The 55,443-nt window shown below is 73.2% G+C and carries 43 protein-coding genes; 27 read left to right on the forward strand and 16 right to left on the reverse strand.

Annotated features, from left to right (window positions below; genetic code table 11):
* Nucleotides 1-854 (reverse strand): DNA polymerase IV (gene dinB / locus C7456_RS14900; protein WP_245889894.1); only part of this gene is annotated, 854 nt, incomplete at its 3' end.
* Nucleotides 855-1,092: 238 nt separating this feature from the next.
* Between dinB and C7456_RS14905 the strand changes: the two genes are divergently transcribed.
* On the forward strand, nt 1,093-2,421 hold the full coding sequence (locus tag C7456_RS14905; RefSeq protein ID WP_109724602.1) for an APC family permease: 1,329 nt from the start codon (nt 1,093-1,095) through the stop codon (nt 2,419-2,421).
* 50 nt (nt 2,422-2,471) lie between these two features.
* On the forward strand, nt 2,472-4,628 hold the full coding sequence (locus C7456_RS14910) for a beta-agarase (protein WP_211306337.1): 2,157 nt from the start codon (nt 2,472-2,474) through the stop codon (nt 4,626-4,628).
* A gap of 84 nt (nt 4,629-4,712) precedes the next feature.
* Here C7456_RS14910 and C7456_RS14915 read toward each other — a convergent pair whose 3' ends face one another.
* Nucleotides 4,713-6,056 (reverse strand): DNA polymerase Y family protein, encoded by a 1,344-nt coding sequence (locus tag C7456_RS14915; protein WP_109724603.1) that lies wholly within the window; start codon nt 6,054-6,056, stop codon nt 4,713-4,715.
* A gap of 142 nt (nt 6,057-6,198) precedes the next feature.
* On the opposite strand from C7456_RS14915, the gene C7456_RS14920 reads away from it, so the two are divergent.
* On the forward strand, nt 6,199-6,630 hold the full coding sequence (locus C7456_RS14920) for a hypothetical protein (protein WP_139942965.1): 432 nt from the start codon (nt 6,199-6,201) through the stop codon (nt 6,628-6,630).
* 18 nt (nt 6,631-6,648) lie between these two features.
* On the opposite strand, the gene C7456_RS14925 is transcribed toward C7456_RS14920, so the two are convergent.
* The 3 genes from C7456_RS14925 to C7456_RS14935 are packed head-to-tail and all read right to left on the reverse strand — an operon-like array spanning nt 6,649 to nt 8,451.
* Nucleotides 6,649-7,059, reverse strand: coding sequence for a hypothetical protein (locus C7456_RS14925; protein WP_109724605.1), 411 nt, complete (start codon nt 7,057-7,059; stop codon nt 6,649-6,651).
* Nucleotides 7,056-7,526, reverse strand: coding sequence for an Mpo1 family 2-hydroxy fatty acid dioxygenase (locus C7456_RS14930; RefSeq protein ID WP_109724606.1), 471 nt, complete (start codon nt 7,524-7,526; stop codon nt 7,056-7,058). The genes C7456_RS14925 and C7456_RS14930 overlap by 4 nt, the downstream gene beginning before the upstream one ends.
* Before the next feature lie 28 nt (nt 7,527-7,554).
* Nucleotides 7,555-8,451, reverse strand: a complete 897-nt coding sequence (locus tag C7456_RS14935; RefSeq protein ID WP_109724607.1) for a phosphoribosylaminoimidazolesuccinocarboxamide synthase — start codon at nt 8,449-8,451, stop codon at nt 7,555-7,557.
* Nucleotides 8,452-8,575: 124 nt separating this feature from the next.
* Between C7456_RS14935 and C7456_RS14940 the strand changes: the two genes are divergently transcribed.
* The 13 genes from C7456_RS14940 (at nt 8,576) to C7456_RS15000 (ending at nt 22,372) form a co-directional block, all read left to right on the forward strand.
* On the forward strand, nt 8,576-8,893 hold the full coding sequence (locus tag C7456_RS14940) for a c-type cytochrome (protein ID WP_109724608.1): 318 nt from the start codon (nt 8,576-8,578) through the stop codon (nt 8,891-8,893).
* Complete coding sequence (djlA, locus tag C7456_RS14945; RefSeq protein ID WP_109724609.1) at nt 8,890-9,702, forward strand: co-chaperone DjlA; 813 nt, start codon at nt 8,890-8,892, stop codon at nt 9,700-9,702. Before C7456_RS14940 ends, djlA begins: the two co-directional genes overlap by 4 nt.
* Before the next feature lie 133 nt (nt 9,703-9,835).
* Nucleotides 9,836-10,504: a ribulose-phosphate 3-epimerase gene (gene rpe, locus C7456_RS14950; RefSeq protein WP_109724610.1), complete on the forward strand. Its 669-nt coding sequence runs from the start codon at nt 9,836-9,838 to the stop codon at nt 10,502-10,504.
* 135 nt (nt 10,505-10,639) lie between these two features.
* Nucleotides 10,640-11,449, forward strand: a complete 810-nt coding sequence (locus C7456_RS14955; RefSeq protein WP_109724611.1) for an SEL1-like repeat protein — start codon at nt 10,640-10,642, stop codon at nt 11,447-11,449.
* Between the two features lie 780 nt (nt 11,450-12,229).
* Nucleotides 12,230-12,919 carry a proteobacterial dedicated sortase system response regulator gene (pdsR, locus tag C7456_RS14960; RefSeq protein ID WP_109724612.1) on the forward strand — a complete coding sequence of 230 codons (690 nt, stop codon included), beginning with the start codon at nt 12,230-12,232 and terminating at the stop codon, nt 12,917-12,919.
* A 221-nt stretch (nt 12,920-13,140) separates the two neighbouring features.
* Entirely contained in the window at nt 13,141-15,171 is a 2,031-nt protein-coding gene (locus C7456_RS14965) for an ATP-binding protein (protein ID WP_109724613.1), read from the forward strand.
* A 316-nt stretch (nt 15,172-15,487) separates the two neighbouring features.
* Nucleotides 15,488-17,584 carry a TonB-dependent receptor gene (locus C7456_RS14970; protein WP_109724614.1) on the forward strand — a complete coding sequence of 699 codons (2,097 nt, stop codon included), beginning with the start codon at nt 15,488-15,490 and terminating at the stop codon, nt 17,582-17,584.
* On the forward strand, nt 17,581-18,750 hold the full coding sequence (locus tag C7456_RS14975) for a PepSY-associated TM helix domain-containing protein (protein WP_211306338.1): 1,170 nt from the start codon (nt 17,581-17,583) through the stop codon (nt 18,748-18,750). The genes C7456_RS14970 and C7456_RS14975 overlap by 4 nt, the downstream gene beginning before the upstream one ends.
* Nucleotides 18,747-18,956 (forward strand): hypothetical protein, encoded by a 210-nt coding sequence (locus C7456_RS14980; protein WP_139942900.1) that lies wholly within the window; start codon nt 18,747-18,749, stop codon nt 18,954-18,956. The genes C7456_RS14975 and C7456_RS14980 overlap by 4 nt, the downstream gene beginning before the upstream one ends.
* Entirely contained in the window at nt 18,943-19,668 is a 726-nt protein-coding gene (locus C7456_RS14985) for a DUF6796 family protein (RefSeq protein WP_109724616.1), read from the forward strand. The genes C7456_RS14980 and C7456_RS14985 overlap by 14 nt, the downstream gene beginning before the upstream one ends.
* 155 nt (nt 19,669-19,823) lie before the next feature.
* Nucleotides 19,824-21,299 carry an anthranilate synthase component I gene (trpE, locus tag C7456_RS14990; RefSeq protein WP_109724617.1) on the forward strand — a complete coding sequence of 492 codons (1,476 nt, stop codon included), beginning with the start codon at nt 19,824-19,826 and terminating at the stop codon, nt 21,297-21,299.
* A 2-nt stretch (nt 21,300-21,301) separates the two neighbouring features.
* The gene (locus C7456_RS14995) at nt 21,302-21,988 is read left to right on the forward strand and encodes a hypothetical protein (protein WP_170120231.1); all 687 of its coding nucleotides are present in this window, start codon (nt 21,302-21,304) and stop codon (nt 21,986-21,988) included.
* 63 nt (nt 21,989-22,051) lie between these two features.
* On the forward strand, nt 22,052-22,372 hold the full coding sequence (locus C7456_RS15000; RefSeq protein ID WP_109724618.1) for a hypothetical protein: 321 nt from the start codon (nt 22,052-22,054) through the stop codon (nt 22,370-22,372).
* A 7-nt stretch (nt 22,373-22,379) separates the two neighbouring features.
* On the opposite strand, the gene C7456_RS15005 is transcribed toward C7456_RS15000, so the two are convergent.
* The 3 genes from C7456_RS15005 to C7456_RS15015 are packed head-to-tail and all read right to left on the reverse strand — an operon-like array spanning nt 22,380 to nt 24,473.
* A complete protein-coding gene (locus tag C7456_RS15005) occupies nt 22,380-23,942 on the reverse strand; it encodes a PepSY-associated TM helix domain-containing protein (protein WP_109724619.1) in 1,563 nt (520 codons plus the stop codon).
* A 13-nt stretch (nt 23,943-23,955) separates the two neighbouring features.
* Nucleotides 23,956-24,216 carry a hypothetical protein gene (locus C7456_RS15010; RefSeq protein WP_139942899.1) on the reverse strand — a complete coding sequence of 87 codons (261 nt, stop codon included), beginning with the start codon at nt 24,214-24,216 and terminating at the stop codon, nt 23,956-23,958.
* Entirely contained in the window at nt 24,213-24,473 is a 261-nt protein-coding gene (locus C7456_RS15015) for a hypothetical protein (RefSeq protein WP_109724621.1), read from the reverse strand. The genes C7456_RS15010 and C7456_RS15015 overlap by 4 nt, the downstream gene beginning before the upstream one ends.
* 229 nt (nt 24,474-24,702) lie before the next feature.
* Here C7456_RS15015 and recC point away from each other — a divergent pair, with 229 nt between their 5' ends.
* Genes recC through recD form a run of 3 tightly spaced genes read left to right on the forward strand, consistent with a single transcriptional unit; the run spans nt 24,703 to nt 33,493 of the window.
* Nucleotides 24,703-28,155 carry an exodeoxyribonuclease V subunit gamma gene (gene recC / locus C7456_RS15020; RefSeq protein ID WP_170120232.1) on the forward strand — a complete coding sequence of 1,151 codons (3,453 nt, stop codon included), beginning with the start codon at nt 24,703-24,705 and terminating at the stop codon, nt 28,153-28,155.
* A complete protein-coding gene (locus C7456_RS15025) occupies nt 28,152-31,712 on the forward strand; it encodes a UvrD-helicase domain-containing protein (RefSeq protein ID WP_109724623.1) in 3,561 nt (1,186 codons plus the stop codon). Before recC ends, C7456_RS15025 begins: the two co-directional genes overlap by 4 nt.
* Nucleotides 31,709-33,493, forward strand: coding sequence for an exodeoxyribonuclease V subunit alpha (recD, locus tag C7456_RS15030; protein ID WP_109724624.1), 1,785 nt, complete (start codon nt 31,709-31,711; stop codon nt 33,491-33,493). Before C7456_RS15025 ends, recD begins: the two co-directional genes overlap by 4 nt.
* A gap of 53 nt (nt 33,494-33,546) precedes the next feature.
* Here the strand turns inward: recD and C7456_RS15035 are convergent, their stop codons facing one another.
* Nucleotides 33,547-35,229, reverse strand: a complete 1,683-nt coding sequence (locus C7456_RS15035) for a serine hydrolase domain-containing protein (RefSeq protein ID WP_109724625.1) — start codon at nt 35,227-35,229, stop codon at nt 33,547-33,549.
* A 56-nt stretch (nt 35,230-35,285) separates the two neighbouring features.
* Here C7456_RS15035 and C7456_RS15040 point away from each other — a divergent pair, with 56 nt between their 5' ends.
* Nucleotides 35,286-35,810 (forward strand): MarR family winged helix-turn-helix transcriptional regulator, encoded by a 525-nt coding sequence (locus C7456_RS15040; RefSeq protein WP_245889895.1) that lies wholly within the window; start codon nt 35,286-35,288, stop codon nt 35,808-35,810.
* 195 nt (nt 35,811-36,005) lie between these two features.
* On the opposite strand, the gene C7456_RS15045 is transcribed toward C7456_RS15040, so the two are convergent.
* From C7456_RS15045 to C7456_RS15075, 7 genes are all read right to left on the reverse strand, one after another.
* Complete coding sequence (locus C7456_RS15045; RefSeq protein WP_109724626.1) at nt 36,006-37,061, reverse strand: serine hydrolase domain-containing protein; 1,056 nt, start codon at nt 37,059-37,061, stop codon at nt 36,006-36,008.
* A 190-nt stretch (nt 37,062-37,251) separates the two neighbouring features.
* Nucleotides 37,252-37,971 carry a M15 family metallopeptidase gene (locus tag C7456_RS15050; RefSeq protein ID WP_245889896.1) on the reverse strand — a complete coding sequence of 240 codons (720 nt, stop codon included), beginning with the start codon at nt 37,969-37,971 and terminating at the stop codon, nt 37,252-37,254.
* Nucleotides 37,972-38,254: 283 nt separating this feature from the next.
* The gene (locus C7456_RS15055) at nt 38,255-39,841 is read right to left on the reverse strand and encodes a serine hydrolase (RefSeq protein ID WP_109724628.1); all 1,587 of its coding nucleotides are present in this window, start codon (nt 39,839-39,841) and stop codon (nt 38,255-38,257) included.
* A gap of 185 nt (nt 39,842-40,026) precedes the next feature.
* Nucleotides 40,027-41,247: a dipeptidase gene (locus C7456_RS15060; protein WP_109724629.1), complete on the reverse strand. Its 1,221-nt coding sequence runs from the start codon at nt 41,245-41,247 to the stop codon at nt 40,027-40,029.
* A complete protein-coding gene (lysA, locus tag C7456_RS15065; RefSeq protein ID WP_109724643.1) occupies nt 41,244-42,476 on the reverse strand; it encodes a diaminopimelate decarboxylase in 1,233 nt (410 codons plus the stop codon). Before lysA ends, C7456_RS15060 begins: the two co-directional genes overlap by 4 nt.
* A gap of 129 nt (nt 42,477-42,605) precedes the next feature.
* On the reverse strand, nt 42,606-45,614 hold the full coding sequence (locus tag C7456_RS15070) for a TonB-dependent receptor (RefSeq protein ID WP_109724630.1): 3,009 nt from the start codon (nt 45,612-45,614) through the stop codon (nt 42,606-42,608).
* Nucleotides 45,615-45,655: 41 nt separating this feature from the next.
* Nucleotides 45,656-47,116: a transglutaminase-like domain-containing protein gene (locus tag C7456_RS15075; protein WP_211306339.1), complete on the reverse strand. Its 1,461-nt coding sequence runs from the start codon at nt 47,114-47,116 to the stop codon at nt 45,656-45,658.
* 194 nt (nt 47,117-47,310) lie between these two features.
* Here C7456_RS15075 and C7456_RS15080 point away from each other — a divergent pair, with 194 nt between their 5' ends.
* The 7 genes from C7456_RS15080 to C7456_RS15110 all read left to right on the forward strand — a co-directional run bounded on the left by C7456_RS15080 (nt 47,311) and on the right by C7456_RS15110 (nt 55,347).
* Complete coding sequence (locus tag C7456_RS15080) at nt 47,311-48,456, forward strand: DUF819 family protein (protein ID WP_109724632.1); 1,146 nt, start codon at nt 47,311-47,313, stop codon at nt 48,454-48,456.
* A 20-nt stretch (nt 48,457-48,476) separates the two neighbouring features.
* Nucleotides 48,477-49,874 carry a C40 family peptidase gene (locus tag C7456_RS15085; RefSeq protein ID WP_109724633.1) on the forward strand — a complete coding sequence of 466 codons (1,398 nt, stop codon included), beginning with the start codon at nt 48,477-48,479 and terminating at the stop codon, nt 49,872-49,874.
* A gap of 343 nt (nt 49,875-50,217) precedes the next feature.
* Nucleotides 50,218-51,312, forward strand: coding sequence for a dipeptide epimerase (locus tag C7456_RS15090; protein WP_109724634.1), 1,095 nt, complete (start codon nt 50,218-50,220; stop codon nt 51,310-51,312).
* Between the two features lie 19 nt (nt 51,313-51,331).
* A complete protein-coding gene (locus tag C7456_RS15095) occupies nt 51,332-52,183 on the forward strand; it encodes a MurR/RpiR family transcriptional regulator (RefSeq protein ID WP_109724635.1) in 852 nt (283 codons plus the stop codon).
* Nucleotides 52,184-52,205: 22 nt separating this feature from the next.
* Complete coding sequence (locus C7456_RS15100) at nt 52,206-52,982, forward strand: L,D-transpeptidase family protein (RefSeq protein ID WP_109724636.1); 777 nt, start codon at nt 52,206-52,208, stop codon at nt 52,980-52,982.
* On the forward strand, nt 52,979-54,214 hold the full coding sequence (locus C7456_RS15105) for a dicarboxylate/amino acid:cation symporter (protein ID WP_109724637.1): 1,236 nt from the start codon (nt 52,979-52,981) through the stop codon (nt 54,212-54,214). Before C7456_RS15100 ends, C7456_RS15105 begins: the two co-directional genes overlap by 4 nt.
* On the forward strand, nt 54,211-55,347 hold the full coding sequence (locus tag C7456_RS15110) for an NAD(P)/FAD-dependent oxidoreductase (RefSeq protein WP_109724638.1): 1,137 nt from the start codon (nt 54,211-54,213) through the stop codon (nt 55,345-55,347). Before C7456_RS15105 ends, C7456_RS15110 begins: the two co-directional genes overlap by 4 nt.
* Nucleotides 55,348-55,443: the final 96 nt, after the last annotated feature.

Consider the following 55,443-nt stretch of genomic DNA (forward strand, 5'->3'; position numbering starts at 1 on the left):
CGGAAGTCCGCCGTCTTCAGCTTGAGCACCACGCTACGCGCCACCCGCTGCGCCTCCCGCTGGTAGACCAACCAGGTCTTCTCGGCTAGGCGGTGCACGTGCGGTTCGAGCTCGTCGAGCGTCAGGTCCCGCTCGAACGTGTCCTCGGAGGAGATCTGCATGGTGGGCCGGTTCGGCTGCACCGGGGCGTCGTCGATGCCGCGCGACAGCTCGTGCAGGCGCAGGCCCCAGCGGCCGAAGCGCCGCTCGAGCTCGCCTGCGTCGCGGGCGCGCAGCTCGCCGACGGTGGCGATGCCGAGCTCGACGAGCCGCGCCTCCATCACCTTGCCCACGCCGGGCAGGCGGGCGACCGGGAGCGGCGCGAGGAAGTCCAGTACCTGCTGCGGCCGGATCACGAACAGCCCGTCGGGCTTGTTCCAGTCCGAGGCGATCTTGGCCAGGAACTTGTTCGGCGCGACGCCGGCGGAGGCGGTCAGGCCGGTTTCCTCGCGGATGGCCTGGCGGATGGCCTCGGCGACGGCGGTGGCCGACGGCAGGCCGGATCGGCCCGCCGTGACGTCGAGGTAGGCCTCGTCCAGCGACAGCGGCTCGATGAGGTCGGTGTGCCGGGCGAAGATCGCGCGCACCTGCCGCGACACCGCCTTGTAGCGCACGAAATCGGGCGGCACGAAGAGCGCCTGCGGGCACAGGCGCTCGGCGCGCCGCGCCGGCATGGCCGAGCGCACGCCGAACCGGCGCGCCTCGTAGCTGGCGGCGCAGACCACCGATCGGGCGCCGCGCCAGGCCACCACTACCGGCCGCCCGCGCAGGGCGGGATCGTCGCGCTGCTCCACCGATGCGTAGAACGCATCCATGTCGATGTGCACGATTTTGCGCGGTGGGGCGGGCACGCGGGGCAGTATCCGTACGGGGTCCGTCGATTCTAGTGGCGCGGCGCATCGCGGGCGGGCCGGCGGGGGCGTTCCCGGCGCTCCGGCCCGGTGGCGGAGCAAGTGCCATCCGTCGCCATGCGCGACGGGGATGGCAGGGGCGACCTCGCCACGCCGACACGCTATCGTTGGCGGACCCGCCGCGAGGAACGACGTGCAAGCCATGAGCCAGGCCAATCCAAGCTACCTGCGCCGACTCGGCACCTGGGACGCCGCGATGATCGTGATCGGCGGCGTGATCGGCGCGGGCATCTTCCGCACGCCCGCCACCATCGCCGAGCGCACCGGTACCGGCCTGCAGCTGCTGGCGCTGTGGACGGTGGGCGGCCTGCTCACCCTGGCCGGCGTGCTGTGCTACGCCGAGCTGGGCGCGCGGCGGCCGCAGGCGGGCGGCACCTACGTCTACCTGCGCGAGGCCTTCGGCAAGCTGCCGGCCTTCCTGTTCGGCTGGACCATGGCGCTGATCAACTATCCCGGCAGCGTGGCCGCGGTGGCGACCACCTTCGCCGACTATTTCTGCGCCGCGCTCGGCCTGTCGGTGATCTTCGTCAAGCCGGTGGCGGTGGGGGCGATCAGCTTCATCGTCGGCATCAACCTGTTCGGCATCCGCGCCGGTGCCTGGGTGCAGAACATCTTCACCGTGCTCAAGCTGGCGGCGATCGCGCTGCTGGTGACGGTCGGGCTGGTGCTGTCGCACGGGCACCTGGGCGCCGTGCTGGCGAGCGACCCGCCGCGCCCGGTGCCGCCGGGCGCGCTGTTCGGCGCGCTGCTGCCGGTGCTGTTCACCTACGGCGGCTTCCACTACCTCAACGACCTGGCCGGCGAGGTGCGCGAGCCGCAGCGCACGCTGCCGCGCGCGCTGGGGCTGGGCATGCTCGGCGTGATGATTTGCTACGTGCTGGCCAACCTCGCCTACCTGGCCGGGCTGGGCCACGAGGGCCTGGCGGCCAGCCACGCCCCGGCGGCCGACCTGATGCAGCGGCTGTTCGGCGCGAAGGGCGCCACGCTGATCGCGCTGGGCATCGCCTGCTCGACCTTCGGCTACTGCAACATCGCCATCGCCGGCGGCGCGCGCGTGCTGCAGACGATGGGCGCGGACGGCATGTTCTTCTCCGCGGTGGGCCGCATCGAGCCGCAGAGCCGCGCGCCGCAGGTGGCGCTGGCCACGCTGGGCGCGTGGGCGATCGTGCTCACGCTCTCGGGCAGCTTCGGGCAGCTGCTCGACTACACCACGGTGGGCGAATGGCTGGCGCATGCCTTCGGCATCGCCACGCTGTTCTGGTACCGGCGCCACCTGCGCGGGCAGCCCTCGCCCTACCAGGTGCCGCTGTATCCGTGGCTGCCGCTGCTGTTCGTGGGCACGGTGCTCGGCGTGATCGCGGCCACGGCGATCAGCAACCCGCGCGATGCCGGCATGAGCCTGCTGATCATCGCGCTGGGCGTGCCGGCCTACTACGGCTGGCGCTGGCTGGAGCGGCAGGCGGCCGGATGAGGGCGCCGCGCTCCGGCGTCGCGGCTTGCGCCGGGGCGTTCCGGTGCGCCATGGCGCGCGGTCGGCGCACGGCCCTGCGATGGGCGCTGCTCGCCGCGGCGATGGGCTGCGCGCTGCCCGCGCCGGCGCAACGCTTGCTGTTCGACGCATCGGCGGCGAAGCCCGCGGCGCGGCTGGCCCTGTCGCACGTGCAGGCGAAGGCGGTGGCCGTGTCGCCGGGGCCGCCGTTGCGCCGCTACACCTTCCAGCCCGCTCCTGCGCCGCAGCTCGGCCTGGCTCCACCGGAGGGCGACTGGGACTGGACCGGCCAGGGCGAACTGCGCATCCAGCTGCAGAACGCGATGCCGTGGGCGCTGACGCTGACCGTCGAGGTCGACGGCGCCGACCCGTCGCAGCGCCTGCGCGCCATCGTGGCCCTGCCGGCCGGCCCCGCGCAGACGCTGGTGCTGCCGCTGCGGGCCGTCTCGCCGCGGGCGTTCGGCATGCAGGCGGGCCCGGCCTGGCCGTTCGAGGCGCAGGGACAGCGCCTGCTGCTGGCCGCCACCGTGGAGGGCACGCTCGACCTGCGCCACGTGCGCGCGCTGCGGCTGGGCATGCCGGCCCCGAACGCGCCGCAGGACGTGCTGCTCGGCCGCATCGGCACGGCGCCGGGCGAGGCCGCGCTGCACGCGGCCTATGCCGGCATCGTCGATGCCTACGGCCAGTCCACGCGCGGCGACTGGCCGGAGAAGATCGCCGACGACGCGACCCTGCGCGCCGCGCATGCGCGCGAGGACGCCGCACTGGCGCAGGCGGCGCGGCCGTCCGGCCTGGACCGCTACGGCGGACGTCCAGACGTCCGTGGCCTCGACGCCACCGGCTGGTTCCGCGCGCAGAAGGCCCAGGGCCGCTGGTGGCTGGTGACGCCGGAAGGCCACGCCTTCTTCTCGCTGGGCGTGAACGCGGTGAACGACGACGGCGGGCGCAGCCATGTCGAGGGACGCGAGTTCATGTTCCGCAGCCTGCCGGCGGCCGCCGGGGCATGGCGGGCGTTCCACGGCCGCGACGCGGAAGGCGCCGGCGGGCTGGGCGCGCGCGCCGGGCTCGGCTACGGCCGGGGCGCCTGGTTCGACTTCTATGCGGCCAACCTGTACCGCGCGGATGGCGCGGACTGGCTGGCCGCATGGCGCCGGCGCGCGCTGGACCGGCTCGCCGCCTGGGGCTTCAACACGCTGGGCGACTGGAGCGATCCGGCGCTCGGCCGGGCGCACCGCCTGCCGTACACGCGCGCGGTGGAGATCGAGGGCACGTTCGGCAACGTCTCGACCGGCTACGACTGGTGGGGCCGCATGCCCGACCCATTCGACCCGAGCTTCGCGCAGGCGGCCGACGCGGCCGCGGCGAAGGCGGCGGAGGGCGTGCGCGACGACCCCTGGCTGCTCGGCTACTTCGCCGACAACGAGCTGGCCTGGGCCGCGCCGGGCCCGCAGGGGCGCTGGGCGCTGGCGCAGGGCACGCTGCGCGGCGAGCCGCGCAGCCACGCCAAGCGGGCGTTCATCGCGCAGCTTGAGGCCAAGTACGGCGAACCGGCGAGGCTCGCCGCGGCATGGGGCATCGCGCTGCCTTCGTGGCAGGCACTCGCGCCGGCGGGCTTCGCGGCGCCCCTGCCGGACGCGGCGCATCCGGCGATCGCCGCCGACTACGCGGCCTGGCTCGCCCGCTATGCGGACGCCTATTTCGGCACCGTGGCCGCGGCGATCCGCCGGCACGATCCGCACCACCTGTTCCTGGGCGGCCGCTTCGCGCTGGCCACGCCGGAGGCGGTGGCCGCCTGCGCGCGGCATTGCGACGTGCTGAGCTTCAATGCCTACGCCGACCTGCCGCAGCACGCGCTGGACATGACCCTGCTGCGCCGGCTCGACCGCCCCGTGCTGCTCACCGAGTTCCACTTCGGCTCGGACGATCGCGGCCCGTTCGGCAAGGGCGTGGTGCCGGTGTGGAACGAGGCGCAGCGCGGCGAGGCATATGCGCGCTACCTCGCCGCCGCGGCGGGCGAGCCGCTGGTGGTCGGCGCGCACTGGTTCGAGTATGTCGACCAGCCGGTCACCGGCCGCTTGCTCGACGGCGAGAACAGCCACGTCGGGCTGGTCGGCATCACCGACATCCCGTTCGGTGGCTTCGTCGAGGCGGTGCGGGCCGCCAACGCGCGCGCTGCGTCGGGACGTTGAGCTCGGCTTCGCACGGCAGAAGACGCGGGGCGCGCGCCATTTCCGTCCAGCGCGGCGGTAGCCGCAGCTTGGCCGAGGCCGGCGTCAGCGCGGCTTGCGTTCGCGCCGGCGGTGCTCGCCCTCCGCCATCGCCTTGAAGCGGTTGAGCGACTGCAGCCACAGCGCGTTGGTGTCGGCCTCGTTCTCGCTGTCCGCCTCGGGGATGCGGTTGAACGGGATGCGCATCGGCGCGGCGTCGTATTTCAGCGCGGTCTGCGTGCTGGCGGGGTAGACCTTGTTGAAGCCGAACCTGGCGTTGATGCGGTCCACCACCGCGTCGACCCCGCGCTGCCGCCGCGCCGGCGCGAACAGCGAGCCGCTGGTCTGCGCCCGCGCGGCGAGGCGATGCAGCGTCACGCTGACCGACAGCGGCACGGCGCGCGGCCCGGGCAGCAGGCGGCCGGGCCTGCGCCCGCCGTCGAGCGCGAGGTTGAGCAGGCGCAGCAGCTCGCGGCTGTCGTCGGTGGGGTCGAAGGCGAGGGCGCCGTTCCAGCGCTCCTCGTGGCCGACGAAGCGGATGTGCACGTCCATCGCGCCGGCCAGCAGCCCGTCGCGGCGCAGCCGCATCGCCGCCTTCACCAGCAGCTTCTTGAGCACCGCCAGCGCGCCCTCGGGCGTGCGCAGCTCGGGGCCGAGCACGTGCGAGTGGCCGAGCGAGCCGCGCCGGGTGGGCGCGGCCGGCAGCCAGGCGCCGCGCAGCAGGCCCCACATGCGTTCGCCCTCGATGCCGCCCCAGGCGTGGCGCAGGGTCGATTTCGGTGCGGCGGCGAGCTCGGCCACGGTGCGGATGCCGTCCGCGTTGAGCCGTGCCTCCATCGAGGCGCCGATGCCGCACAGGTCGCGCAGCGCCAGGCCGTGCAGCGCCTGCGGCAGGTCGGCCTGCTCGATCACGGTGAGGCCGTCGGGCTTGACCATGTCCGCGGCGGTCTTGGCCAGGAAGGGGTTGGGCGCGATGCCGATCGAGCAGCGGATCGCGCCGCCGGGCGCCGCCTTCGCGATCTCCGCCTTCACCTGCCGCGCGATGCGCTCGGCCTCCTCGCGGCGGCGCTGGCGGCCGACCAGCTCGCAGGCCATCTCGTCGATCGAGCCGACGTGGGCGATCGGGATGGCGCGGTCGATCGCCTGCTTCAGCCGCTCGTGCCACTGGACGTACAGCTTCGGCCGCGCGGTCACGATGACGATCTCCGGGCAGCGCTCGCGCGCCTCGCGCACCAGCGTGCCGGTGCCCACGCCGCGGGCCTTGGCCTCGTAGCTGGCGGCGATCAGGCTGGTCGTTTCCGCGTCCACCGGCGCCACGCCCACCGGCCGGCCGCGCAGCACCGGCGCCTCGTGCTGCTCGATCGAGGCGAAGTAGCTGTTGAAGTCGACGAACAGGCTGCGCAGGCTCATGGGACGGTCCGGGCGCGGTGGTATAGCTTGCGCCCGTCTCGCCGCGGGAGACAAACCGGCGTCCCGCGCGGCGATCGGCTAGGATCGCCGCCAGGCCGGCGCGGGGGCGCACGGCGACTTCGGCGAGAGGGGGGACACGACGATGGCGAGCTTGGGCGTGCTGGCCGGCATGGGAATGCTGGGCCTGCTGGGAATGGTGGTGGTCAGCTTGCTGGTGGGCGCGCTGCTGCTCAGCCTGGCCTACCGCATCGTGGTCGGCACCCTGCCGTCTTACCTGACGGCGCTGGGCACCGTGCTGGTGGGCGGCATCGCCGGCTGGGTGGCGGCGCTGGTGCTGCGCGTGCTACTGCACACCGGCGGCGGCCTGCTGGCCGTGCCCGTGCATTTCCTGGCCGGCGCCGCGGCGGTCCACTTCATGCTGCCCGCGCCGACCGGCACGCGGCTGGACTTCGGCAAGGCCTGCCTGGTGCAGCTGCTCTACCTGGTGATGTTCATCGCGCTCGGCATCGTCGCCGGGCTCGTGCTCAGCGTGCTGTTCGGCGGCGCATTGCTGGCCGGGATGCACCACGGCTGAGGCCGCCGGCGCGGTGGCCTAGCCGGCCAGGCTGGTCGCCGCGCCGAAGCCGATCGCCGTCACCGCGGCCACCGCCATGCAGGCGCTGGCCAGGCGGATGCGCCGCGCGTCCGCGCGCGGCACCAGCCGCCACAGCAGCAGCGCGCCGAGCAGCATGTCGAGCACCAGCGCCAGGCGCAGCGGCGTGGAGGCGATCAGCGCGACGTAGGGCGGCCTGAGCATGCCCTCGTGCGCGGCCACGCCGACGACCAGCAGCATGCCGGCCAGGCTCCACAGCAGGCAGGCCAGGTAGACGCGGTTGAACACCACGTTGCAGCGCTCGGCCCAGCGCAGCACGGCCCAGGCGACCAGGGCGAAGAACAGCGCGAAGATCGAGCCGTACAGCACCCACCACAGCAGGCTGCCGAGCAGGGCGAGCAGGTTGCTCATGCGCCCGCCCTGAAGCCGAGCCGGCGCAGCAGCTTCTCCATCAGCCAGGCCGGGCCGACCAGCAGGTAGGACAGGTCGGTGAAGAAGCTCGGCCGCCGGCCTTCGTAGTGGTGGCCGACGAACTGGCCGATCCAGGCCAGCACGAACACGGCGACCGCCAGCCAGCGCAGATGGACCGCGCCGAGCACGCCGTACAGCCAGCCGGTGAACAGCCCCAGCAGCGCGAAGGCGAGCAGCAGCGCCAGGCCCAGCCGGCGCGACAGCCGGTAGTACCAGACGAAGGCCAGGAACATCGCCAGCACCGCCCAGGCGCCGGGCTTGGCCCAGGCCGGCGGCACCGGCACGGTCCACAGCAGGGCGATCACCGTCCACACGATCGGCGGCACGCACAGCCAGTGCAGCCGCTGGTTGATCGGGTTCCGGTGGTCGGCGCTGTAGCTGTCCAGCCAGTCCTGCATGGTGCGCATGGCGATGTCCCCCGCGTGTGGTGAAGCCTCAGTCGAGCCGGATGCCGGCGAGTCGCTGCAGCGCCTCGGCGTACTTCGCCGCGGTGCCGGCGATCACCCCGGCGGGAATATGCGGCCCCGGCGCGCGCTTGTTCCAGTCCAGCGTCTCCAGGTAGTCGCGCACGAACTGCTTGTCGTAGCTCGGCGGGCTGATGCCCACGCGGTACTGGTCGGCGGGCCAGAAGCGCGAGGAGTCGGGCGTGAGCATCTCGTCCATCACGTAGAGCCGGCCGTCCGCGTCGGTGCCGAACTCGAACTTGGTGTCGGCGATGATGATGCCGCGCTCGGCGGCGTAGGCGGCGGCCCAGCGGTAGATCGCCAGCGTGGCGTCGCGCACCTGGCTCGCCAGCTCGAGGCCGACGGCGTCCACCACCGCGTCGAAGCTGACGTTCTCGTCGTGGTCGCCCACCGCGGCCTTGGTGGACGGCGTGAAGATCGGCTCGGGCAGTTGCTCCGCCTGCCGCAGGCCCGCCGGCAGCCGGATGCCGCACAGCGCGCCGGTGGCCTGGTAGTCCTTCCAGCCGGAGCCGATCAGATACCCGCGCGCGATCGCCTCCACCGGCACCGGCTTCAGGCGCCGCGCCACCACCGCGCGCTTCTCGTAGAGCTTCAGGTCGGTGCCCGGCGGCAGCACCTCGGCCAGCGGCACGTCGAGCAGGTGGTTGGGCACGATGTGCGCGGTCTTGCCGAACCAGAAGTTGGAGATCTGCGTGAGCATCTCGCCCTTGCCGGGGATCGGGTCGGGCAGCACCACGTCGAAGGCGGACAGGCGGTCGGTGGCGACGATCAGCAGCCGCTCGCCGGGCAGCGCGTAGACGTCGCGGACCTTGCCGCGATGGATCAGCTCGAGGCCGGGCAGGTCGGATTGCAGCAGGGTGGTGGGCACGGCGGGGTCCGGGGAGCGGCGGGAAGGCGTCCATTCTACCGGCAGGGACCGCCGGCTGGCCGCCGGCGCCGGCGAGGCCGGCCGCGCTGCTAGAATCGGCCGCTCCCGATCCGACCCCTTGCCGATGCGAGCTTCCCCGACCGCGGCGCTGCTGGCCGCCCTGCTGCCCCTCGCCGCCTCCGCGGCCGACGCGCCCGCCCGCCCGGCCCGGCTGGGCCTGTGCGCGGCCTGTCACGGCGAGACCGGCATGGCGCAGGTCCCCGGCGCGCCCAACCTGGCCGGGCAGCGGCTGGACTACCTGCGCGAGGCGCTGAAGCAGTACCGCGACGGCCGCCGCGCCGCGCCGCTGATGCGCGCGGCGATCGGCCCGGTCGGCGACGCCGACCTCGACGCCCTGGCGCGCTGGTACAGCGCGCAGACGCCCCAGGCGCCGCGCCCATGAACTTCTCCTGGACCCTGCTGCTGGCCTTCTTCGGGCTGATCCTCGGCCACGGCCTGCCGGGCATGGTGGTCGGCGGCGTGATCGGCTTCGTCGTCGACAGCCTGCGGCAGAGCCAGCGCTACCGCGCCACGCCCTCGGCCGGCGGCTTCGTCGGCCCGCTGTTCGCGCTGCTCGGCGCGGTGGCCAAGGCCGACGGGCGCGTGTCGGAGGCGGAGATCGCCATCGCCGAGCGGCTGATGACCCGCATGGGCCTGTCCGCCGAGCAGCGCCGCGAGGCGATCGCCAGCTTCAACGCCGGCAAGCAGCCGGAGTTCGACGTGCGCCGGCCGATCGAGGAGCTGCGCCACTGGGTCGGCCTGCGCCGCGACCACGCCTTCCCGGTGCTGGACGTGGTGATCGAGACGGTGCTGGCCGAAGGCCAGCCCTCGCCGCAGAAGATGGCGATCCTGCAGCAGCTCGCCTTCGCGCTGCGCATCAGCGACATGGAGCTGATGGCGCTGATGGCGATGAAGGGCTACGCCTGGAACGGCGCCTACGGCGGCGCGCGCGGCCCCGGCCGCGGGCCCGGCGGCAGCGGCTACGTGCCGCCGCAGCGCAGCGCGCAGGGGCCCGACCCCTACGCCGTGCTCGGCATCCAGCGCAACGCCGACGACCGCGCGGTGAAGCGCGCCTACCGCAAGCTGATCTCCGAGCACCATCCCGACCGCCTGGGCGACCTGCCCGAGGACATGCGCCGGCGCGCCGAGGCGCGCGCCAGCGAGATCAATGCCGCCTACGAGCGGATCAAGGCGGAGCGGGGGTTCAAGTAAGCGGGGGAACGGGGAACGGAAGCCTTGCGGGCCCTTGTGGGTTTGCGCATGCCTTCAAGCCACCCGATACTCCCCCCCGTTCCCCGTTCCCCGTTCCCCGTTCCCCGTTCCCCGTTCCCCGTTCCCCGTTCCCATGAGCAAACAACCCCCCATCATCGCCCCCTCCATCCTCTCCGCCGACTTCGCGCGGCTGGGCGAGGACACCGCCCGGGTGCTGGCCGCCGGGGGCGACTGGGTGCACTTCGACGTGATGGACAACCACTACGTGCCCAACCTCACCATGGGGCCGATGGTGCTCAAGGCGCTGCGCGACTACGGCATCGCCGCGCCGATCGACGTGCACCTGATGGTCAGGCCGGTGGACCGCATCGCGCCCGACTTCGCCAGGGCCGGCGCCAGCCTGATCAGCTTCCACCCGGAAGCCAGCGAGCACGTCGACCGCACCCTCGGGCTGATCAAGGACGCCGGCTGCCAGGCCGGGCTGGTGTTCAACCCGGCCACGCCGCTCAACTGGCTCGACCACGTGCTGGACAAGCTCGACCTGGTGCTGATCATGTCGGTGAACCCCGGCTTCGGCGGGCAGAAGTTCATCCCCGAGGCGCTCAACAAGCTGCGCGAGGCGCGCCGGCGCATCGACGAGAGCGGCCGCGCGATCCGCCTGGAGGTGGACGGCGGCGTGGGCGTGCAGAACATCGGCGGGATCGCCGCCGCCGGCGCCGACACCTTCGTCGCCGGCTCGGCCATCTTCGGCGCGCCCGACTACGCCGAGGTCATCGCGGCGATGCGCCGGGCGATCGGCTGAGCCGGATCGCCCTCCGGCGGAACGTGCGACCGCTGACGCCGGACCACGGCTGTCCAGCCGTAACCGTGTCGTGCATTCCGCGCCGACCAGGACTATCGTTTCGTCGACTCGATACCTGCTGGGCGAGGTGAGGACATGGAGATCGGGATCAGGAATTGCCTTCTGGCCATCGGCATGCTCCTGGCTTCCGCCTCGCATGCCGTCGACTTTGGAGCGCAGGCTGCGCCGGCGCAGAGCGATCCGGAGGCGGTGGACCTGAAGTCCCTGCAGGAGTTGGGCTGTCCACGCGGGCTGGAGGGCATCCTGCCGGGCATCTATTACTACTGCGTCGGCGCGCGGGATCTGGCGCGCAACGACAATGCCCGTGGCGTGGACATGCTGAAGATCGCGGCGGCCTGGGGCAGCAAGCCGGCGCAGTTCACGCTGGGAGTCGGGTATTTCAACGGCGACATCGTCGCCATGGACAGGCCCCAGGGTCTTGCATGGCTGGGTCTGGCGGCCGAGCGCAAGGATCCCAACTACCTGGCTGTGTTCCAGTCGGCTTGGCAGAAGGCCTCGCCCGAGGAGAAGGCGCGGGCCAGCGCGCTGTGGCGGTCGATGTTACCCAAATATGGCGATGCGCATGCCGCCAAGCGCTCCGAACGGCATTACCAGTACGCGCGCATGCAGATCATGCGGGACGAAACCCTGGGCGCGCGCTGGTGCGCCGCCGGATTGACCGCGCGTGACCTGGCCCCGCCGCAACCCGGCTCGCAGGACGCGGACTCGGCCGGCGGCTGTCAGATGACCGTATCCTCCACGACGTTGGCCCGGCAGATGGACAAATACGCCAACAGCCTGTTCGATGGCCTGTCCGGACATGTCAGCGTCGGTCCGCTGTTGGAGGTGACTCCTCCCGGGGCCTACCAGAAAGAGCCGACGACAGGCGGGAAATCGAAGCCGTAACCAGCCAGAGCAGCCCGGGTGCGGCAAAAGAAAACCCGGCGCGGCAAGCCGCGGCGCCGGGGGAGAGAGTCAAGCGTCGTCGGACGCAGAGGAGATCACCATGGCAGCCGCGCTGCCACGCGGCGGAACGCCCGCCATCGTGGCTTCCACGGCAATGGAACGCGCCTGCCGTGGATTCGGACCGGCCCCGGCGCAAATGGTTCCGTGGCGGCCGCAAAAAAAACTTCCCGAAGATGACGTTTTGACGTCGCGAGCAATGGCCGAACACGGGCTGGCCTGGCGGTCGGCCGCAAAAAAATCCCCTCGCGCGGAGGGGATGAAGGAACGGGGTGCAGCACATCGGCCCGAAGCCGCCGTTTCAGAGCGGCTGCCAGTCCGGATCGGGTTCCGCGGCCCGGTCGGCCGGCGCGCCTCCCTGCGCGCCGGCCGCCTGCCAGCCTTCCACGGCAACGTGGGAATCGGATTCGTCGGTCATCGCGCGATGCCTCGCCTAGTGCAGCCCGAGCACCAGCCCGAGCAGCAGCGCGCCGAAGGCCAGCGCCACGCGCAGCGGCTCGAAGCCGTGCAGTTCGGCATCGGGATCGGGGTGTGGCTGGTCGGGGCGCGGCATGGGGGTTCTCCTAGGTTGGTGGTCATGAAAGCCCGCGCCGCGGCGATGCCGCCGCCCGTGCCGGGGCGGCTTGCCGACGGAATCGGGCAAAACGCGGGCAGCGCCGGCAGCCGGCTTGCGTGGCCGCGGCGCGCATAGCACGCTGCGCGCCATCCACCAGGGAGCCAGCCATGGGCCGCAGCATCGCCATCGTCGAGGACGAACCGCTGATCCGCGCCAACTACGTCGAGGCGCTCAACCGCTTCGGCTACGACACGCGCGGCTACGGCTCGCGGCAGGAGGCCTCCGGCGCCTTCGCGATGAAGCTGCCGGAGCTGGTCATCATCGACATCGGCCTGGGCGACGAGCCGGAGGGCGGCTTCGACCTGTGCCGCGAGCTGCGCGCGAAGTCGGCCACGCTGCCGATCATCTTCCTCACCGCGCGCGACTCGGACTTCGACGTGATCTCCGGCCTGCGCCTGGGCGCCGACGACTACCTCAGCAAGGACACCAGCCTGCACCAGCTGGCCGCGCGCATCGCCGCGCTGTTCCGCCGCATCGAGTCGATGAAGGCGCCGGCCTCCAGCGAGACGGTGATCGAGCACGGCCCGCTCAAGCTCGAGTCCGAGCGCATGCGCATCACCTGGAACGGCGAGGAAGTGCCGCTCACCGTCACCGAGTTCTGGATGGTGCACACCCTGGTGCGCTTCCCCGGCCACGTGAAGAACCGCGACCAGCTGATGCGCGAGGCCGAGCTGGTGGTGGACGACGCCACCATCACCTCGCACATCAAGCGCATCCGCAAGAAGTTCGTCGCGGTGGCGCCGGACTTCGACGCGATCGAGACGGTGCATGGGGTGGGGTATCGGTGGAGGCCGTGAGGGAGTGGTGAGAGGCGAGTGGTGAGTGGCTAGGGATGAGTAGCGAGGGCGCAGCACCGGGCCTTGCGGCGTTCCTGTTGCGGCCTTTGCGTTGCATGTGACGCGGCGGGTCGTGCACGAAGTGACTCCTGCCGTCGCCCGGACGTTCGCCTGTAGCATGCTCGCCGGACCTCCGCCCGTGCACCCTCGCTACTCACCCCCCGTCCCCCGCCCCTGACCCCATGTCCCTGCGCCGCAAGCTGCTGCTCGTCGCCCTCTGCACGCTGGCCCTGCCGGTGGCCGGCTGGCTGTACGTGCGGCAGATGGAGACGCTGCTGCGCGAGGGGCAGGTGCAGGCGCTCACCGCCTCGGCGCGCGCGCTGGCGCGCAGCCTGCTGGTGAGCGGCGCGGCGCTGCCGGCCGGCGGCGAGGGCTGGTACGTGCAGCGCGCGGAAACGCCGATCACCGTGGACGGCTACGGCGACGACTGGGCGCCGCTCACGCCGTGGAGCCAGCCGCTGGGCACGCACGCCAAGCTGCTGCTGGCCGAGGACGCCGACGGCTTCTACCTCTACGCGCAGGTGCGCGCCGTCCGCCGCGTGCGCGCCGACGCCGGCGACGCCAACGCGCTGCAGGCCGACCACCTGGTCCTGAGCCTGGAGCGCGACGGCCAGCGCCGGCGCTACCTGCTGGCCAGCGCCGCGCCCGGTCCCTTCGCCGCGCGCGTGCTCGATCCGCCCGCCGCGGGATTCCCCGACAGCCTGTCCGGGCAATGGCAGGAGGACGGCAGCGGCTACCGCGTCGAGCTGCGCCTGCCGCGCGAGGCGGCGTTCGACCGGCTCGGCGTGGGCGTGCACGACGGCGGCGCGGCCGACGCCGATCCGCTGGGCGTCGACAGCCGCCCGCTGTGGCGCTATTCCGCCGCGCTGGCGCAGGAGCTGTCGCTGCTCGCGCCCGACGGTACGCGCGCGCGCCTGCTGGCGCCGCCGGGCTGGGTGCTGGCGCGCAGCGGGCGCCTGGCCGGCACCGGCGCGGACGGGGCGCAGCCGGGCTGGTTCGCCGCGCTGGTCTACCGCTCGCTGCTCGCGCGCCGGCTGGAGGACGCGCAGCCGTGGACCGACGACGCGCCGCGGCTGGACCTGCCGGAGATCGCGCGCGCCCGCGCCGGCGAGCCGGCGGCGGTGTGGCGCGCGGGCGAGACGCGCGGCAGCGTGGTGCTGGCGGTGGCCGCGCCGGTCGGTCCGCCGGACGAGCTGCACGGCGTGCTGCTGCTGGAGCAGGCCAGCCGCACCGTGCCGCTGCTGGCCAACCGCGCGCTGCTCGGCCTGCTGCTGACCAGCTTCGGCGTGCTGCTGGTGGCCGGGCTGATCCTGCTCGCCTTCGCCACCCGGCTCAGCATGCGGCTGGGCCGCCTGCGCGACGCGGCCGAGCGGGCGCAGCAGGCGGATGGACGCCTGGACGGCCTGTTCGCCAAGGGGCGCTTCCCGATGAGCGAGGCGCCCGACGAGCTGGGCGACCTGGCGCGCAGCTTCGAGCGGCTGTTCGAGGCGGTGGGCGGCTACACCGACTACCTGCGCACGCTGGCCTCCAAGCTGTCGCACGAGCTCAACACGCCGCTGGCGATCGTGAAGTCCTCGCTGGACAACCTGGAGCACGCGCTCGCCTCCCGCGACGCGCTGCCCGCCGAGGCGCGCCCCTACCTCGACCGCGCGCGCGACGGCGTGGCGCGGCTGGGCACGCTGGTGCGCGCGATGAGCGAGGCCAGCCGGATGGAGCGCGCGATCGCCGCCGCGGAAGCCGAGGACGTGGACCTGCGCGAGGTGGTGCGCGGCTGCGCCGAGGCCTACCGCCCGCTGGCCGGCGCGCGGCGCCTCGAATGCGCATTGCCCGAGGCGCCGCTGACCCTGCACTGCGCGCCCGAGCTGGTCGCGCAGGCGCTGGACAAGCTGTTCGACAACGCGCTCTCGTTCACGCCGCCCGACGGCTGGCTGCGCCTGTCCCTGCGCGCGCGCGACGGCGGCGCCGAGATCGAGCTGGCCAACCAGGGCCCGCCGCTGCCGGCGGCGATGCAGGGGCGGCTGTTCGACTCGCTGGTGAGCCTGCGCGACAAGGCCACGCCGGGCGACGCGCCGCACCTGGGCCTGGGCCTGTACGTGGTGCGGCTGGTAGCCGAGCGCCATGGCGGCGCGGCGGCCGCGCGCAACCTGGAGGACGGCGGCGGCGTGGCCTTCATCCTGTTCCTGCGCGGCCTGCCGCGCCAGCGGCTGGCCTGACTTTCAGAGGGGGAAAGAGGCACTTCTCCCTCTCCCCTACGGGGAGAGGGTTGGGGTGAGGGGCCGGGGCTCGCCGCAACACCCGCTCTTTGACCTTGATCCATCGCGCGCTTCCGCAAGCGTCGCCCCTCATCCCGGCCTTCTCCCTGGAGGGGAGAAGGAGGCAAGCCTTCAGCGGACGCCCACTTGAGTTGAGATTCATTCTCGTTTAACTTCTTGCGACTCACGCAAGAGGGGAACCGCCAGCACGTCTGGCATCGGCCCGGTCCGTCCGCCGCCATTGCGGCGGCATTCGTTCGTCCCGACCGGAGCCAGCATGTCCCAGTCCTTCTTCCCATCCCATCGCCATCGCGCGCACGCGCGCCGTGCGCTCGCCCTGGCCTTGTCCGCCGCCATCATGGGCGCCGCGGGCAACGCATCGGCGCAGGAGCGGCAGGACGGGACCAAGCCTGCGGCCGTCACCCTCGACACCGTCAAGGTCACCGCCGAGAAGAGCGACCGCTCGCTGAAGGACACGCCCACCAGCACCGTGGTGCTGGATGGCGCCACGCTGGACGAGCGCGGCCTCGACGACAGCAGCGAGGCGCTGCAGCACATCCCCAACGTCACCAGCACGGCGGGCGGCAACTTCGCGCCGGCGGTGCGCGGCGTCGACGGCACCGGCTCGGCGCAGGGCGCCGACGCCTTCTTCGCCGGCAGCCGCGCGCGCCTGAACGTGCAGATCGACGGCCGCCCGGCCAGCTACAACGAGGTGGTGTTCGGCGACAGCTCGCTATGGGACGTGGAGCAGATCGAGATGCTGCGCGGCCCGCAGAGCACCCTGCAGGGCCGCAACGCCATCGCCGGCACGCTGGCGATCAAGACGCGCGATCCGAGCTGGACGCCCGAGGCCGGCGTGCGGCTGGTGGCCGGCAACCAGGCGCACGGGCAGGCGGCGTTCTACCTGTCCGGGCCGCTGGTGGACGGCCAGCTCGCCTTCCGCCTGGCCGGCGACGACCAGATGCGCAGCAGCTTCGTGAACTTCCAGCCCTTCCCCGGCGCCAGCGACCCGGGCCACTACGCGATGCGCACCCTGCGCGGCAAGCTGCTGTACGCGCCCAGGGCGCTGGACGGCTTCCAGACCCTGCTCACCCTGCAGCATGCCGACGCGCGCGGTCCGCAGGTGGTCACCGAGCGGCGCCCGTTCGGCGACCACCAGGCGCTGTCGCCGCAGATGCCGGTGTTCGAGCCGCGCAGCGACAGCGCCATCGCCGACACGAAGTGGCAGCTCGACGAGCGCCTGCGCTTCGAGAACCTGCTCTCGGCCACCGACCTGGAGGTGCACCGCTACGCGACGCCGGGCGCCGGCATCGCCCGCATCGACACCCGCGAGTACATGCTCGAACCGCGCCTGCGGCTGGAACGCGGCGACGGCTGGCTGAGCGGCGTGGCCGGCGTCCACTTGTACCGCACCAACCAGCGCGAGTTCATCGACTTCCCGGTGGACGAGCGTTTCCGCGACCGCGTGGACACCGGGGCGCTGTTCGGCGAGGGCGTGGTCGCGCTGCGCGACAACCTCGACCTCACCGTGGGCGCGCGCTACGAGCGCGAGCGCCACCGCCGCCACGGCGGCGACGGCGCGGTGGTGGCGATCGGCGTGGACGAGACCGACAAGGTGTTCCTGCCCAAGCTCGGCCTGGCCTGGCGGCCGGACGCGCAATGGACGCTCGGCGTGTTCGCCGCGCGCGGCTACAACGGCGGCGGTGGCGGCATCACCTACGAGGTGCCGATCGTCAACTACAGCTACCGCCCCGAGTACGTGCGCAACTACGAGGGCTACTTCCGCGCCGAGCTGGCGGGCGGGCGGCTGGAATGGACCGGCAACGTGTTCTACGGCGACTACCGCAACATGCAGCTGCCGTTCGACCTCAACCCCGACCCGAACGTGTGGTCGGTGGTGGTGCGCAACGCCGACCGCGCGCGCAACTACGGCGCCGAGACCGGCCTGCGCTGGCTGGCGCGGCCGGGGCTGGAGCTGTACGGCAGCCTCGGCCTGCTGAAGACCGAGGTGACCCGCTACCCCGGCTCCGGCATCGAGGGCCACGAGTTCGCCCGCGCGCCCTCGGCCACCGCCGACCTCGGCGCGAGCTGGCGCGGCGCCGGCGGCTTCGAGGCCAATCTCGACGCGCGCTACTCGGACGCCTACTGGTCCGACATCGAGAACCAGCCGCGCGGGCGCACCGACCCGTACTGGCTGGTCAACGCCAAGGCCGGCTACCGGCTCGGCGAGGTCTACGCCTTCGTCTACGCCGACAACCTGTTCGACCGGGACGTGCCGATCCTGATCGAGCCGGGCGCCACGCGGGCGCAGGACGGCGCCGTGATGGCGCAGCCGCGCAGCTACGGCGTCGGCATCCAGTGGGACTTCCTGTGACCGCCGTCGCGCCCGCCGCCCGCGCCGCCGCCGCCGCCGCGTCCGTGCCGGCCGGCTCGCGCTGGTTCCGCTTCAACTTGTGGCTGCACCGCTGGAGCAGCCTGCTCGCCACGCTGCCGTTCCTGGTGCTGTGCGTCACCGGCACCGTGCTGATCTTCCACGACGAGATCGACGCGGCGCTGGGCGTGGTGCCGGCGGCGCAGCGGTCGGCCGCGCCGCCGCGGCCGCTGGCCGAGTCGGTGGTCAACGTGATGGCGCAGCATCCCGGCCAGCGCGTGCTGAGCGTGGGCTTCGACCCGGACGAGCATCCGGGCGTGCTGCTGGTGTCGGTGGCGCCGGCGGGCGACCATGGCTTCCAGCGCGCCTTCGCCGCCTTCACCGACCTCGCCACCGCGCGGCCGCTGGGCAGCAAGGACCTGGACAAGACCTTCACCGGCGTGCTGCTCGACCTGCACGCGCGCTGGTTCCTCGGCCCGCTGGGCGAGCTGGTCGGCGCGCTGATCGCGCTGCTGGTGCTGCTCTCGCTGCTGTCGGGGCTGGCGGTGTACGCGCCCTACGTGCGCCGCGTCGCCTTCGGCGTGCTGCGCCGCGGCCGCGGCGCGCGGCTGCTGCAGCTGGACCTGCACAACTTCGTCGGCGCGCTGGTGCTGGGCTGGGCGCTGGTGGTCAGCGTCACCGGCTTCCTGCTCGGCTTCGGCACCATCGCGCTCGGCGTGTGGCAGCACACCGAGCTGACCGCGGTGCAGGCGCAGTACGGGCACGCCGCCGCGGCCGGGCAGCCGGCGGTCGACGTCGATCGCGCCTACCGCGCCGCGCTGGCGGCGGCGCCGGCGGGCTGGCACGTGGTGTCGACCATCTATCCGGACACCGACTTCTCCACGCCCAGCCACTACACCGTGCTGCTCGGCGGCGCCAAGGGGCTGGAGGAGCGGCTGTACCGCGTGGCGCTGGTCAACGCGGCGACCGGCCGGGTGGACACGATGCGCCAGCTGCCGTGGTACCTGAAGGCGATCCTGGTGTCGCAGCCATTGCACTTCGGCGACTACGGCGGCCTGGCGCTGAAGCTGCTGTGGACGGCCTGCGCCTGGCTCACCCTGTTCATCACCGGCAACGGCGCCTGGCTGTGGTGGAACCGCCGCCGCGGCCGCCGCGAGGCGCGCGCATGAGCCGCCTGGGCGCGCTGCCGCGCACGCTGCTGCTGGCGCTGCTGGGCGTCGCCGGCATCGTCGGCATGCTGCTCGCGGACGGCGTCGGCGACGCGGTCTTCTTCCTGCTGGCGGCGGCGCCGCTCGTGGCGGGCGGCTGGTACGGCTGGACGATGCGCCGCGCGGGCGCGGCGCGGACGGGACACGCGGCCCATGGCCGGCGCTGAGCTCGCGCGCCTGCGCCTGGCGGGGCTGGCCGGCGTCGCTGCGGCGCTGGCGTGGATCGTCGGCGACATGCTGCTGGTCGGCCACGTGGCGAACGCTGTCGACTACCCGTGGCTGGCCGCGCACGCGGACTTCGCCGACCGGGAACTGGCCTTGCGCCTGCTCGGCGTGCCCGCGTCGCGGCTCGCCGCCGGCGCGCTGTGGGCGGCCTTCAGCGTGCCGCTGTACCTCTGCGGCGGCTGGCACCTGTGGCGTGGCCTGCGCGGCGGCGGCCGCGCCTGGACGGTGCCCGCGGCCGCGCTGATCCTCGCGGGCTACGCGCTGGCGCCGCTGCCGCACGCGGCGTTCTACTTCGTGGGCGCGACCTGGCAGGCGGTGGCGTCGGCCGACCCGGCGGGGCAGGCGGCGCTGCTGGCGCTGGCCGCGCAGTTCCATCGCGTGCTGGAGTGGACCTACTTCCCTGCGGTGGCCTGCCAGGCGCTGGGCCTGCTGTGGTTCGCCGCGGCGGTGGCGCGCGGCGGCGGCGCCTATCCGCGCTGGTTCGCGCTGACCGCCAACCCGCTGGTGCTGGGCCTGCTGGCGATCGGCGTGCCGCAGCTGATCGGCGGCCCGTTGTCCCCCGCACTGGGCGCGGCGGCGTTCAACGTGGTGTGGCTGCTGGTCTACCTGCAGTCGCTGGCGCTGCTGTGGCGCGGCGGCGCGGCCCGCCACTAGCCCCCGCTAGGGAGACTGTGTGGGAGCGGCCTCCGGCCGCGATGGCCAGGCACCCTATCGGGCCGGGACGGCCCTCCCACTCCACTCCGCCCGCCCCGTCCCACGGCCATCGCCTACAATCCGGGCTTCCCCTGCTGGATTCGACCGGACCCCACGTGATCTCCCGCGACGACTTCGACGCGCTGGCCGCGCAAGGCCACACCCGCATCCCGCTGGTGCGCGAGGTGTTCTCCGACCTCGACACGCCGCTGTCGGTGTACCTCAAGCTGGCCGACGGCCCGTACACCTTCCTGTTCGAGTCGGTCGAGGGCGGCGCCACCTGGGGACGCCACTCGATCATCGGCCTGCCGGCCAGGCGCGTGTACCGCCTGCGCGGGCACGAGCTGGAGGTGGAGGACGCCGGCGAGGTGGTCGAGCGCCGCCACCTGGACGACCCGCTGGGCGAGATCGAGAAGCTGCGCGCGCAGTACCGCGTGCCGCGGCTGCCCGGCCTGCCGGCCTTCACCGGCGGGCTGGTCGGCTACTTCGGCTTCGAGACCATCGGCTACATCGAGCCGCGCCTGGCGCGGTGGGACCGCCGCGACGAGCTGGGCACGCCCGACGTGCTGCTGATGCTGGCCGAGGAAGTGGCGGTGTTCGACAACCTCAAGGGCCGGCTGTACCTGATCGTGCACGCCGACCCCTCGCAGCCGCAGGCCTACGCGCAGGCGCAGCGCCGGCTCGACGCGCTGGTGTACCGGCTGCGCCAGGGCGGCGCGGCGTATCCGCAGCTCGCCCGGTCCACCGCGCTCGACGAGGGCGACTTCAAGTCCTCCTTCACGAGGGAGGAGTTCGAGGCGATGGTGGAGAAGGCGAAGGAGTACATCCGCGCCGGCGACATCTTCCAGGTGGTGCCCTCGCAGCGCCTGAGCATCGGCTTCCACGCGCGGCCGGTGGACGTGTACCGCGCGCTGCGCGCGCTCAATCCCTCGCCGTACATGTACTTCGTGGACCTGGGCGGCACGCAGATCGTCGGCTCCTCGCCGGAGATCCTCGCGCGCCTGAAGGACGGCAGGGTGGTGGTGCGCCCCATCGCCGGCACGCGCCGCCGCGGCGCGACGGAGGAGGAGGACCGCGCGCTGGAGGCCGAGCTGCTGGCCGACCCGAAGGAGCGCGCCGAGCACGTCATGCTGATCGACCTCGGCCGCAACGACGTCGGCCGCATCAGCGCGACCGGCAGCGTGGAAGTGGGCGAGTCCTTCGTGGTCGAGCGCTACTCGCACGTCATGCACATCGTCTCGCAGGTGGAAGGCCGGCTGCGCGAGGGGCTGTCGTACATGGACGTGCTCAAGGCCACCTTCCCGGCCGGCACGGTCAGCGGCGCGCCGAAGATCCGCGCGCTGGAGATCATCCGGGAGCTGGAGCCGTACAAGCGCAACATCTACGCCGGCGCGATCGGCTGGATCGGCTGGTGGGGCGACGCCGACACCGCCATCGCCATCCGCACCGCGGTGATCCAGGACGGCCGCCTGCACGTGCAGGCCGGCGCCGGCATCGTCTACGACTCCGACCCGGCCTCCGAGTGGGAGGAGACGATGAACAAGGGCCGCGCGCTGTTCCGCGCGGTGGCGCAGGCGGCGAGGGGGCTGTGAGCATGGCGCGCCGCCACTGGCTCGCGGGTCGCGCGGCGGTGCTGTCGGCGCTGGCCGCGTCCGCTTCCGCCGCGACGCCGGCGCAGGCCCCGGCCTGGCCGGACACCCCGCTCGCCCGCGTCGAGGCGCTGGCGCTGCTGCAGACGCTCAACGCCGACCTGCTCGGCCACGACAGCGCCACGCTGACGCTGGAGCGCTGGTGCGGCGCGCACGGCCTGGCCGCGCCCGCGCGCGTGGTGGCCGAGCGCGTGCGCGGCGCCGACGAGCCGCTGCCGGAGGACCTGCGCGCGCGCCTGGGCGCCGCCGCCGGCGAGCCGGTGAAGTACCGCCGCGTGCGGCTGGCCTGCGGCGGGCACGTGCTGTCCGAGGCCGACAACTGGTATTTGCCCGGCCGCCTCACCGCGGCGATGAACCGCGCGCTGGACACCACCGACACGCCGTTCGGCAAGGTGGTGATGCCGCTGCGCTTCCACCGGCAGACGCTGTCGGCCGAGCTGCTGTGGTCGCCGCTGCCGGAAGGCTGGGAACGGGCCGGGGCGCTGCCGCCGGGCAAGGGACGGCCGCTGGCGATCCCCGCCGAGGTGATCCGCCACCGCGCGCTGCTCGCCACCGGCGACGGCCGCCCGTTCGCCGCGCTGGTGGAGACCTACACCGGCCAGGTGCTCGGCTTCGCGCCGCCCGGCGGCTGAGCGCGTTCAAGCGCGCGCCGCGCCGGCCGATACAGGGCGCGGTTTTCCCCGAGCCCTCCGCCGATGACCCGCTCCGTGCCGCAGACCTACCGCCGTCCGCCGATGACCCGCGCCTGCGATCCGCAGCGCATGAACTGGCTGTGGCGGCTGGTCTGCGAGGTGGCCGAGCTGCAGCCGGGCCGGCTGGTGGAGGCGCTGCACGCCGCGCAGGTGCCGGTGGACCTGCAGCGCGTGCGCAGCTGGAGCGTGCCGGACACCGACGACGCCTTCTTCCCGATGACCCTCGCCGAGGTGGAGCGCAACCTGCGCGCGCTGGTCGCGCTGCGCCGGCGCAACGCCGTGCGGCCGGTCGCGGACGACGCTGCCGCGCCCGCCGGCGGCTGAAGGCGGGTCAACCCTCCGCCGCCAGCGCCCACACGTGGTTGGGCTCGCCGTGCCGCGCGCGGCGCCAGCTCGCGCGCGCCAGGCCGGCGAAGCCGGCGGCCAGCGCGAGGCCGGCCAGGTCCACCGCGAACACCGCGGCGGTGGCGTGGCTCCACGGCTGCAGCCACACGCCCGCGTTGCGCGCCAGGTCGAGCAGCGCGGCCAGCGCCGTCAGCAGCGCGGTGGCGAGCAGCAGCTCCGGCGTGGCGCGCGGCACCGGCCGCAGGCCGGCGTACAGGCAGGCCAGCGCGAAGCCGCCGTAGCAGGCCCATTGTTGCGGCAGCGCCGGATCGGCGCCCAGCGCGCCGGCCAGCAGGGTGGCCACGAACGCCGCCGAGATGCCCAGACAGCTGCCGACGCACACGCCCACCGTGGCCCGCGCCATCGCGCGCACCCGGCGCGGCTGCTCGGCATGGCGGCGCCGGCGCCGCGACTCGATCCACAGCAGGTTGCCCGAGTAGAACAGGAACGCGCCGGCCAGGCCCAGCAGCCCGTACAGCCACTGCACCGCGCGCCCGCCGAAGCTGCCGAAGTGCAGCGCGTACATCGACGAGTTGACGATGCCGTTGGCGTCCTGGCGTGCGCCCACGTGCACCGACAGCACCGTGCCGTCGGCGCCGTCCAGCGCCACCGTGCCGAAGGTGCCCAGGGTGCGCTGCGACAGCCCGCGCACCTCCACCACCGCGTTGCGGTCGCCGTAGTGCATGTAGTGGATGTAGTCCGGCTCGAAGCTGCTCACGCCGGTGCGCAGCGCCGCCGCGCGGGCGCGCTCGACCAGCGTTTCCGGCGGCAGCATCGGCGCGGCCGCGCCGCCGGCCGGCCGCGCGGGCGCGGTGGTGGTGGCGCGCGCGTAGGCCTCGGACAGCTTGCCGTCGAAGGCCAGCGGGTTCAGCGCGGCCAGTGCCAGCGTGGACAGGCACAGGATCGCCCCGGTCACCGCGAAGATCAGGTGGAACGGCAGGCTGAGCACGCCGATGGCGTTGTGCGCGTCCTGCCACAGCCGCTTGAGGTTGCGCCCCGCGCGCAGCGCGAACAGGTCGCCGAGCAGCTGCGGCAGGTGGATGATCAGCCCCGACACCAGCGCCAGCCCGTACAGCAGGCTCACCACGCCCATCAGGTACAGGCCCACGGTGGGGATGCCGAGCGAGTAGTGCAGCGCGTAGACGAAGTCGGCCAGGCTGCCGCGGGCGGGATCGCCGGTGCTCGGCGCGGCGATGGCGGCGGCGGTGGCGAAGCGCGCCTCGCCGTCCTGCACCCAGTAGGCGTAGGGCGCCTGCGTGGTGCCGCGCGGGGCCAGCACCAGGCCGAAGTCGTCGCGCGCCTGCGGGTGCGCCTCGACCATGCGCCGCGCCAGCGTGTCCAGCGAGACGTCGGCGCCGGCGGCGCGCCACGGCGGGTTCTGCCACAGCGCGATGTCGTCGTGGAACACGCTGAGCGCGCCGGCGTAGAACGCCACGAACAGCGCGAAGCCGGCGACCAGGCCGGTCCAGGTGTGCACGGTCTGGAAGGTGCGCAGGGTGGAGGACTTCATCGCGCCGGCTCCCTCATGCGCCCGCGGCGTGGCGCGACAGCCACAGCGCGGCCCAGGCCAGCGCGTTCGCCGCGCCCAGCGCCAGCCAGGCGCGCGCGCCGTTGCGGAAGAAATAGGCGCCGATCATCAGCCCGGTCCACAGCGGGAAGAACAGGATCAGCACCGGGATCAGCCAGGGCTCGCCATGGTCGGGCAGCCATTGCAGCAGCAGCGCGAGCAGGAAGCCGGCGAGCGGGAAGCCCAGCAGCGTGCCGGCCAGGCAGCGGCCGATCATGGCCGCGCCGCCGCGGGGCGCCACCACCCCAGGTACGGCAGCAGCACCCAGCCCAGCATGAGCGCGGTGAGCGCGGCGAACAGGCCCGGCCCCGGGCCGGCCGCGCGGCACCAGGCCAGCGCGCCGGCCGCCGCGAGCAGCAGCGCCGCCAGCCGCCAGCGCGGCGGCAGCGCGGCGCGGCGCAGGCGCTGCTGCGGGCTGGCCAGGTAGAACAGCAGGGCGCCGCCGAGGCAGAGCGCGAGGGCGAGTAGCGTCATGGTCGGCGTGGATCCGGCATGTGGCGGCGGGAGAAGCCGCCGAAGCAAGTTAATGCGAATTATTCTCAATGAAGGGCGGGGCGTCAATTCGTGCCCGGTCCGGCGTCGCCGGAAAAAAGTTTTCGGGATCGCGCCACGCGCGCGGTCGCGCCGAGAGCGGAAGCAGGGCGGCGATGATCCGGGCCCGCGCGTCGCAACCGCTGCGACCGCTGCCGCTATCATCGCCCGGATGCAGCAAGCGACCCCGGACGACCCCGGCCACGGCCTCGTGGTCTACCGCGCCAGCCGGCTCGAGGCCCTGCTCGATCCGCTGGAGCGCCTGCTGCACGAGGTGCCGCCCGCGCACGCGCTGGCGCCGCAGACGGTGATCGCCGCGCATCCGGGCATGCGCCAATGGCTGGCCGGCGCGCTGGCGCGCAAGCGCGGCCCCGGCAGCATCGTGGCGAACCTGGACATCCGCCTGCCCAGCGACTGGCTGGACGCGCTGGCGCGCGAGGTGCTCGGCGAGTCGGCGGTGGCGCTGCGGCCGTACCGGCGCGAGCGCCTGCGCTGGCGCATCCACGAGCTGCTCGGCGGCCTCGACGATCCGCAACTGCGCCGCTACCTCGCCGGCGGCGATCCGGCGCGCCGCCGCTACCAGCTCGCCGACCGGCTGGCGCGGCTGTACTCGCAATACCTGGTCTACCGCCCCGACTGGCTGGCCGCGTGGGAGCGCGGCCGCGACGGCGTGCCCGAGCAGAGCTTCCTCGCCCCGCTGTGGCGCGCGCTGCGCCGGGCGATCGACCGGCCGCACCGCGCGGAAGTGCTCGATGCGCTGCTGCGCGCGCTGGACCGTGCGCCGCCCGGCACGCTGCCGCGCGAGCCGCTGCACGTGTTCGGCCTCAGCCACCTCGCGCCGGCCGAGCTGGCCGTGCTCGCCGCGGTGGCGCGGCACCGCCCGGTGGTGCTCTACGTGCCCGATCCCTGCCGCGAATACTGGGCCGGCCTGCGCGGCACGCGCGCGCAGCTGCGCGAGCTCGCCGCGCGGCTCGACGCCGGCGACACGGCCGAGGCCGCCTTCATCGGGGAGGCCGGCCACCCGCTGCTCGCCGACTGGGGCCGCATGGGCCAGCACTTCATGCTCGCGCTGTCGGGGCTGGCCGAGGTGCGCACGGACGTGCGCCACTGGCAGGACGAGGACCACGGCGCGCCGCCGCCGGTTGCGCTGCTGCACCAGCTGCAGGAGAGCATCCGCCGGCTCGACGTGTCGCTGCTGCAACCCGCGCGGGGCGAGGCCGCGCTGCGCGACCGCTCGCTGCGCGTGCACCTGTGCCACACGCGCCTGCGCGAGCTGGAGGTGCTGCGCGACGCGCTGCTGCGCGAACTGGCCGAGCGGCCCGACCTGCAGCCCTCCGACATCGTGGTGATGGCGCCCGACATCGCCGCCTACGTGCCGCTGCTGCCGGCGGTGTTCGGCGAGGCGGGGCGTATGCAGGGGCCGCTGCCCTACCACCTCGCCGACGTGGCGGTGGCACGCACGCACCCGCTGCTGGACGCCTTCGGCCGGCTGCTCGACACCCCCGGCTCGCGCCTCACCGCGCCGCAGGTGCTCGACCTGCTGCAGACGCCGGCGATCGCCCGCGCGCTCGGCCTCGACGGCGACGACGTGGAGCGGCTCGGCCAGTGGCTCGCCGAGGCGCGCGTGGCCTGGGGCCTGGACGGCGCCTGGCGCGCCGGCTTCGGCGTGCCCGCGATCGCCGGGCACACCTTCGCCTGGGGCCTGGACCGCCTGCTCGCCGGCTACGTGATGGGCGGCGGCGACGCGGCGTTCGAGCTGCCCGGCGGCGCGCTGTGGCCGGTGGCCGGCGTGTCCGGCCCGCAGGCGGCGGCGCTGGGCGCGCTCGACCGCCTGCTGCAGGAGCTGGCCGCGCTGCGCCGCGACGCCGCCGTGCCGCGGCGCGCCTCGGCCTGGGCGGCGCGGCTGGAGCAGCTGCTCGACGCGCTGTTCCGCGTCGCCCCGGACGACCGCGCCGGCCGCGAGGCGCTGGGCCTGCTGCGCCGCTTCATCCACGCCACCGTGGCGGAGACGCAGGACGCCGGCCTCGACCCCGAGCTCGACTTCGCCGTGGTGCGCGAGGTGCTGCGCGAGCGCCTCGCCGCCGCGCCGGAGCGCCAGCGCTTCCTGCTCGGCGGCGTCACCTTCTGCGGCATGGTGCCCCAGCGCGCGATCCCGTTCCGCGTGGTCGCCGTGCTCGGCCTGAACGACGGCGAGTTCCCGCGCGGCGCCGGCGACCAGGGACTGGACCCGATGCTGCGCCACCGCCGCCTGGGCGACCGCGACGTGCGCAGCGACGATCGCTACCTGTTCCTGGAAACCGTGATGGCCGCGCGCGACGCGCTGCACCTGTCCTACCTCGGCGAAGGCGTGCGCGACGGCAAGTCGCGCAACCCCGCTGCGCCGCTGGCCGAGCTGCTGGCGCTGCTGGACGCGCAGGCGGGCCTGGCCGAGGTCGAGCCGGACGCCGACGACAGGGCGCGCGCGGAAGGCCGCGCGGACGCGCCCGTGCTGCGCCCGTGGCGCGTCAGGCATCCGCTGCAGCCGTTCGACGCGCGCTACTTCGACGGCAGCGACCCGCGGCTGTTCTCCTACCGTGGCGAGCTGGCGGCGATGGTGTCCGCGCCGGCCGCCCGCGCCGCGCCGCCCGCGGCGGCGGCCGAGGCGGCGCCCGACGACACCGCCGCGCTGCGCGAGGTGCTGGCCTGGTACCGCGATCCCGCGAAGCAGCTGCTGCGCCAGCGCCTCAACGTCCGCCTCGACGCGCTGGAGGAAGAGCGCCTGCGCGAGAGCGAGCCGCTGGAGGCGAGGTTCGAGGCGCTCGACCGCGTCGGCCGGCGCCTGGTGCTCGACGCGCTGGAGGGCGGGCTGCGCCTGCCGGCGCGCGCGCCCGACTGGCTGCGCCTCACCGGCCTGCTGCCGCCGGGACGGCTGGGCGAAGCGGCGTGGCAGCGCGAGCGCGAGCAGGCGGAGGCGATGCTCGCGCGCGCGCGCGACCTGCCGCTGCTGCGCGATGGCCTGCCGCCGCGCCTGCCGCTGGCCGTGCAGGAAACGCTCGCCGGGCTGCGCGTCGAAGGCGAGCTGTCGCGCGTGCACGAACGCGCTGGCGTGCGCTGGCTGTTCGAGGTCTTTCCCGGCCGGAAGGAGGCGCAGCTCGGCTTCCGCGAGCGCGTGCCGCTGTTCGTGGAGTGGGCGCTGCTGCGCCGGCTGACGCCGCCGGACGCGCCGGTGCGCCTCGCCCTGCTCACCAGCGGCGGCGAGGCGCCGTGGCAGGCGCAGCTCAACGGCTGGGACGCAGCCTTCGTCGCCGCCGATGCCGCGCCGCGCGCCGCGATGCTGGACGACCTCGGGCGGCGCCTGGCCGGCCTGCTCGAATTGTGGCTGCGCGCGCAGCGGCAGCCGCCGCTGTGGTACTTCCCGCGCACCAGCTGGAGCGTGGTCGAGGACCTGCAGCGCGGGCGCGAGCCCCGGCCGCTCGCCGCGTGGCAGGGCGGCGGCCACGGCGTGGGCGAGCGCGACCACGCGCCGGGCTACGCGCACCTGCTCGCGGGCGAGGCGCGCTTCGAGCCGGGCCGGCCCGAGTACGACGCGCTGGTGGAGATCGCCGCGCGCCTCGCCGCGCTGATCGCGCCGGAGCCGCCCGCATGAGCGCGCCGCTGCACGTCGCCGACTGGACCGGGCTGCCGCTGGGTCACGCCGAGGGCGAGGGCGGCCGCTGCCTGATCGAGGCCAGCGCCGGCACCGGCAAGACCTGGACCATCGCGGCGCTGTACCTGCGCCTGCTGCTGGAGCAGGGCCTCATGCCGCGGCAGGTGGTGGTCACCACCTTCACCGACGCCGCCGCGCAGGAGCTGCGCGAGCGCCTGCGCGCGAAGCTGCGCTGGGCCGAGCGGCGTGCGCTCGATTTCGACGCCACGCGGCCCGTGGACGCGGCGGGCCTGCCTTCGGACGAGGCGTGGCTGCACCGGCGCTGGCGGGGCGATCCCGCGCGGGCCTCGGCCGACGCGCTGCGCCTGCGCCTCGCGCAGTCCGAGCTGGACCTCGCGCCGGTCGGCACGCTGCACGGCCTGTGCCGGCGCGTGCTCGACGACTACCCGTTCGAGAGCGGCGGCGCGTTCCGCCTCGGCGAGATGGTCTCCGGCAAGGCGCTGGAAAACGAGCTGATCGAGGACCTGTGGCGCGAGCTGGCGCAGTCCGAGGGCGAGCTGCCGCCCGGCGACCTCGCCTGGTGGCGCGGCGGCTTCGACGCGCTGGCGCGCGCGCTGCGCGAGGCGATCCGGCCCGACGTGCGCGTGCAGCTGGTGTCCGGCGAGGCCATCGACGCGGTGATGCGGCCGGAGAACGCGGCGCTGATCCGCGCATGGGTCGGCGACGGCGCGCAGTTCAACCCGCGTGCGAAGGTGCTTCGGCGCGGCCTGCTGGCGCTTGCCGATTACATCGAGGCGGGCGATCGTTCCGCCAGCCTCGACGCCGGGACGGTGGACGATCTCGCCGCGCCGCCGGAAAAGCAGATCGGGCCGGAGCACCTTGAGGCGGCGCTGCGCAGCCCGGCGATGGCATTGGCCCGCGAAGCCGCGCGCGTGCTGGCCGACGTGGACCTGCCCGCGCGCAGCGCGGCGCTGGCGCGCTGGCGCGAGCGCCTGCTGGCGCAGCGCGACGCGCGCCTGCGCGAGCGCGACCTGGTCGGCTTCGACGAGCTCGTCGCGCAGGTGCGCCGCGCCCTGGCCGCGCCCGGCGGCGCGCTGGCCGAGCGCCTGTTCCGCGCCTGGCCGGTGGCGCTGGTGGACGAGTTCCAGGACACCGACGCGCAGCAGTACGCCATCCTCGACGCGATCTACCGCGACGCCGGCGGCCGCAAGCGCGGCCGGCTGGTGATGATCGGCGACCCCAAGCAGGCGATCTACCGCTTCCGCGGCGGCGACATCCACGCCTACCTGCACGCGGCGCGCAGCGCCGACGCGGTGCTGCGCCTGGCGGTGAACTTCCGCTCGTCCGGGGCGCTGGTGCGGGGCTTCAACGCGCTCTACGCGCAGGCCGGGCCGGCGCTGTCGCAATACGACGACGCCATCGCCTACGAGGCGGTGCGCGCCGGCCGCGAGCTGCCGCCGTTGCGGATGGACGGCCGAACGGTGGAGCGCCCGCTGGTGCTGCACCTGCTGCGCGAGCCGCCGCCGAACAAGGGCGAGCGCGAGCGGCAGGCACTGGACGCCTGCGCCAACCACCTCGTGCACCTGCTGTCCGGCGACGTCCGCATCGGCGACGAGCCGCTGCGCCCCGGCGACCTCGCCGTGCTGCTGCCCACCAACGGCCACGTCGCCGCGCTGCGCGAGCGGCTGCAGCGGCGCGGCGTGCCCTGCGTGGGCGCGGGGCGCAGCAGCGTGTTCGCCACTGGGCTCGCGCGCGAGCTGCAGGTCATCCTGTACGCGGTCGAGCACCGCGGCGAGGAAGGCGCGCTGCGCGCCGCGCTGGCCACGCGCCTGCTCGGGCTTTCGCTGGCCGAGCTGCGCGCCCTGCGCGAGCGGCCGGACGCCTGGCTGCGCCACGAGCAGCGCTTCGCGCGATGGCGGCTGCAATGGCAGCGCGAGGGCGTGCTGGCGGTGGTGCAGTCGCTGCTCGGCGTCGCCGCGCCCGCGCTGCTCGCCGCGCCGGACGGCGAGCGCGCGCTCACCGACCTGCGCCACCTCGGCGAGCTGCTGCAGGAAGCCGAGCAGGAGCTGCATGGCGCCGAGCAATTGCTCGGCTGGCTGGCCGCGCAGCGCGAGGGCGGCGGCGACGAGGGCGACGCGGCCGAGGAACAGCAGCTGCGCATCGAGTCCGACGCGCGCCGCGTGCGCCTGATGACCCTGCACGCCAGCAAGGGCCTGGAGTTCCCGGTGGTGCTGCTGCCGCTGATGTGGGCGCACGAAGGGCGCGACATCAGGCTGCCCCTGCGCCACGCCGCCGACGGCGGCCGCGAGCTGGTGCTCGGCGGCGCGGACCACGCCGCCGCCTGCGAGGAGGCCGCGCGCGAGGACCAGGACGAGCGCTTCCGCGTGCTCTACGTGGCGCTGACCCGCGCGAGGCTGGCCTGCCACGTCTACGTGCTGCCGCCGGAACGGCGCGCCAACGGCAACACGCAGCAGCCGCTGGGCGACCCGAAGCGCTCCGCGCTCGACGCCACCGTCGGGCGCCTGCTGCGGGCTGGCATCGCCGCTTCTGACGCGCTCGACTGGCGCGAGGACGACTGGCCCTGGCCGTTCGCCACGCTCGCGCCCGCGCGCGAGGCGCAGCCGCGCGAACGCCGCGCGCTGCCGCTGCCGCCCGCGCGGCCGGCGCGGCAGATCTACAGCTTCTCCAACCTCGCGCACGCGCAGGACGCGGGCACGCTGGAAGACCTGCCTGCCGACGACGAGGCCGCCACGCCGGCGCCGGAGGAGGAGGGCATCGACGCCCTGCCGGCCGAGCCGCGGCCCGCGCAGCCGCATCCCGAGCTGCTGGCGCTGTCGTCCTGGCGCGGCCCGGAGTTCGGCAACGCGCTGCACGCGATCTTCGAGAACCGCAAGCCGGGCGAGCCGATGGCGCAGCAGCTCGGCCTGGTGCGGCGCAGCCTGCGCGGCGAGGGCGTGCGCAGCGAGGACGCGCCCGAGCCGCTGGCGCGCCGCCTCGCCGCGCGCGTGCAGGCCGTGCTGGACGCGGAGCTGCTGCCGGGCCTCGCGCTCGGCACGCTGCCCGCCGCGGCGATGCGCGCGGAGATGGCCTTCCACTACGCGCTGGACGAGGTGTCGATGGCGCGGCTGCGCGAAGCCTGCGAGCGGCATGGCGAGCCCGCGCTGGTGCCGCGCGCGCCGGCCGCCACGCTGCGCGGCCTGATGACCGGCAAGATCGACCTGGTGTTCGAGCACGCCGGCCGCTTCCACGTGCTCGACTACAAGAGCAACTGGCTGGGCGAAAGCCTCGCCGGCTACCTGCCCGAGCGCCTCGGCGCGGCGATGGACGCGCACCGCTACCGCTTCCAGGCGCTGCTCTACACCGTGGCGGTGGAGCGCCTGCTGCGCCAGCGCCTGCCGCGCTACGAGCGCGAGCGGCACCTGGGCGAGGCGATCTACCTGTTCGTGCGCGCGGTCGGCCTCGCGCCCGGCGCCGGCGTGTGGCGGCACCGCTTCGGCGGCGCGCTGCTGGACGCGGCGGACCGCGCGCTGGGCGCATCGCGTGGGGAGGCCGCATGAGCTCGTTCGATTTCACGTCGCACGTGCCGGAACCGGCCGAGCCGCCGTGGCGCCCGCTGGACCGCGCGGTGCGCCGCTGGACGCTGGCGCACGGCGGCTCGGTGGCGCTGGCGGACCTGGCGGCGTGGGCCTCGCTGGCCGACGGCGCGGGCGACACCGCGTTGCCCTTGCTCGGCGCAGGCGCCGGCCGGCACGGCCTGCCGCCGTTCGAGCCGCCACAGCTCGACGCCTTGCGCGGCGAGCCGCTGGTCGGCGACGGCACTGCGCCCACGCCGTTCGTGCTGGACGCGGCCGGCCGTTTCTACCTGTGGCGCAACCATGCCGACGAGGTCGCGGTGGCGGCGCTGCTGCGCGCGCGCCGCGCGGCCGGCGCCGCCGTCGCGGTGGACGCGGCCGACCTCGGCGCGCTGTTCCACGGCGACGCCTCGGCGGCGGTGCGGCGCCAGCGCGAAGCCGTGCGCAACGTCGCCGGCCGCCGGCTGTTCGTGCTCACCGGCGGCCCCGGCACCGGCAAGACCACCACCGTGCTGCGCATGCTGCTGATGCTGCAGAAGCATCTGCCCGAGCCGCGCATCGCGGTCGCCGCGCCCACCGGCAAGGCGGCGCAGCGGCTGGTGCAGTCGTTGCGCGCGGGCAAGCAGGCGCTGCTCGGCCATCCCGCGGCGCCGCTGCCGCACGCCTGGCACGCGCTGCTCGACCGCATCCCCGACGGCGAGGCGCTCACCCTGCACCGCCTGCTCGGCTACGACCCGCGCCGCAACCGCTACGCGCGCGATCGCGCCAACCCGCTGGCCGCCGACGTGGTGGTGGTGGACGAGGCCTCGATGATCGACCTGGGCCTGCTGCGCGCGCTGCTGGAGGCGGTGCGGCCGGAGGCGGCGCTGGTCCTGGTCGGCGACGCCGACCAGCTCACCTCGGTGGGCGCCGGCTCCGTGCTGCTCGATCTGGTGTCGGTGCTGGAAGCGCAGCGCGCGCCGGAGCTGGTACGGCTGGAGCACAGCTTCCGCGCCGAGCAGCCGCTGGCCGCGATCAACCGCGCGGTGCGCGAGGGCGACGCCGTGGCGCTGCGCGAGGCGTTCCGCGCGGCCGGCGCGCAGGCGCAGCGGCACGAAGTGGAATCGGGCGAGTCCTTCCGCCGCGCCCTGCAGCGCTGGACGGCGGCGCTGGCCGAACTGCCGCTGCGCCCCGTGCTGCCGGCGGACGACGAGGCCGCCGCCGCCGCGCAGGCGCTCGCCGCGCTGCGCGCGCTGTCGCGCCGGCAGCTGCTGTGCGCGCTGCGCGAGGGCGCGCACGGCGCGCTGGCCGCCAACGCCTGGATCGAGCGGCGGCTGAAGCAGCTGTGGAACGTGCCGGAGGAACAGGAGTGGTATCCCGGTCGCGCCGTGTTGGTGGTGCGCAACGACTACGCCGCGCGCCTGTTCAACGGCGACGTCGGCCTGTGCCTGGCCGACGCCGCCGGCCGCCTGCGCGTGTGGTTCGAGGGCACGGACGCCGACGGCCGGCCCGCCGCGCGCGCCTTCGGCCCCGGCACCGTGCCGAGCCACGAAGGCGCCTTCGCCGTCACCATCCACAAGAGCCAGGGCTCCGAATACGACCACGTCGCCGTGCTGCTGCCGCCCGACGCCGAGCACCGCATCCTCTCGCGGCAGCTGCTCTATACCGGCCTCTCGCGGGCGCGCCGGCAGGTGGAGCTGTGGGGCAGCGAGGCGGCGACGGCGGCGGCGCTGGCGCAGCCGGCGTATCGGGCGGGTGGGTTGAGGGAGCGGTTGGGGGGCGATTAAACGCGGGCGGATCCCGGGCGGGAAAGCCCGCGGCGGCGGGTCCAGCCCGGCCGTCACCGCAGGCGCGGACAGTCCAGGTTCCTGACGCGCCCGATATCCAGAATGGCGTGTCGGGCACGACCGCTGGAATCGATGTCGAAGCGCATGGTCAGGTTCCCGTAGCTGAACTCGTTGCGCCGCAGCGGCTGGAAGGCTTCCCGCTCGCCCCTGGAATCGATGCGGTAGAGTTCGCTGCCGTTCGTTTGCAGGCGGTAGACGACCCCAAGTTCATCGCAACGGTAGCCGCCCACGTAGCTTTGCAGCTCCGCTTTGGAAGGATGGTGCAATTCCAGCTCCTCGAAGCGGATGGTCCGCTCCATGGCGGACTGTTGCAGTTCAAGTCCTCCTTCCGGCCGCGCCAGGAACCGGTATCGGGCCTCGAAGGGCCCGCCGACCATCTCGAAGCTTCCGTCCGGCCGAGGGACCAGCCGGTATCTGCCGCCGAAGGCCTCGATCCAGACGCCATCCTTGATCTCGACCCTGCGCAGGCTGCCCGAGTCGGGATTGCGATACGTGCCTGCCCTCGCCGGGCTCGTCTTTCCGGCGCCGTCCTCCCGGATCGGAGAAACCGCCTGCCGCGCATCCTCTTTCGCCGACGCGGTCGGCGCGGGCGCGTCGGCCAGCCAGAGATCGGCCGTGGCGATCGCCAATGCGCTGGCATCGGCATTGGCGCTGTTGCACAGGGTGGCGACGCCCAGGCCGACTTCCGGGAAGCGGAGGATCTCGGCCCGGTAGCCGCCCCACGAGCCGCCGTGGTGCACCATCTTGCGCCCCCGGTGCGTCGAGACCATCAGGCCCAGGGCGTAGTCGAGCGGCTGGCCGTCGTTCAACGCGCCGGTACGCTCCATTTCGCGCACGAAAGCATCGCCGCCGATCCTGGGGGCCGTGAAGTTGGCCACCCAGCGCGCCAGATCGACCACGTTGGTCTGGACGCCGCCGTCGCCGGTCTCTTCCCAGTTGGGCTGGGAGATGCGGTAGCGCCCCCCTTCCTCCGGCACATAGCCGGAAGCCCGGTGAGGCACCACCTCTGCGTGATCGTCCTTGTAGAAGCTGTGCTTCATGGCGAGTGGCCCGAAGATGCGCTGCCGGGCGAATTCCCGCATCGACATGCCGGATACGCGTTCGACGATCTGGGTGGCCAGGAAATACCCGGAATTGCTGTACAGGAAGCTGTCGCCGGGCCGGTAGTTGAGCTGTTTCTGACGAGCCAGCATCGCCAGCGCCTGGGCCGGGGTGCTCACGTCGTCATAGTCGATGTCGGCGAAGGTCAGCAGCGTCACGTAATCCCGCAGCCCCGCGGTGTGATGGAGCATCTGCCGGATGGTGACGGGCGACCCGTAGTCCGGCATCTCGGGCAGGTATTTGCGGATGTCGTCGTCCAGGGAAAGCTTCCCGTCTTCCGCCAGCAGCACGATCGCGGCCGCCGTGAACTGCTTGGAGGTGGAGCCGAGGTCGAAGACCGTCTGCGGATCGATGGGCGTCGACGTTTCCAGGTTGGCTGAGCCGTAGCCCTTCTCGAACTCGGTCGCTCCATTGCGATAGACGGCCACCGCGCAACCGGGGGCATGTGGAGAGAACGCCGCGAACACCCGATCCACGGCCGCCTCGCGCCGGGCTGCCGTAGCCGCATGTGCGGCATCCTGGCTCCACAGGACCAGGCAGGCGAATACGCAACGGATGAAGGTTGGCTTGGTCATGGCGGCCGAGGGTGCCCATGGGCGGCAGGTAGCCTATAATGTAGGCGCCTACATAAATGGTCAAGCGGATGAAGACGGAAAGGGAACCATGGCGCGACTACACCGCCCGCGCCGGCGGTGCCGCCCTGGGGGCCCGCCTCAGGCGGGTCTCCGAGCGGATCGACCGGGAGCTTTCGGCGTTCTACGCCCACCTGGGCGTCGATTTCGAGCAGCGCTGGTTCGGCGTGCTCAACCTGCTGGACCTGTTCGGGTCGATGGGCGTGGGCCAACTTGCCGAGGCGCTGGCGATCAGCCACGTATCCGTCAGCCAGACCAAGGAGTCCCTGGAAAGGGCCGGCCTTGTCGAGGTCCGAGCGGACGAGCAGGACGCGCGCAGGCGCAATCTCCGCCTTACCAGGCGGGGTTGCGCGTTCGTCAGGAAAATGCGGCCGGTTTGGGAGGCATTGGCCGAGTCGGCGCGAGCGCTCGACGAGGAGGCAGGCGAAGTCGTCAGGGCGCTCGACGCATTGGAAAAGGCGCTGGATCGCTCCTCCGTGGCCCAACGGGCCCTGCGTCACCTGAAGGCCAAGAACCCGCTTTAGCGTCCACGCTCCGGCCATGGGTGATCGCCGGCAGTAGGCGCTGGACATGGACAGGTCGACGCAGAATCGGATGCAAGGCCGGCAGGGCGGGAAAGCCGGATGTACGCTGCGGGCGGGCCGACAGCCGGTATGCCCGTCGTCGACGGAACCGTGCGCTATGCGCGCCGCGAATCGGTTGCGCGTAATTCCCTCGCGCTACGGAGCAAGAAACAATCGGCCGATCGCCAGCGCCGTCTCGTAAGGCTCCGGCGCATTGCGGTTGCTGAGCAGCACCACGGTGAGGTGCTGTTTCGGCCAGCGCACGATCACGTTGCGGAAGCCCACGGTCTCGCCGGAGTGCCATTCGGTGTCGCCGGTGAGGCGCCAGCCGTAGCCGTAGTCGGCCCGGTAGGGCTCGCCGGTCACCTTGGCGTGCGGGCTGAAGGCGAGGCGGCGGGAGGCGGCGTCGAGCAGGCGGTCGTCGTAGCGCGCGGCGTCCCACTGGGCGAGGTCGTCGATCGAGCTGTAGATGCCGCCGTCGCCCAGCACGGCGCTGGTCATGCTCTGGTCGGTGCGCGTCCACGCGCCGCCGATCTCGGTGTAGCCGTAGGCGCGGTGCGGCACGGCGGGGCCGCCCTCGACGTAGGCCAGGGTGTGCGCCATGCCCAGCGGCTGGAAGATGCGCGTGCGCAGGAAGTCGGGATAGGGCATGCCGGAGGCGCGCTCGACCACCAGCGCCAGCAGCGCGTAGCCGCCGTTGCTGTAGCGGTAGCCCTGGCCGGGCGGGAAGTAGCTGCGCCGCTCGTTGGCGAGCAGGTGCAGCACGTCGATGTCGCGCAGCGGGTGCACCTGTTCGGCCGGCATCAGGTCCTCGTAGTCGATCAGGCCGCCGGTGTGGCTGAGCAGGTGGGCGAGGGTGATGCCGTCGTCGGTGTCGGGCAGCTCCGGCAGCCAGCGGCGCACCGGGTCGTCCAGGTGCAGCCTGCCGTCCTGCGCCAGCAGCAGCACCGCGGCGGCGGTGAACTGCTTGCTCACCGAGGCGAGGCGGTAGTCGGTGTCGGGCGCGGCCGGCGTGTGCGTGGCGAGGTCGGCCAGGCCGTAGCCGCGGCGCACCAGCGGCTTGCCGTCCTTCAGCACCAGCAGCGAGGCGCCGGGCACGTCGCCCTGGTAGCGCAGCATCAGGCGGTCGACGGCTTGCAGCGTGTCGTCGGCGTGTGCGGCGGCGGTTGCGAGGGAGAGGGCGAGCGAGGCGAGGAAGGGGGCGAGTCGCATGCGGGTGCTCCGGGCGTGATGCGAGGAGCCCCTCTCCCGTCGGGAGAGGGGTTGGGGTGAGGGTTCGGTCGGTGCGTGGCGTTGCGCTTCGCCCGGCCCCTCACCCGCCCCGGATCGTGTCCGGGGCAGGCTCTGCCGGCACCCTCTCCCCGGAGGGGAGAGGGATTGGATCTTGGAGGCGGCGGCGGGGTCATTGCACGGGCACGTCGTAGAGGGTGTCCGGGGTGGGTTCGGGCTGGTAGGTGTAGTGCCACCATTCCATCGGGTAGTTCTTGAAGCCGGCCCGTTCCATCGCCTCGCGCAGGCGCGCGCGGTTGGCGCGCTGTTCGGCGCTCAGCCCGGGCGTGTCGGTGTTGGCGCGCGGGTCGAAGTAGTCGAAGCCGGTGCCCATGTCCAGCGGCGCGCAGTGCTCGCCGCGGGCGTCGCACCGGAGCAGGTCGAGATCGAGGGTGCTGCCGCGGCTGTGGCCGGAGACGGGGGCGATGTAGTCGCCGAGCAGCTTGGACTTGTCGAGGTGGGGGTAGTGCGCGGCCTTGGTGCGCGTGTCGGCGAGGTCGTGCGCCCAGCGCACGAAGTCGGCCACCGCGCGGGCGGGGCGGTAGCAGTCCCAGATTTCCAGGCGGTAGCCCTGCGCACGCAGCGCGCGCTCGACGCGGGCGAGCGCGTCGGCGGCGGGCGGGTGCAGCAGGCACTTGGGCGCGTGGTAGCCATCCACCGGGCGGCCGACGAAGTTGTCGCTGCCGGCGTACTTGATGTCCTCGCGGATGTCCGGCACGCGGCTGCGCACGTCGACCAGGTTGGCCTCGGCGGCGGTGCGGGCGGGGGAGAGGCGCGGGGTTTCGGCGGCGTGGGCGGCCGGGAGCGGCAGCGTGGCGAGCAGGAGTGCCGCGAGTGCGGCGGCGAACTTCATAGGATGGCCGCCTTTCCGTCCGTCATTCCCGCGCAAGCGGGAATCCATTGCGATTTTATGGAAAGGCGACCTGGATTCCCGCTTGCGCGGGAATGACGTCGTGGGGAGTTCGGAGCCCCTGAGCGGGAAGTTGCATGCGCGGGGAGGGCATGGGAAGCCAGGCGCGAGGCCGGCGCGCACGGGATGCGCGAGGCGGCGCATCGGATGCGTTCCTGCGCGGCGCGTTGCGGGGATGCCGCCGCATTCCCCATGCGAGGCCTTGGCGCCGCGCGAAGCCTTGATGTCAGTCACAGCCGCCCTCCCGCACGAAGTCGAGGTCCTCGTAGTCGGAGCTGAAGTCGCCGTGCGGGTCGAGTTTGGCCAGGGTCAGCCGCACCGGCGTGCCGTCGTGGAAGTCCAGCCAGGCGTCGGGGTCGACCGTGCGGTCGTCCCAGCGCACCAGGTAGCGGCCATGCTCCTGCACCACCACGCCGGCGAGGCGCGGGGAGCGTTTGGCCTGGAAGCGCACCGCGCCGTCGCGCACGCAGACCGCGGCCGGGCCGAGCCAGGGATCGCGGTAGACGCCCAGCCGCCCGGCCAGCGCCTTCGGGTCGGCCGGCGGCATCGCGGCGCTGTCGGGCAGCGGCGGCGCCTTGCGGCCGGAGGCGGCCTTCGCCGCCGCCTCGTCCAGCAGTGCGGCGTAGCCGGCCACGCCGCGCGTGTCGGCCGGGTCGGTGAGGCGCTTGAGCAGCACCTCGCCCAGCACCGTGCGCGCCTCGTCGCCGTTGCCGTTGGTGAGCAGCACGAAGCCGCTGCGCCGGTCGGGCACCAGCATCAGCTCGGAGTACATGCCGGCCAGCGTGCCGGTGTGCCAGACCGTCCAGTGGCCGTCGACGTCCGCCATGCGCCACCCGTAGCCGTAGGCCATCACGTGGCTGCGGTCCCACTGCCGGCGCAGCGCGGAGACCGGGATCAGCATGTGCGGCGCCTGCAGCACGGCGCGCTGCGCGGGCGAGAGCCATTGCAGCTGCGCGGGCGTGGGCGCGAGCCAGTTCCTCGCCCAGGCGAGCATGTCGTTCAGGCTGCAGCGGATGCCGCCGGCGGGGTCGGAGGTGGTGGCCGGCACCGTCGCGTCGTCGGCGCGGATCACCTGGTTGCGGCCGCCGATGTAGCCGTGCGGCTCGGCCACGTTGCCCACCTCGTCGCGGTCCCACGCGCCGACCTGGCAGCGCGACAGGCCCAGCGGGGCGAACACCTCGCGCCGCATCAGCGCGTCGTAGGGCGCGCCGCCCGCGGCGGCGGCCAGCTCGCCGGCCACCACGTAGAGCAGGTTGTCGTACTGGTACTTGCTGCGGAAGCTGTAGGCGGGCTTGAGGTAGCGCAGCGCGTGGACGATGTCGGCGCGGGTGAAGTCGTTGGGCTCGGGCCACAGCATCAGGTCGCCGCCGCCCTCGGGCAGGCCGCTGGAATGGGTGAGCAGGTCGCCCACCTGCATCTCGCGCGTCACCCACGGGTCGTACATGCGGAAGTCGGGGAGGTACCGGGTGACCTTGTCGTCCCAGCGCAGCTTGCCCTGGTCCACCAGGCGGCCGAGCAGGGCGGTGGTCATCGCCTTGCTGTTGGAGGCGATCTTGAACAGCGTGTCGGCGTCGATCCTCTCGCCGCTGCCGGCGACGCGCTCGCCCAGGGTGCGGGTGTAGACCACCGTGCCGCCCTCGATCACGCCCACCGCGAGGCCGGGCAGGTGGTAGCGGGTGAAGGCGTCGTCGATCTGCTGGTCGAGGTAGCGGGTTTGCTCGGGCGTGAGCGCCGGCGGTGGCGGTGCGGCGGCGTGCAGGGAGGGTGCGAGCAGGATGGCGGCGAGGGCGGCGAGGCGCAGGGAAGAACGCATGCGCCGGAAGCCGCGCATGGCTCCCTCTCCCCCTTGGGGAGAGGGCCGGGGTGAGGGGGCGGGGCTTGCGGTGGCGTTGGTGGATGCGCGCCTGCTTGCGAGGGCGTCACGAGGTTGGCCACTCACCCCTACCCTCTCCCCGGCGGGGAGAGGGTGCAGGAGCGGCGCGGTGGGGGTGCGCATGGTCAGTGCTCCGCGGCGCGCTCGACTTCGGCCCAGACGCGCAGCAGGTTGCCGCTCCACAGCTTGGCGATGTCGGCGTCGCCGAAGCCGGCGCGGCGCAGCGCGGCGGTGACGTTGCGGGTCTCGCTGGCGTCCGCCCAGCCGGTGATGCCGCCGCCGCCGTCGAAGTCGGAGGCGATGCCGACGTGGTCGATGCCGGCCACCCGCACCATGTGCCGGATCTGCGCCACGAAGTCGTCCACCGTGGGCAGCGGGTACTTATCCTGGATCTCGGCCATGCCGCGCGCCATCGCCGGCAGGTAGTCGTGCTTGTCCGAGTCGTACTCCTTGTCGCCGGCCCCGCGGGCGACCTGCTCCTGCAGCTTCTTCTCCGCCGCCTCGCGGCCCGGGTCCTTCTTCAGGAACTCCTTGTAGGCCACCGCCTGGATCACGCCGCCCTTGGCGGCGATCGCGCGCAGCAGGTCGTCGGGCAGGTTGCGCGGGTGGTCGAGCGCGGCGCGCGCGCCGGAATGCGAGGCGATGACCGGTGCGGTCGAGACCTTGAGCGCGTCGCGCACGCAGGCGTCGGAGGCGTGCGAGACGTCCACCATGATGCCGAGCTGGTTGGCGCGCTTCACCACCGCACGGCCGAAGTCGGTCATGCCATGGTCGCCGGGGCTGTTCATCGCCGGCTCGCCGTGTTCGGTGTCCGGCAGCGAGCTGGTGCACAGGTCGTTGTCGCCGACGTGGACCAGGCCGACGTAGCGCGCGCCGCGGTCGTAGGCGGCGTCGAGGCGGTGCAGGTCGTGGCCCAGCGAGTAGGCGTTCTCGATGCCGATCATCGCCGAGAGCAGGCCCGCCGCGCGGTTGGCGCGCACCTGCGCCGGCGTGGTGGCGAGGCGGATGCGGTCGGGATACATCATCAGCATGCGGCCGATGGCCTCGTATTTCTGCTCGGCCTGCTCGACCGCCTTGGCGTAGCCGGCCGCGTCCAGCGCGTGCTGCGGCACCCAGACCACGAAGAACGCCGCATCGAGCCCGCCGCGCTCCATCTTGCCCAGGTCGACCTTGAGCGGCGTGTCCCTGCCGACGTCGAAACGCGGCTCGCGCATGTACGAGAACGGGATGTCCACGTGGGTGTCCAGCGTCAGCGGCCCGGCCGGCGCGCGCTGCTGCGCGAAGGCGGCGGGCGCGGCGGCCAGCGCCAGCGCGGCCAGGAGGGGGCGGAAGCGGATCGTGTTCATGCGTTCTCCCAGTGGTCGGCCGCCGTCTCGCCGGCGACCATCTCCTCGAAGCTCTGCCGCCGGCGCACCACCGCGTAGCGGCCGCCGTCGAGCACGACTTCCGCCGCCAGCGGGCGCGAGTTGTAGGTCGAGGCCATGGACGCGCCGTAGGCGCCGGTGGTCCTGATCATCAGCAGATCACCGGGCGCGCAGCGCGGCAAGAGGCGGTCGCGGGCGAAGGTGTCGCCGGTCTCGCAGACCGGGCCGACCACGTCGTAGCGCTCCGCGTCCGCGCGCGCGGCGCCGACCGGCGCGATGTCGTGCCAGGCGTCGTACAGGCTGGGCCGTGCCAGGTCGTTCATCGCCGCGTCCAGCACCAGGAACGGCCGCGTGGCGCCGGGCTTGACGCGCACCACCCGGGTCAGCAGCACGCCGGCCTCGGCGACCAGCCAGCGGCCCGGCTCCAGCAGCAGGCGGCCGTCGTGGCCGGCCAGCGCCTCGCGGATCGCGGCCACGTAGTCGGCGACGGCCACCGTCCGGTCGCCCGCGCGGTAGCGCACGCCCAGCCCGCCGCCGACGTCGATGCTGCGGATCGGGTGGCCGCCGGCTTCCAGCTCGCGGCGGAAGGCGTCGACGTGGCGCAGCGCCTGGCGGAACGGTTCGACCGAGAGGATCTGCGAGCCGATGTGCACGTGCAGGCCGTCCAGCCGCACGTGCGGGTAGGTGCCGGCCGCGGCGAACCAGCCGCGCGCCTCGTCCAGGCTCACGCCGAACTTGTTCTCGGCGCGGCCGGTGGAGATCTTGGCGTGGGTGAGCGCGTCCACGTCGGGGTTGATGCGCACCGCGGCGCGCGCCAGCACGCCGCGCGCGGCGGCGCGGCGGTCGAGCGTCTCCAGCTCGTCGCGCGATTCGAGGTTGAAGCGCAGGATGTCGGCGTCCAGCGCCGCGTCGATCTCTGCGGCGGTCTTGCCGACGCCGGAGAACACGATGCGCCGCGCCGGGATGCCGGCGCGCAGCGCACGCCACAGCTCGCCGGCGGAGACGATGTCGGCGCCCAGCCCGGCCCCGGCCATCAGGCCGAGCACGGCGCGGTTGGAGTTGGCCTTGGCCGCGTAGCAGACCAGCGCGTCGAGGCCGGCCAGCGCCTCGCGCAGCGCGGCGATGCGCGCGCGGATCGCGCCGGCCGAGTACACGTGGAGCGGCGTGCCGAGCCTGGCGGCCAGCGCGTGCAGGTCCACGCCGTCCAGCATCGCCGGCGCGGCGCCGGTGGCTTGTTCCTCGTTGGCGGGGGGCGTGTCGGCGGCGGCGGGCGGCATGGGCGGATATGGCGGAAAGAAAAAAGCGGCCCGCAATCCTGCGGGCCGCCGGCGGGGAAGGACTCAGAAATCCACGGCCACGGTGAGCTGGGTGAAGCGCGGCGACTGGAAGCCGATCGACTGCTTGAAGGTATCGTTGGTCGAGTTGGAGATGGTGGTCTGCAGGTCCTGGTCCACCTGGACCGTGCGCTGCTGGTTGAGCAGGTTGTAGACCGCCAGCTTCACGCGCAGCTTGCCGCGTCCCTCGAACGGCAGGACGTAGCTGATGCCGGCGTTGAGCGTGTAGGTCCACGGCATCCGGCCGTAGGCGGCGCGCGGGGAGTGGACGTAGACGCGGTCCTCCGAGACGGGCGAGTCGCAGTTCTGCACGCAGATGTAGTAGCTGTGGTAGTCGGTCGCGTCGTACGGGTTGCCCACGCCGAAGCCGGTGATCGGGCCGCCGGAGTGGACGTCCGCGTCGGCGCTGACTTCCCAGTGCGGGGTGATCGCGTAGGCGCCGCGCAGCTTGAGCTGGTGGCGGCGGTCGTTCGGCAGGTAGCCGTCGCCGCCCAGGTTCACCCACGGGTTGTCGAAGTTCTCGGTGCGGCCGGTGTCGTCGAAGTCGGTGTCGGAGTTGACCGGGCCCTCGGCGTTGCCGCGGTTCCACGAGATGACGTAGGAGGCGTTGAACGACCACTTCTCGTCCCAGGCGCGGTCGAGCTGGAATTCCAGCGCGCTGTAGGTGCGCTTGGGCTTCACCCAGCCGCGCTGGCCGAGGTAGTTGCCGTCGGCGTCGTACATCGCCCAGCCCTGCTTGGAGGTGTCGATGTCGATCCAGCCGTCCGGCGTGCCGTCGCAGTTGGTGTCGCCCCACACGGTGACCTTCTTGCCCGGGTTGGCCATCACCCAGCCGATGTAGCCGTCGCCGCCGCACTGCGGGGTGGCGCTGATCTCCATGTCGTCGATGGCGTTGTGCAGGCGGCGGTAGGTGGCGCTGACGCCCCACGACCATTGCGCGTTGAGCATCTGCTGGAAGCCCAGGATCGCCTCGTCCTGGTAGACCGGGTCCATGTGGTGGTCCACCGCCGAGCGCTGGTCGCGCACGCTGCCGTCGCCCTGCGAGGTGTCCACCGGGCCGATCTGCGGGCCCAGCTTGGGCACGGCGTACTGCACGCCGTTGAGCTCCTCGATGTCCCAGCCGTCGAAGGCGTAGTAGGTGCGCTCGTCGAGCAGGCCGCCGGCCTGCTTGATGTTGATCACGTTGGCCACCGGCAGGAAGTAGCGGCCCAGGTTGCCGAACAGCTTGGTGCTGCCGTCGCCCTTCATGTCCCAGGAGAAGCCCAGGCGCGGGGCGATCTGGCTGTCCATCTTGATGTAGCTGTGGCCCCCGGCGTCCTGGTTGTCGAAGCTGTCGTTGCGCAGGCCCGCGTTGAGCACCAGGGTCGGCGTGACCTGCCAGTTGTCCTCCAGGTAGTAGGCGGAGTTGAGCGTCCTGAAGGTGCCGCCGATCTCGTAGCGGCGGGCGCGCACGTAGGCGTCGTAGCCGGCGGGCACCACGCCGCCGTTGTCGATGGTGTCGCCCGGGTCGGCGGTGTACAGGTTGTAGTAGATCGCGCCGGGGCCGGCGTAGTACTGGTTCGACACCGAGGTGTCGTTCTCGTGGTCGTAGCCGAAGCGCAGCAGGTGGTCGCCCAGCGTCCACTCGAAGTCGGCGCGGTACTGCTTGCGGGTGTCCTCGCGCGAGTACACGGTGGAGCTGGTGGTGCAGCCGAGCTGCACGCCCGGGTCGTACTCGCTCAGGAAGGCCGAGGTGGCCGCGACGCGGTTGCAGTCCTCGTCGAGCTGCGAGTGGGTGAACGCCTCGCGCTCGTTGCGGCCGTACATCAGCTTCATCGACAGGTCGTTGGTCAGGTAGCTGCTCCAGGTCAGCGCCCAGTTCTTGCCGCCGGTGTCGGTGTAGACCTCGTTGGTCTTGCCGGTGGTGCTGTCGCTGGCGTAGTCGTAGCCGTAGACGTCGCCGACGTTGCTGTTCTTGTCGGAGAAGGCCATCAGCGACAGCGTGTTGCTGTCGGTGATGTTCCAGTCGATGGTGCCGCCCCAGAAGCCGTCGTGCGAGTTGTTGTAGGTGATGCTGTTGCCCTGGTCGTTGGTGTTGCGCGGCGTGCTGCCGCGCGCCTCGTACATGGCGAAGAAGAACAGCTTGTCCTTGACGATCGGGCCGGAGGCCCAGACGTCGGTCTTGATCAGCGAGTCGCGGTCGCGGCGGGCGGTGAGGTAGCGGTTGCCGTCGTCGTCGTAGTGGTTGGCCGCCGGCGAGTGCCAGTTGCCCGGCTCCATGGTGATCTCGGTGCCGCCCTCGAAGGTGTTGCTGCCCGAACGCACCACCGCGTTGACCACGCCGCCGGTGGTGCGGCCGAACTCGACCGAGTAGCCGCCGGTCTTGACCTGGAACTCCTGGTAGAAGTTGAACGGCGCCTCGGAGAAGCCGTTGCGGTTGTAGAAGTCGGTGACGTTGAGGCCGTTGACGTAGTAGGCGTTCTCCGCCACCGAGGAGCCGCCGAAGGCGATGCCGCCGAAGCCGGCGTTGCCCTTGACCACGCCCGGCGCCAGCAGCGCCACCGAGGTGACGTTCTGGTCCACCGGCAGGCGCGCCAGCTCCTGCCGCGAGATGTTGGTGGCCGACTCGGTGGAGGTGACGTCGACCACCGGCAGCACCGTGCCGGTGACGTTGATGGAATTGAGGTTGGTGGCGTTGACCGCGGCGCCGACGTCCACCACGGTGGCGTTGCCCAGGCTGACGGTGACCTTGCGCGGCTCGCCCAGCGGCTGGCCGTCCTTGGTCGCGGTGAGCGTGTAGTCGCCCACCGGCAGGAACGGGAAGCGGTAGTTGCCCTTGTCGTCGGCGGTGATGGTGCGGGTGAGTCCGGTGGACGGGCTGACCACGGTGACCACCGCGCCCGCGGCGGTGTGGCCCACCACCGAGCCGTCGTTGTTGCCCGCGTGCGCGCCCGGTACGGCCAGGCACGCCAGGCCGATGCCGAGCGCCATGCAGAGCGCGGTCCTGCGAAGATACCCGTTACGACTGCCGTTCATGTCTTCCTCCCCCGAAGATGCCGTGAATGAAAAGCCGCCCGTCAGCTTCCGTGCGCGGGCAGGACCTGCCATGCGAAGTGGTAATCCCACTGGTCGTAGTAGAGGTTGCCGCCCTTCCACTCGACCTCGCCGCGCTGCGAGTCCACCGTGTCCGAGCGCGGGTACTGCTTGGCCGGAACCAGCGGCCGGCTCCAGTCGCGGTTGAACGCGACGCGGTAGGCGTCCAGGCCGCCCAGGTAGAACCAGCGCAATGCCGGGTCGTCCTGCGGGCCGGGTTCGAGCTGGCCGAAGGTCACGTCCATCGGCACCCAGCCGTAGGGCGCCAGGTACAGCTGGCCCCAGTCGTGGATGTCCTCGTAGTCGCCGTCGGAATAGATCCAGCCGGACTGCCAGCGCGCCGGGATGCCGTTCAGGCGCAGCAGCGCGATCAGCAGCAGGGTCTGCTGGCCGCAGTCGGCGTGGCCGGCGTGCAGCGCGTAGTCGCTGATGTTGCTGATCGTGGAGTACTCGCGCGCGCCCGCCCACGGGATGCGGTCCACCGCGGCGAACAGCTTCCGCGCGATGCGGTAGGGATTGGTCTCGTCGCCGACGACCCGCTTCGAGAAGGCGCGCAGGTCGTCGGTGTAGACCACGTGCGGCGGGCGCTCCTCCACGTAGGGGCGCAGCTCGGGCGTGATCGTCGCGCGCACCACCTTGGCCGGGTCGATCGCGTGGTACTGCGCGTGCACGGTCAGCTCGTAGCTCGCCGAGAACACCGTGGGCTGGCCGGCCTGCGCGCGCTGCTCCAGGTACACCGTGCGCTGCGGCGCGGAAGCCGGCGCGATCCGGTGCGCCGCGGGCGTGCTGGCGAGGAAGCGCAGGTCGTCCTGCTGGCCGGGCAGTTCCTGCGGGTAGGGAATCCACGCGCGCACCGTCTCGCCGGCGGGCACGGCGTCGGCCTTCACCGTCACCGTCTGGGTCACCCGCACGCGGCGCGGCGCCACGCTGCTGCGGCCGCCGGCCAGCGCCTCGGCGCGCGCCTCGCGGTGGTGCGCGTTGAGCGTCTCCATCGGGGTGTCGTCGAACGGCGTCTGCTCGGCGCGGCGCGCGCGCGCCTCGGCGCTGAGGCGGAACAGGTTGGACGGTGCGCGCTTGAAGTAGCGCGTGCGGCCGTCGATGGTCATGCGCTCGAGCAGGCCGGCGGCGTCCCAGCGCGCGAACTCGGCGTCGGTGAGGTCGGGGATCGGCTTGCGCAGGCGCGCCTTGGCCTGTCCGGCGTCGAGCGTGAAGTCGAGCAGGATGCGGCGCATGCGCTCGCGCTGGAACTCCAGCGCCTCGCGCGCCTCGGGCCGCAGGCCCGGCTGCGCCAGCGCGGCGGCGATGGCCGCCTCCGCCTCGCGGAACTGGCCGCGGTCGATCTGTGCCACGATGGCCGCCGGCGCGGGCGGGGGGAGGTCGCCGGCGAACGCGGGCAGCGCCAGCAGCAGCGCCAGCCATGCCGCCCGCACGCGCCATCCGCGCATGCGCCGCGCACCGTTCTCCCCTCGGACCTTCGGCATCGCCATCGACCCTTCCCCTCGTGCGAACTTGCGCCGAAACCGTTGTGTAGCACGCTTGCAAAACGTGGTCAATAATTTATGCTTCTCAAAAATCAAGTTGGAATTAGCTATTCCAAAAACGGCCGCCGGCGGGGTGCGGCAGGCCGGAAGGGGGTGCGGTGATCCAATCGGTCTGGCCTTACCTGGCGGTGATGCTGCTCGCCGCCGGCCTGTTCCCCGCGCTGGAGCGGCGCTTCGGCTGGCGCGTGTTCGAGGTGCTGCCGCCGATCGTGCTGACCTACCTGCTGGTGACCGCGCTGGCGGTGTCCGGGCTGTGGCAGGTGAACGCGCAGATCCGCTCCGCGCAGGCCATGCTGATCGCGCACATGGTGCCGGCGCTGCTGTTCCTGCTGATGATCAACTGCGACCTGCGCGCGATCTTCCGGCTCGGGCCGCGCGTGCTGGCGGTGTTCTTCTCCACCACCGTGTGCCTGTTCGTGGCCTTCGTCGCCACCTTCCTGATGTTCCACCGCTGGCTGCCGGGCAACGCCTGGCAGCCGCTGGCCGCGCTGTCGGGCAGCTGGGTGGGCGGTACCGCCAACATGGTGGCGGTGAAGCAGGCGATCGGCATGCCCGACGCGCTGCTGGCGATGAGCCTGCTCACCGACGCGCTGTGCTACTCGATGTGGGTGGTGGTGCTGTTCGCGCTGGCGCGGCTGGCGCCGGCGTTCAACCGCTGGACGCGCGCGCAATCCAGCGCCGAGCTGGTGGTGGCCGACGCCGCGCCGCGCGCGCCGGCCACGCCCGACAGCGTGCTGGTGTGGCTGGGCCTGGCGGTGCTGGTGGCCTCGCTGTCGGCCTGGCTCGCGGACTACCTGCCGGTGTCCAGCATGATCTCGGGCACCACCTGGACCATCCTGCTCGCCACCGGCGCCGGGCTGCTCGCCGCGCACACGCCGCTGGCCCGTTACGGCGGCGCCAGCGCCATCTCCGGCGCGCTGCTGATCAGCGTGGTGGCGGTGCTGGCCTCGCAGAGCAACTTCGAGGGCATCGGGCGCGCGCCGCTGTACCTGGCCTGCGGGGTCAGCATCATCGCCATCCACGCCGCGCTGCTGGCGCTGGCGGCGCGGCTGTTCCATTTCGACCTGTACCTGTGCGGCATCTCCTCGCTGGCGCACATCGGCGGCGTGGCGGCCACGCCGCTGCTGGCCGCCAGCTACTCGCGCGCGCTGGTGCCGGTGGGCATCCTGCTCGCGCTGCTCGGCTATATCCTCGGCACCGGCTTCGGGCTGGTGGTGGCGTCGGTGATGTCGGCGTTGTCCTGACAGACGGAGGCAAACAGACCATGCGCATCCTGTCGTTCGCGTTCTCCCTCGCCTTCGTCCTCGCCGCGCCGCTGGCCGCACGCGACGCGCCGCCCGCCGCGCTGAAGGTGCCGCCGTCGGGCGTGCTCGGCGTGGACGAGGCGATGCTTTCGCCGGCCTTCTGGATCGGCCAGCTGGAAGATCCCGACCGCATCATCCTCTCGCCCGCCGAGATCGCCGCGCAGAACGCCAGGCTGCTGCGCGGGGATCCGTCCATGCACGACCTGCGCGCGCTGCCGGCCACGCTGGCGCAGGCGCAGGTCGCCGGCTGGGTCCAGGCGCTGTCGGCGCGGCCGGAGCGCGCGCTGTACGACGAGCACGGCCGGCCGGTGCCCGCCGCCACGCTGGACGGGCTGGTGGACGCGCTGGCGCTGGACGCCATCCCGGCCAGCCAGCCCACCCGCTACGGGCTGGTGGTGCGCCGCGCCGCGCTGCGCACCTTCCCCACCGACCTGCGCGTGTTCGGCCACGCCGGCGACACCGACATCGACCGCTTCCAGGAGACCGCCGAGTTCCCCGGCACGCCGGTGGTCATCGCGCACGCCAGCCGCGACGGCCAGTGGCTGTTCGTGGTGAGCCCGCGCTACGCCGCCTGGACGCGCCGCGAGAACGTCGCCGAGGGCAGCGCCGCGCAGGTGTTCGGCTATGTGGACAGGACGCCGTACCGGGTGGTCGCCGCGGCCAGCGTGCGCACCGTGTACACGCCCGAGCGCCCGGAGGTGTCGCAGCTGCAGCTGGACATGGGCACGCGCGTGCCGCTGGCGACGGGCCTGCCGCCCGACCAGCCGGTGAACGGGCAGACCCCGTACACCTCCCACGTGCTGGAGCTGCCCTACCGCCGGGCCGACGGCACGCTGGCCTTCACCCCGGCGCTGCTGCAGAAGAACGCCGACACGGTGGAGGACTACCTGCCGCTCACCCCGGCCAACCTGGTGCGCCAGGCCTTCAAGTTCCTCGGCGAGCGCTACGGCTGGGGGCATGCCTACGACGGCCGCGACTGCTCGGGCTTCGTCTCCGACGTGTACCGCAGCATGGGCGTGGATCTGCCGCGCAACACCAGCCGGCAGGCGGTGAGCCCGGCGCTGGAGCACCGCGCGTTCACCGCCGCCGACGGTCACGCGGCGCGCATGCAGGCGGTGAAGCAGCTGCAGACCGGCGACCTGATCTACATCCCCGGCCACGTGATGATGATGCTGGGCTGGTACCGCGGGCAGCCCTACGTGATCCACGACACCGGCGGCATGACCTACCGCGACGGCGGCCGCCTGCGCAGCGTCAGGCTCAACGCGGTGTCGGTGACGCCGCTGTTGCCGCTGCTGTTCGGCAAGGGCGACAGCTACGTGGACCGCATGACCAGCATCGTGCGCATCCGCCGATGAGTTCTGTCGACCTCAACCTCCGGCGGCAGCGTTCCCGTGCAGGCACGTGGCGGCTCGGGGTGGCGGCGCGCGCCGGCGGCGAACGCGGCCCATGCCATCGCCATGCCTCCGGCCGTCATCCCGGCCTGCGCCGGGATGACGGTTCGAGGGCCATCGTGCGTGTCGCGCGCGGCATGGCCTTCCTCCGTCTCCCGGCTCCAGGCCCGAATCCTTCCCGGCCGCCGGTGCGCGCCGGCGGGAGCCCGAGGCGTTTTTCCGACAGGCAGCCGACCGCACTTCCCGCTCGCGCGGCAACGACGGCCACGCGGCGTTTTCGCACCCAGGACAGGCACGAAGCGAATCCATGAAGATCACAGACATCCAATTCGGCATGCTGCGGGTGCCGCTGAAGACGCCGTTCAAGACCGCGCTGCGCACCGTCGACCGGGTGGAGGACATCGTGGTGATGGTGCACACCGACACCGGCCACGTCGGCTACGGCGAGGCGCCGGCCACCGCGGTGATCACCGGCGACACGCACGGCTCGATCATCGACGCGATCCGCCAGTACATCGCGCCGCGGCTGATCGGCCAGGACGTGGCCAACCTCAACCGCATCACCCAGTCGATCCAGGGCGCGATGGAGAAGAACTCCAGCGCCAAGGCCGCGGTGGAGATCGCCGTGTACGACCTGTGGGGCCAGCTCTACGGCGCGCCGCTGTACAAGCTGCTGGGCGGCGGCGACCCGGTGATCACCACCGACATCACCATCAGCGTGGACTACATCGACAAGATGGTGGCCGACTCGCTGGCCGCGGTGGAGCGCGGCTTCGAGTCGCTGAAGATCAAGGTGGGCAAGGACATCGGCGTGGACATCGAGCGGGTCAAGGCGATCCACGCCGCGGTGGAGGGCCGCGCGCTGCTGCGGCTGGACGCCAACCAGGGCTGGACCGCCAAGCAGGCGGTGTACGCGCTGCAGACGCTGGAGGACGCCGGGGTGAAGCTGGAGCTGGTCGAGCAGCCGGTGAAGGCGCGCGACCTGGCCGGCATGCGCTACGTCACCGAGCGCGTGCACACCCCGGTGATGGCCGACGAGAGCGTGTTCGGCCCGCAGGAGGTGATCGACCTGATCCGCATGCGCGCGGCCGACATCATCAACATCAAGCTGATGAAGACCGGCGGCCTGTCCAACGCCATCCGCATCGCCGACATCGCCTCGCTGTACGGCGTGGAGTGCATGATCGGCTGCATGCTGGAGGCGGCGATCAGCGTCACCGCGGCGGTGCACCTGGCGGTGGCCAAGGCCGACGCGATCACCAAGGTGGATCTGGACGGGCCGTCGCTGGCCCAGTTCAATCCGGTCGACGGCGGGGTGATCTTCGACGAGTCGGAGATCTCCGTGACCGACGCGCCCGGCCTGGGGATACGCGAGATCCGCGGCCTGGAGCCGGTGGCCTGAGACTCCAAGGGACGCAGCCATGTCGCCGCTGGTGAAAATCCGCTCGGAACGCGACCAGATGTCGGCGGTGGAACGGCGCATCGCCGACTTCATCCTGGAGAACGCGCAGCTGCTGCGCGACTACTCCTCGCAGCAGCTGGCCAACGCGCTGGGCATCAGCCAGTCCAGCGTGGTCAAGTTCACCCAGAAGCTGGGCTTCAAGGGTTATCCCGACCTCAAGTACTCGGTGGGCGAGGCGATCGCGCGCAACGGCGGCGACGCCGCGCAGGCGGCGGCCAGCCCGGCCGGCGCGGCCGACGAGACGGCCGACGGCCTGTGGCGGCGCAAGTGCGCGGCCGAGGAGGAGACCCGGCTGATCAACCGCCCCGAGACGCTGCGCAGCGTGGCCGAGGCCATCGACCGCGCCGGGCGGCAGGGCAGGGTGTTCCTGCTCGGCATGGGCGACGACGACATCCACGTGCGCGCCTTCGCGCTGCGCCTGGCGATGCTCGGCATCCTGCCGGTGTACAGCTTCGACATGGTGCGGATGACCACCAACGTGGCCTCGGCCCAATCGGGCGACGTGCTGGTGGTGGTCTCCGAGTTCGGCAGCCACGTGACCCTGGGGCGCATCGCGCGGCAGTTCCGCGAGCGCCGCGGCACGCTGGTCACGGTGACCCGGCACACCGCCAATCCGCTGCGCGCGATGGCCGACGTCGCGCTGGTGGTGTCGGCGCACGACGAGCGGCCGTACATCCAGTCGCTGCTGTACCAGTCGGCCACCCAGCACCTGCTCGACCGGCTGTTCGTGCTGCTGTGCGAGGGCCACGACGACCGCCACGCGCAGCTGCTGGTCAACCTCGAACGCATCCAGCACGTGCTGGAGCCGTGACACCCGTCGAAAGGCGCACCGCATGAGCCCGCGTTTCCCCCTGCGTCCAGCCCTCCTCGCCGCCGCGCTCGCGCTCGCGGCGGCCGCCGCGCACGCGGGCGAGGCCGAGCATTGGAAGGACGCGAGGCAGATGGTGGTGGTCGTGGTGGACGGCTGGAACGCCGGCCACGGCACCCTGCAGCCGTTCGTGCGCGAGGGCGATCACTGGGCCAGCGCCGGCGCGCCGGCGCCGGTCACCATCGGCAGGAACGGCGCGGCCTGGGGGCTCGGCCTCAACGCCGCGCATCCGGCCGGCGGCCCGGTCAAGCGCGAGGGCGACAACCGCAGCCCGGCCGGCGTGTTCCGCATCGGCGAGGCCTTCGGCTACGCGCCGCGGCTGGACACCGCCATGCCCTACCGCGCGCTGGGCGCCAGCGACTGGTGCGTGGACGTCAGCGGCGCGCCCGACTACAACCGCATCGTCGACGCCAGGGTGGTGGGCGAGGCGGCGGTGAAGGGCGCCACCGAGCCGATGCGCCGCGACCTCCACTTCCACGGCGACCAGCGCTACCGCATGGGCTTCGTGATCGAGCACAACGCGCAGCAGGCGCCGGGCGGCGGCAGCTGCATCTTCGGCCACCTGTGGAAATCGCCGCACGACGCCACCGCCGGCTGCACCGCGATGACGCCGGACACCATGCGGCGCCTGCTGGGCTGGCTGAAGCCGGAGGAGCACCCGGTGTTCGTGCTGCTGCCGCGCGCCGCCTACGCGGCGCTGCGGGCGGACTGGCGGTTGCCCGCGCTGGACGCCTCGCGGTGAGCGCCACCGCCCGGGTCCTGGCCGGCCTCGCGCTGGGCGCGCTCGCCGGCCTGCTGCTGGCGGCCCTCGCGCCGGCGTTCGCGGCGCGCGCGGCGGACGCGGTGCAGCCGTTCGGCCGGCTGTGGCTGGACGCGCTGCAGATGACCGTGGTGCCGCTGGTGCTGGCGCTGGTGGTGGTGGGCGTCAACACCGCCGCCGACGCGGCCGCCTCCGGACGCATCGCGCGGCGCGCCATCGTGGTGTTCATCGCGCTGCTGGCGTTCGGCGCGCTGCTCGCCGCGCTGGCGGCGCCGCTCCTGTTCGCGCTGTTCCCGCGCCACGCGGCGCTGGCCGACGCGCTCGCGCACGCCGCGGTGCCGGCCGGGGTGCGGACCGCGCCGGTGGGCTGGGCCGACGCGCTGCTCGCCGCGGTGCCGGCCAACCCGGTGCTGGCCGCCAGCCAGGGCGCGATGCTGCCGCTGGTGGTGTTCGCGCTGTTCCTCGGCTTCGCGATCACCCGCATCGAGCCGGCGCGGCGCCGGCTGCTGGTGGAGTTCTTCCAGGCCGTGGCCGATGCGATGACCGCGATCGTGCGCTGGGTGCTGTTCGTGGCGCCGCTGGGCGTGTTCGCGCTGATCTTCGCGCTGTGCGCGCGCGCCGGGCTGGGCATGCTGGGCGCGCTGGGCGTGTACGTGCTGGTGGAGTGCATCCTCTACCTGGCGGCGACGCTGGCGATGCTGGCGGTCGCCGCGCTGTGGGGCGGCATGCCGCCGCGCCGCTTCGCCGCGGCGGCGGCGCCGGCGCAGGCGGTGGCGGCCAGCACGCAGTCCTCGCTGGCCTCGCTGCCGGCGATGCTGGAGGGCGCCGACCGCCTCGGCCAGCCGCGCCAGGCCAGCGCGCTGGTGCTGCCGATGGCGGTGTCGCTGTTCCGCCTCACCAGTCCGGTGCAGTACGTGGTCAGCGCCTGCTTCATCGCCTGGGCGCTGGGGCTGCACCTGGGGCCCGCGCAGCTGCTGGCCGGCGCGGGGCTGGCGGTGGTGATCAGCCTGGGCTCGATCGGCCTGCCGGGGCAGGTCACCTTCATCGCCACCAACCTGCCGGTGGCGCAGGCGATGGGCGTGCCGGTGGGGCCGCTGGGGCTGATGCTGGCGGTGGACGCGCTGCCGGACGTGCTGGCCACGCTGGGCAACGTCACCGCCGACATGGCCGCCGCCACGGTGGTGGCGCGGCGCGCGATGGACGAACCGACATGAGCGACGTGACCGCAGGCGACGTGATCGTGGTCGGCGCCGGCATCGCCGGCGCCTCGCTGGGCTACTTCCTCGCGCCGCACGCGCGGGTGCTGCTGGTGGAGCGCGAGACGCATCCCGGCATGCACGCCACCGGCCGCTCGGCGGCGTTGTACTCGGCCACCTACGGCTCGCCGCAGGTGCGCGCGCTGACCCGCGCCAGCCGCGCCTTCCTCGCCGCGCCGCCGGCCGGCTTCGCCGCGCACCCGCTGCTCGCGCCGCGCGGCGCGCTGGTGTTCGGCGGCGCCGCGCAGGAGGCGCAGGTGCGCGCGGCCTACGAGAGCATGCGCCCGCACACCCGCGACCTCGAGCTGTGGGACGCCGCGCGCATCCGCGCCGCGGTGCCGGTGATGCGGCCGGAGGCGGCGCAACTGGGCTTCTACGAGCCCGGTGCGGCCGACATCGACGTCAACGAGCTGCACCAGGGCTTCCTGCGCGGCTTGCGCGCGCAGGGCGGCAGCCTGCTGCTGGACGTGCGGATCGAGGCGATCGAGCACACCCTGGACGGCTGGGAGCTGGCGCTGGCGGACGGCCGCCGGCTGCGCGCGCCGCTGCTGGCCGACGCCGCCGGCGCCTGGGCCGACCCGGTGGCGGTGCAGGCCGGCGTGCCGCCGCTGGGGCTGGAGCCGCGCCGGCGCACCGCCTTCCTGTTCGAGCCGCCGGCGGGCATCGACGCCGCGCGCTGGCCGTTCGTCTGCGCGGTGGACGAGAGCTTCTACTTCAAGCCGGACGCCGGCCTGCTGCTCGGCTCGCCGGCCAACGCCGATCCGGTGCCGCCGCACGACGTGCAGCCGGAGGAGTACGACGTGGCGCTGGGCATCCACCGCATCGAGGAGGCCACCACCATGAGCATCCGCCGGCCGATCCGCAGCTGGGCCGGGCTGCGCACCTTCGCGCCCGACGGCGACCTGGTGGGCGGCTTCGCGCCGGATGCGCCGGGCTTCTTCTGGGTCGCCGCGCAGGGCGGCTACGGCATCCAGACCTGCGCCGCGATGGGCGAGGCCTGCGCGCACCTGCTGCTCGGCCGCCCGCTGCCGGGGCATCTGCAGGACGAGGGCATCACCGCGGCGCTGCTGGCGCCGCGCGTGGCGGCCTAGGTGTGATGTTTCAAGAGGTTGTTCCCCTCTGACCGGAGGGCGAAGCTGATGTCGCCAAACAGCCAGCTTCCATCGGCGAGGGGAACAACATGCACA

This window comes from Fulvimonas soli (assembly GCF_003148905.1).
Taxonomy (GTDB): Bacteria; Pseudomonadota; Gammaproteobacteria; order Xanthomonadales; family Rhodanobacteraceae; genus Fulvimonas; species Fulvimonas soli.

Bases quoted from the DNA above. Each gene is read 5' to 3' on its own strand.
- C7456_RS14905 (WP_109724602.1), top strand. From the start codon at position 1,093: ATGAGCCAGGCCAATCCAAGCTACCTGCGCCGACTCGGCACCTGGGAC.
- C7456_RS14910 (WP_211306337.1), top strand. From the start codon at position 2,472: ATGGCGCGCGGTCGGCGCACGGCCCTGCGATGGGCGCTGCTCGCCGCG.
- C7456_RS14915 (WP_109724603.1), bottom strand. From the start codon at position 6,056: ATGAGCCTGCGCAGCCTGTTCGTCGACTTCAACAGCTACTTCGCCTCG.
- C7456_RS14920 (WP_139942965.1), top strand. From the start codon at position 6,199: ATGGCGAGCTTGGGCGTGCTGGCCGGCATGGGAATGCTGGGCCTGCTG.
- C7456_RS14925 (WP_109724605.1), bottom strand. From the start codon at position 7,059: ATGAGCAACCTGCTCGCCCTGCTCGGCAGCCTGCTGTGGTGGGTGCTG.
- C7456_RS14930 (WP_109724606.1), bottom strand. From the start codon at position 7,526: ATGCGCACCATGCAGGACTGGCTGGACAGCTACAGCGCCGACCACCGG.
- C7456_RS14940 (WP_109724608.1), top strand. From the start codon at position 8,576: ATGCGAGCTTCCCCGACCGCGGCGCTGCTGGCCGCCCTGCTGCCCCTC.
- djlA (WP_109724609.1), top strand. From the start codon at position 8,890: ATGAACTTCTCCTGGACCCTGCTGCTGGCCTTCTTCGGGCTGATCCTC.
- rpe (WP_109724610.1), top strand. From the start codon at position 9,836: ATGAGCAAACAACCCCCCATCATCGCCCCCTCCATCCTCTCCGCCGAC.
- C7456_RS14955 (WP_109724611.1), top strand. From the start codon at position 10,640: ATGGAGATCGGGATCAGGAATTGCCTTCTGGCCATCGGCATGCTCCTG.
- pdsR (WP_109724612.1), top strand. From the start codon at position 12,230: ATGGGCCGCAGCATCGCCATCGTCGAGGACGAACCGCTGATCCGCGCC.
- C7456_RS14965 (WP_109724613.1), top strand. From the start codon at position 13,141: ATGTCCCTGCGCCGCAAGCTGCTGCTCGTCGCCCTCTGCACGCTGGCC.
- C7456_RS14970 (WP_109724614.1), top strand. From the start codon at position 15,488: ATGTCCCAGTCCTTCTTCCCATCCCATCGCCATCGCGCGCACGCGCGC.
- C7456_RS14980 (WP_139942900.1), top strand. From the start codon at position 18,747: ATGAGCCGCCTGGGCGCGCTGCCGCGCACGCTGCTGCTGGCGCTGCTG.
- C7456_RS14985 (WP_109724616.1), top strand. From the start codon at position 18,943: ATGGCCGGCGCTGAGCTCGCGCGCCTGCGCCTGGCGGGGCTGGCCGGC.
- C7456_RS14995 (WP_170120231.1), top strand. From the start codon at position 21,302: ATGGCGCGCCGCCACTGGCTCGCGGGTCGCGCGGCGGTGCTGTCGGCG.
- C7456_RS15000 (WP_109724618.1), top strand. From the start codon at position 22,052: ATGACCCGCTCCGTGCCGCAGACCTACCGCCGTCCGCCGATGACCCGC.
- C7456_RS15005 (WP_109724619.1), bottom strand. From the start codon at position 23,942: ATGAAGTCCTCCACCCTGCGCACCTTCCAGACCGTGCACACCTGGACC.
- C7456_RS15010 (WP_139942899.1), bottom strand. From the start codon at position 24,216: ATGATCGGCCGCTGCCTGGCCGGCACGCTGCTGGGCTTCCCGCTCGCC.
- C7456_RS15015 (WP_109724621.1), bottom strand. From the start codon at position 24,473: ATGACGCTACTCGCCCTCGCGCTCTGCCTCGGCGGCGCCCTGCTGTTC.
- recC (WP_170120232.1), top strand. From the start codon at position 24,703: ATGCAGCAAGCGACCCCGGACGACCCCGGCCACGGCCTCGTGGTCTAC.
- C7456_RS15025 (WP_109724623.1), top strand. From the start codon at position 28,152: ATGAGCGCGCCGCTGCACGTCGCCGACTGGACCGGGCTGCCGCTGGGT.
- recD (WP_109724624.1), top strand. From the start codon at position 31,709: ATGAGCTCGTTCGATTTCACGTCGCACGTGCCGGAACCGGCCGAGCCG.
- C7456_RS15035 (WP_109724625.1), bottom strand. From the start codon at position 35,229: ATGACCAAGCCAACCTTCATCCGTTGCGTATTCGCCTGCCTGGTCCTG.
- C7456_RS15040 (WP_245889895.1), top strand. From the start codon at position 35,286: ATGGTCAAGCGGATGAAGACGGAAAGGGAACCATGGCGCGACTACACC.
- C7456_RS15045 (WP_109724626.1), bottom strand. From the start codon at position 37,061: ATGCGACTCGCCCCCTTCCTCGCCTCGCTCGCCCTCTCCCTCGCAACC.
- C7456_RS15050 (WP_245889896.1), bottom strand. From the start codon at position 37,971: ATGAAGTTCGCCGCCGCACTCGCGGCACTCCTGCTCGCCACGCTGCCG.
- C7456_RS15055 (WP_109724628.1), bottom strand. From the start codon at position 39,841: ATGCGTTCTTCCCTGCGCCTCGCCGCCCTCGCCGCCATCCTGCTCGCA.
- C7456_RS15060 (WP_109724629.1), bottom strand. From the start codon at position 41,247: ATGAACACGATCCGCTTCCGCCCCCTCCTGGCCGCGCTGGCGCTGGCC.
- lysA (WP_109724643.1), bottom strand. From the start codon at position 42,476: ATGCTGGACGGCGTGGACCTGCACGCGCTGGCCGCCAGGCTCGGCACG.
- C7456_RS15070 (WP_109724630.1), bottom strand. From the start codon at position 45,614: ATGAACGGCAGTCGTAACGGGTATCTTCGCAGGACCGCGCTCTGCATG.
- C7456_RS15075 (WP_211306339.1), bottom strand. From the start codon at position 47,116: ATGCGCGGATGGCGCGTGCGGGCGGCATGGCTGGCGCTGCTGCTGGCG.
- C7456_RS15085 (WP_109724633.1), top strand. From the start codon at position 48,477: ATGCGCATCCTGTCGTTCGCGTTCTCCCTCGCCTTCGTCCTCGCCGCG.
- C7456_RS15090 (WP_109724634.1), top strand. From the start codon at position 50,218: ATGAAGATCACAGACATCCAATTCGGCATGCTGCGGGTGCCGCTGAAG.
- C7456_RS15095 (WP_109724635.1), top strand. From the start codon at position 51,332: ATGTCGCCGCTGGTGAAAATCCGCTCGGAACGCGACCAGATGTCGGCG.
- C7456_RS15100 (WP_109724636.1), top strand. From the start codon at position 52,206: ATGAGCCCGCGTTTCCCCCTGCGTCCAGCCCTCCTCGCCGCCGCGCTC.
- C7456_RS15110 (WP_109724638.1), top strand. From the start codon at position 54,211: ATGAGCGACGTGACCGCAGGCGACGTGATCGTGGTCGGCGCCGGCATC.